General features: G+C 50.3%; 49 protein-coding genes (1 of these 49 running past the window's edge). 30 read left to right on the top strand and 19 right to left on the bottom strand.

Going from position 1 to position 57,671, the window contains the following annotated elements; translation table 11 throughout:
- Positions 1 to 2,070: the 3' portion of a c-type cytochrome domain-containing protein gene (locus tag ACN0YN_RS21065; RefSeq protein ID WP_417386992.1), read on the top strand. It extends 825 nt beyond the left edge of the window; only the last 2,070 of its 2,895 coding nucleotides appear in the window; the start codon falls outside the window, past its left edge; the stop codon is at positions 2,068 to 2,070.
- Between the two features lie 43 nt (positions 2,071 to 2,113).
- On the opposite strand, the gene ACN0YN_RS21060 is transcribed toward ACN0YN_RS21065, so the two are convergent.
- Together ACN0YN_RS21060 and ACN0YN_RS21055 are read right to left on the bottom strand one after the other, a co-directional pair.
- Positions 2,114 to 3,367 (bottom strand): hypothetical protein, encoded by a 1,254-nt coding sequence (locus ACN0YN_RS21060; RefSeq protein ID WP_417386991.1) that lies wholly within the window; start codon positions 3,365 to 3,367, stop codon positions 2,114 to 2,116.
- Positions 3,368 to 3,486: 119 nt separating this feature from the next.
- On the bottom strand, positions 3,487 to 6,411 hold the full coding sequence (locus ACN0YN_RS21055; protein WP_417386990.1) for a c-type cytochrome: 2,925 nt from the start codon (positions 6,409 to 6,411) through the stop codon (positions 3,487 to 3,489).
- 345 nt (positions 6,412 to 6,756) lie between these two features.
- Between ACN0YN_RS21055 and ACN0YN_RS21050 the strand changes: the two genes are divergently transcribed.
- Genes ACN0YN_RS21050 through ACN0YN_RS21030 form a run of 5 tightly spaced genes read left to right on the top strand, consistent with a single transcriptional unit; the run spans position 6,757 to position 12,456 of the window.
- Positions 6,757 to 7,884, top strand: a complete 1,128-nt coding sequence (locus ACN0YN_RS21050) for a sugar-binding protein (protein ID WP_417386989.1) — start codon at positions 6,757 to 6,759, stop codon at positions 7,882 to 7,884.
- Positions 7,877 to 9,409, top strand: a complete 1,533-nt coding sequence (locus ACN0YN_RS21045) for a sugar ABC transporter ATP-binding protein (RefSeq protein WP_417386988.1) — start codon at positions 7,877 to 7,879, stop codon at positions 9,407 to 9,409. Before ACN0YN_RS21050 ends, ACN0YN_RS21045 begins: the two co-directional genes overlap by 8 nt.
- A 46-nt stretch (positions 9,410 to 9,455) precedes the next feature.
- Positions 9,456 to 10,439 carry an ABC transporter permease gene (locus tag ACN0YN_RS21040; protein WP_417386987.1) on the top strand — a complete coding sequence of 328 codons (984 nt, stop codon included), beginning with the start codon at positions 9,456 to 9,458 and terminating at the stop codon, positions 10,437 to 10,439.
- Between the two features lie 39 nt (positions 10,440 to 10,478).
- The gene (locus ACN0YN_RS21035) at positions 10,479 to 10,733 is read left to right on the top strand and encodes a zinc ribbon domain-containing protein (protein WP_417386986.1); all 255 of its coding nucleotides are present in this window, start codon (positions 10,479 to 10,481) and stop codon (positions 10,731 to 10,733) included.
- 58 nt (positions 10,734 to 10,791) lie between these two features.
- The gene (locus ACN0YN_RS21030; protein ID WP_417386985.1) at positions 10,792 to 12,456 is read left to right on the top strand and encodes a formylmethanofuran dehydrogenase subunit A; all 1,665 of its coding nucleotides are present in this window, start codon (positions 10,792 to 10,794) and stop codon (positions 12,454 to 12,456) included.
- A 202-nt stretch (positions 12,457 to 12,658) separates the two neighbouring features.
- Here the strand turns inward: ACN0YN_RS21030 and ACN0YN_RS21025 are convergent, their stop codons facing one another.
- The gene (locus ACN0YN_RS21025; RefSeq protein WP_417386984.1) at positions 12,659 to 13,324 is read right to left on the bottom strand and encodes a carbonic anhydrase; all 666 of its coding nucleotides are present in this window, start codon (positions 13,322 to 13,324) and stop codon (positions 12,659 to 12,661) included.
- Between the two features lie 952 nt (positions 13,325 to 14,276).
- Here ACN0YN_RS21025 and ACN0YN_RS21020 point away from each other — a divergent pair.
- From ACN0YN_RS21020 to mog, 4 genes are all read left to right on the top strand, one after another.
- Complete coding sequence (locus tag ACN0YN_RS21020) at positions 14,277 to 17,402, top strand: DUF2309 domain-containing protein (protein WP_417386983.1); 3,126 nt, start codon at positions 14,277 to 14,279, stop codon at positions 17,400 to 17,402.
- Between the two features lie 61 nt (positions 17,403 to 17,463).
- Positions 17,464 to 18,855, top strand: a complete 1,392-nt coding sequence (locus ACN0YN_RS21015) for a proton-conducting transporter membrane subunit (protein ID WP_417386982.1) — start codon at positions 17,464 to 17,466, stop codon at positions 18,853 to 18,855.
- Positions 18,852 to 20,318, top strand: a complete 1,467-nt coding sequence (locus ACN0YN_RS21010) for a proton-conducting transporter membrane subunit (RefSeq protein WP_417386981.1) — start codon at positions 18,852 to 18,854, stop codon at positions 20,316 to 20,318. Before ACN0YN_RS21015 ends, ACN0YN_RS21010 begins: the two co-directional genes overlap by 4 nt.
- 150 nt (positions 20,319 to 20,468) lie before the next feature.
- The gene (gene mog / locus ACN0YN_RS21005; RefSeq protein ID WP_417386980.1) at positions 20,469 to 21,011 is read left to right on the top strand and encodes a molybdopterin adenylyltransferase; all 543 of its coding nucleotides are present in this window, start codon (positions 20,469 to 20,471) and stop codon (positions 21,009 to 21,011) included.
- A 69-nt stretch (positions 21,012 to 21,080) separates the two neighbouring features.
- On the opposite strand, the gene ACN0YN_RS21000 is transcribed toward mog, so the two are convergent.
- From ACN0YN_RS21000 to ACN0YN_RS20970, 7 genes are all read right to left on the bottom strand, one after another.
- Positions 21,081 to 21,926, bottom strand: coding sequence for a TatD family hydrolase (locus ACN0YN_RS21000; protein ID WP_417386979.1), 846 nt, complete (start codon positions 21,924 to 21,926; stop codon positions 21,081 to 21,083).
- A gap of 161 nt (positions 21,927 to 22,087) precedes the next feature.
- Positions 22,088 to 22,327, bottom strand: coding sequence for a hypothetical protein (locus ACN0YN_RS20995; RefSeq protein ID WP_417386978.1), 240 nt, complete (start codon positions 22,325 to 22,327; stop codon positions 22,088 to 22,090).
- 249 nt (positions 22,328 to 22,576) lie between these two features.
- A complete protein-coding gene (locus ACN0YN_RS20990; RefSeq protein ID WP_417386977.1) occupies positions 22,577 to 23,092 on the bottom strand; it encodes a GNAT family N-acetyltransferase in 516 nt (171 codons plus the stop codon).
- A 5-nt stretch (positions 23,093 to 23,097) separates the two neighbouring features.
- Entirely contained in the window at positions 23,098 to 24,048 is a 951-nt protein-coding gene (locus ACN0YN_RS20985; protein ID WP_417386976.1) for a metal ABC transporter substrate-binding protein, read from the bottom strand.
- Positions 24,049 to 24,059: 11 nt separating this feature from the next.
- A complete protein-coding gene (locus ACN0YN_RS20980) occupies positions 24,060 to 25,238 on the bottom strand; it encodes an ABC transporter permease (protein WP_417386975.1) in 1,179 nt (392 codons plus the stop codon).
- A complete protein-coding gene (locus tag ACN0YN_RS20975; RefSeq protein WP_417386974.1) occupies positions 25,235 to 25,906 on the bottom strand; it encodes an ABC transporter ATP-binding protein in 672 nt (223 codons plus the stop codon). The genes ACN0YN_RS20980 and ACN0YN_RS20975 overlap by 4 nt, the downstream gene beginning before the upstream one ends.
- Positions 25,903 to 27,873 carry a hypothetical protein gene (locus ACN0YN_RS20970; protein WP_417386973.1) on the bottom strand — a complete coding sequence of 657 codons (1,971 nt, stop codon included), beginning with the start codon at positions 27,871 to 27,873 and terminating at the stop codon, positions 25,903 to 25,905. Before ACN0YN_RS20970 ends, ACN0YN_RS20975 begins: the two co-directional genes overlap by 4 nt.
- Positions 27,874 to 28,027: 154 nt before the next feature.
- On the opposite strand from ACN0YN_RS20970, the gene ACN0YN_RS20965 reads away from it, so the two are divergent.
- Together ACN0YN_RS20965 and ACN0YN_RS20960 are read left to right on the top strand one after the other, a co-directional pair.
- The gene (locus ACN0YN_RS20965; RefSeq protein WP_417386972.1) at positions 28,028 to 29,017 is read left to right on the top strand and encodes a hypothetical protein; all 990 of its coding nucleotides are present in this window, start codon (positions 28,028 to 28,030) and stop codon (positions 29,015 to 29,017) included.
- Positions 29,014 to 29,499, top strand: coding sequence for a hypothetical protein (locus tag ACN0YN_RS20960; protein ID WP_417386971.1), 486 nt, complete (start codon positions 29,014 to 29,016; stop codon positions 29,497 to 29,499). The genes ACN0YN_RS20965 and ACN0YN_RS20960 overlap by 4 nt, the downstream gene beginning before the upstream one ends.
- A gap of 12 nt (positions 29,500 to 29,511) precedes the next feature.
- Here ACN0YN_RS20960 and argB read toward each other — a convergent pair whose 3' ends face one another.
- On the bottom strand, positions 29,512 to 30,387 hold the full coding sequence (argB, locus tag ACN0YN_RS20955) for an acetylglutamate kinase (protein WP_417386970.1): 876 nt from the start codon (positions 30,385 to 30,387) through the stop codon (positions 29,512 to 29,514).
- Positions 30,388 to 30,913: 526 nt separating this feature from the next.
- Here argB and ACN0YN_RS20950 point away from each other — a divergent pair.
- On the top strand, positions 30,914 to 31,411 hold the full coding sequence (locus ACN0YN_RS20950; protein WP_417386969.1) for a hypothetical protein: 498 nt from the start codon (positions 30,914 to 30,916) through the stop codon (positions 31,409 to 31,411).
- A gap of 105 nt (positions 31,412 to 31,516) precedes the next feature.
- Here ACN0YN_RS20950 and ACN0YN_RS20945 read toward each other — a convergent pair whose 3' ends face one another.
- Complete coding sequence (locus tag ACN0YN_RS20945; RefSeq protein WP_417386968.1) at positions 31,517 to 32,203, bottom strand: ABC transporter ATP-binding protein; 687 nt, start codon at positions 32,201 to 32,203, stop codon at positions 31,517 to 31,519.
- A 55-nt stretch (positions 32,204 to 32,258) separates the two neighbouring features.
- On the bottom strand, positions 32,259 to 33,626 hold the full coding sequence (locus ACN0YN_RS20940; RefSeq protein ID WP_417386967.1) for an ABC transporter permease: 1,368 nt from the start codon (positions 33,624 to 33,626) through the stop codon (positions 32,259 to 32,261).
- 288 nt (positions 33,627 to 33,914) lie between these two features.
- Between ACN0YN_RS20940 and ACN0YN_RS20935 the strand changes: the two genes are divergently transcribed.
- The 4 genes from ACN0YN_RS20935 to yidD are packed head-to-tail and all read left to right on the top strand — an operon-like array spanning position 33,915 to position 35,942.
- Positions 33,915 to 34,841 (top strand): DnaJ C-terminal domain-containing protein, encoded by a 927-nt coding sequence (locus tag ACN0YN_RS20935; protein ID WP_417386966.1) that lies wholly within the window; start codon positions 33,915 to 33,917, stop codon positions 34,839 to 34,841.
- A gap of 5 nt (positions 34,842 to 34,846) precedes the next feature.
- Entirely contained in the window at positions 34,847 to 35,290 is a 444-nt protein-coding gene (locus ACN0YN_RS20930; RefSeq protein ID WP_417386965.1) for a hypothetical protein, read from the top strand.
- Entirely contained in the window at positions 35,287 to 35,691 is a 405-nt protein-coding gene (gene rnpA, locus ACN0YN_RS20925; protein ID WP_417386964.1) for a ribonuclease P protein component, read from the top strand. The genes ACN0YN_RS20930 and rnpA overlap by 4 nt, the downstream gene beginning before the upstream one ends.
- Positions 35,691 to 35,942, top strand: coding sequence for a membrane protein insertion efficiency factor YidD (gene yidD, locus ACN0YN_RS20920; protein ID WP_417386963.1), 252 nt, complete (start codon positions 35,691 to 35,693; stop codon positions 35,940 to 35,942). The genes rnpA and yidD overlap by 1 nt, the downstream gene beginning before the upstream one ends.
- Positions 35,943 to 35,953: 11 nt before the next feature.
- Here yidD and ACN0YN_RS20915 read toward each other — a convergent pair whose 3' ends face one another.
- A complete protein-coding gene (locus tag ACN0YN_RS20915) occupies positions 35,954 to 37,048 on the bottom strand; it encodes a hypothetical protein (RefSeq protein ID WP_417386962.1) in 1,095 nt (364 codons plus the stop codon).
- 488 nt (positions 37,049 to 37,536) lie between these two features.
- Between ACN0YN_RS20915 and ACN0YN_RS20910 the strand changes: the two genes are divergently transcribed.
- The 3 genes from ACN0YN_RS20910 to ACN0YN_RS20900 all read left to right on the top strand — a co-directional run bounded on the left by ACN0YN_RS20910 (position 37,537) and on the right by ACN0YN_RS20900 (position 39,640).
- Positions 37,537 to 38,007 carry a universal stress protein gene (locus ACN0YN_RS20910; protein WP_417386961.1) on the top strand — a complete coding sequence of 157 codons (471 nt, stop codon included), beginning with the start codon at positions 37,537 to 37,539 and terminating at the stop codon, positions 38,005 to 38,007.
- A gap of 123 nt (positions 38,008 to 38,130) precedes the next feature.
- Positions 38,131 to 38,490: a 2Fe-2S iron-sulfur cluster-binding protein gene (locus tag ACN0YN_RS20905; protein ID WP_417386960.1), complete on the top strand. Its 360-nt coding sequence runs from the start codon at positions 38,131 to 38,133 to the stop codon at positions 38,488 to 38,490.
- A gap of 121 nt (positions 38,491 to 38,611) precedes the next feature.
- The gene (locus ACN0YN_RS20900) at positions 38,612 to 39,640 is read left to right on the top strand and encodes a prenyltransferase/squalene oxidase repeat-containing protein (protein ID WP_417386959.1); all 1,029 of its coding nucleotides are present in this window, start codon (positions 38,612 to 38,614) and stop codon (positions 39,638 to 39,640) included.
- A gap of 20 nt (positions 39,641 to 39,660) precedes the next feature.
- Here the strand turns inward: ACN0YN_RS20900 and ACN0YN_RS20895 are convergent, their stop codons facing one another.
- The gene (locus ACN0YN_RS20895; protein WP_417386958.1) at positions 39,661 to 40,593 is read right to left on the bottom strand and encodes a histone deacetylase; all 933 of its coding nucleotides are present in this window, start codon (positions 40,591 to 40,593) and stop codon (positions 39,661 to 39,663) included.
- A 642-nt stretch (positions 40,594 to 41,235) separates the two neighbouring features.
- Here ACN0YN_RS20895 and ACN0YN_RS20890 point away from each other — a divergent pair.
- The 3 genes from ACN0YN_RS20890 to ACN0YN_RS20880 all read left to right on the top strand — a co-directional run bounded on the left by ACN0YN_RS20890 (position 41,236) and on the right by ACN0YN_RS20880 (position 44,741).
- Entirely contained in the window at positions 41,236 to 42,543 is a 1,308-nt protein-coding gene (locus tag ACN0YN_RS20890; RefSeq protein ID WP_417386957.1) for a HEAT repeat domain-containing protein, read from the top strand.
- Between the two features lie 137 nt (positions 42,544 to 42,680).
- A complete protein-coding gene (locus tag ACN0YN_RS20885; protein WP_417386956.1) occupies positions 42,681 to 43,718 on the top strand; it encodes a mandelate racemase/muconate lactonizing enzyme family protein in 1,038 nt (345 codons plus the stop codon).
- Positions 43,719 to 43,871: 153 nt separating this feature from the next.
- Positions 43,872 to 44,741 carry a leucine-rich repeat domain-containing protein gene (locus tag ACN0YN_RS20880; protein ID WP_417386955.1) on the top strand — a complete coding sequence of 290 codons (870 nt, stop codon included), beginning with the start codon at positions 43,872 to 43,874 and terminating at the stop codon, positions 44,739 to 44,741.
- Positions 44,742 to 44,753: 12 nt separating this feature from the next.
- On the opposite strand, the gene ACN0YN_RS20875 is transcribed toward ACN0YN_RS20880, so the two are convergent.
- Positions 44,754 to 45,551 (bottom strand): glycosyltransferase family 2 protein, encoded by a 798-nt coding sequence (locus tag ACN0YN_RS20875; RefSeq protein ID WP_417386954.1) that lies wholly within the window; start codon positions 45,549 to 45,551, stop codon positions 44,754 to 44,756.
- Between the two features lie 186 nt (positions 45,552 to 45,737).
- A complete protein-coding gene (locus ACN0YN_RS20870; protein WP_417386953.1) occupies positions 45,738 to 47,462 on the bottom strand; it encodes a diguanylate cyclase in 1,725 nt (574 codons plus the stop codon).
- 363 nt (positions 47,463 to 47,825) lie between these two features.
- Between ACN0YN_RS20870 and ACN0YN_RS20865 the strand changes: the two genes are divergently transcribed.
- The 4 genes from ACN0YN_RS20865 to ACN0YN_RS20850 all read left to right on the top strand — a co-directional run bounded on the left by ACN0YN_RS20865 (position 47,826) and on the right by ACN0YN_RS20850 (position 52,057).
- On the top strand, positions 47,826 to 48,578 hold the full coding sequence (locus ACN0YN_RS20865; RefSeq protein ID WP_417386952.1) for a 3-keto-disaccharide hydrolase: 753 nt from the start codon (positions 47,826 to 47,828) through the stop codon (positions 48,576 to 48,578).
- Between the two features lie 232 nt (positions 48,579 to 48,810).
- Positions 48,811 to 49,743, top strand: coding sequence for a hypothetical protein (locus tag ACN0YN_RS20860; RefSeq protein ID WP_417386951.1), 933 nt, complete (start codon positions 48,811 to 48,813; stop codon positions 49,741 to 49,743).
- A gap of 360 nt (positions 49,744 to 50,103) precedes the next feature.
- The gene (aroF, locus tag ACN0YN_RS20855; protein ID WP_417386950.1) at positions 50,104 to 51,120 is read left to right on the top strand and encodes a 3-deoxy-7-phosphoheptulonate synthase; all 1,017 of its coding nucleotides are present in this window, start codon (positions 50,104 to 50,106) and stop codon (positions 51,118 to 51,120) included.
- A gap of 49 nt (positions 51,121 to 51,169) precedes the next feature.
- Positions 51,170 to 52,057 carry a sugar phosphate isomerase/epimerase family protein gene (locus ACN0YN_RS20850; protein WP_417386949.1) on the top strand — a complete coding sequence of 296 codons (888 nt, stop codon included), beginning with the start codon at positions 51,170 to 51,172 and terminating at the stop codon, positions 52,055 to 52,057.
- Between the two features lie 12 nt (positions 52,058 to 52,069).
- On the opposite strand, the gene ACN0YN_RS20845 is transcribed toward ACN0YN_RS20850, so the two are convergent.
- Positions 52,070 to 53,548, bottom strand: coding sequence for a sulfatase (locus ACN0YN_RS20845; RefSeq protein WP_417386948.1), 1,479 nt, complete (start codon positions 53,546 to 53,548; stop codon positions 52,070 to 52,072).
- A 123-nt stretch (positions 53,549 to 53,671) separates the two neighbouring features.
- On the opposite strand from ACN0YN_RS20845, the gene ACN0YN_RS20840 reads away from it, so the two are divergent.
- The gene (locus ACN0YN_RS20840; RefSeq protein ID WP_417386947.1) at positions 53,672 to 54,358 is read left to right on the top strand and encodes a protein-L-isoaspartate(D-aspartate) O-methyltransferase; all 687 of its coding nucleotides are present in this window, start codon (positions 53,672 to 53,674) and stop codon (positions 54,356 to 54,358) included.
- A gap of 11 nt (positions 54,359 to 54,369) precedes the next feature.
- Here the strand turns inward: ACN0YN_RS20840 and ACN0YN_RS20835 are convergent, their stop codons facing one another.
- Entirely contained in the window at positions 54,370 to 55,848 is a 1,479-nt protein-coding gene (locus ACN0YN_RS20835) for an amidohydrolase (protein ID WP_417386946.1), read from the bottom strand.
- 485 nt (positions 55,849 to 56,333) lie between these two features.
- Here ACN0YN_RS20835 and ACN0YN_RS20830 point away from each other — a divergent pair, with 485 nt between their 5' ends.
- Positions 56,334 to 56,828 carry a hypothetical protein gene (locus ACN0YN_RS20830; protein WP_417386945.1) on the top strand — a complete coding sequence of 165 codons (495 nt, stop codon included), beginning with the start codon at positions 56,334 to 56,336 and terminating at the stop codon, positions 56,826 to 56,828.
- A 170-nt stretch (positions 56,829 to 56,998) separates the two neighbouring features.
- Positions 56,999 to 57,613, top strand: a complete 615-nt coding sequence (locus ACN0YN_RS20825; protein WP_417386944.1) for a hypothetical protein — start codon at positions 56,999 to 57,001, stop codon at positions 57,611 to 57,613.
- Positions 57,614 to 57,671: the final 58 nt, after the last annotated feature.

The following is a 57,671-nucleotide window of genomic DNA, read 5'->3' as shown; positions in this document are numbered from 1 at the left end:
CATAACGGTGCGATCTTCGATCTGGCGTTCAGTCCCGACAGTACGACACTCGCGAGTGCCTCGGCTGATGCCACTGTGAAAGTCTGGCAGGTCACCACCGGCAAACGCCTGGACACACTCAGCCAGCCTCTCAAGGAACAATACTCTGTCACGTTCAGCCCGGACGGTAATTTTATTCTCGCTGCAGGAGCTGATAACCGGATTCGCAAGTGGCGATTTATCTCTCGAACCTCTGCAAAAATCAATCCGTTGATCTATGCCCGCTTCGCCCATGAAAACCCGGTTACACAGATTGCTTACTCTCCTGATGGTAAACTGCTGGCCTCCATTTCCGATGATCAGTCGTTGAAAATCTGGGATGCAAATCAGTTAATATTATTGAATGTACAGGAAAATCTGCCGGCACTTCCGACCTCCGTAGTCTTCTCTGCTGATTCCAGAGAAACTCTGGTCGGTTACAACAACGGGCTGATTGAGAAAATTGAATTACCAAAGCAGCTTGCTCCTTCTCAGAGAACACAGAACACAATCGCTGCAACCAAAAAGGAAACAGTTCCAGTTGATCAGGCGGCAAAACTCGTCACGCTCAAAGAACAGGAGCCCAACAATCAGCCGGTCGATGCGACTAAGCTGAATACATCTGCTGTCGTTGTCAGTGGAGTCATCTCCTCTGACAAGCCAGGGCAGCCCGATCTGGATCTGTATCGTTTCGAATCCAAAGCCGGCCAGGAATGGCTCATCGAGACAAATGCAGCCCGCAAAAAATCCAAACTCGATTCCAAAATCGAAGTCCTCGATGCGGAAGGCAAGCAGATCCCCCGCGTTTTACTGCGAGCCGTCCGAGATTCCTATTTCACCTTCCGTGGAAAAGATTCGAACATCGTCAACGATTTCCGCATTCAGAACTGGCAGGAAATGGAGTTGAACGAGTATCTGTACTGCAACGGGGAAGTGGTCAAACTCTGGCTCTACCCGCGTGGTCCCGATTCCGGTTTCAACGTCTATCCGGGCAGTGGCGGTAAACGCTACACCTATTTCGGAACCAGCCCCATCACCCACGCGCTGCATGAGCCCTGCTATATCGTCGAGCCGCATCCCGTAGGCACCGAACTGCCGCCGAATGGTCTGCCCGTCTTCACCATTTATTATGAAAACAATGACGACGGCAGACGCGAACTGGGGGATGACTCAAGACTGATCTTCAAAGCTCCCCAAGACGGCGTCTATTACGTACGCGTCTCTGATGTTCGTGGTTTTCAGGGGAAAGATTTTCATTACGACCTGACGGTTCGCCCCCGTCGGCCGGACTTCAAAGTGACATTAAAAGGGGCTAACCCCAAGATCAACGCCGGGAGTGGCAAAGAAATCGAAGTCGTCGCTGATCGCATCGACGGGTTTAACGGTCCGATCCGTGTTGATATTACCGATGTCCCTGCCGGATTCCATGTCACCAGCCCGATCATCATCCAGGCCGGTCACGACCGGGCCTACGGCGTGGTCTCCGCGGATCCTGTCCCCGAAACTTCAGGCCCCCTGGTGGCACCGCAGCCTGATGACAGTCGCTATCAATCGGTTTCCGTTTCTGCGACTGCAAAGATTGGCGGTAAAGAAGTCACACACCCTGTGAATTCACTGGGACAAATCAAACGACTTGAAAAGCCTAAAGTGATTATCCGTATGGTGACGATGGATACCGACAAACTGGACGTCGCCGGTGACAACATCGCTGAGATCCCCGCTCAGCCCATTGAACTGACAATCCATCCCGGAGAGACAATTTCAGCCCGGGTTCTGCTCTTGCGAAATGGTCATCAGGGAGTCGTCGGCTTTGGTCGTGAATATGCAGGACGAAACCTGCCGCACGGTGTCTATGTGGATAATATCGGTCTGAACGGACTTTTGTTGCTGGACAATCAGAACGAACGAACCTTTTACCTGACTGCAGCCAAGTGGGTTCCTGAGACAACCAGGCTGTTTCATCTGCGAGCGGATCAGGATGGTAATCAGACCTCCATTCCGGTTCTGCTGCACGTCAAACACAAAGACAAGCTGGCTGCGAAACCGAATTAAATCACACGGAGTGAGAGCGGAACGAAGCGACTTCGCAACTGCTTTATCTGACTAAAGGCTGCGAGGGGTTTGTGCTCAAATCCGGCAGGGGTGCGTGGGGATAGTCGACGGGTTGATAACGAATCGCCAATTCGGGAGTTTTCAGTTTTTTACCGTCCTGAAAACGTGATGTCAGAGCCCGGTCGAGAATCCCAGTGGTTAACAGGGTCCGTTCGACGGGGTAGCTGGGACGCCCCGTGTGAATCATGCGTTCGATCCCCTTCAACAGATACGCAAAGTGAGGATGTGCAGGTTCGGTTCGTTCTTCAAACTGAGTCGCGACAGGTTTCGTCTGCCCCTTGAGCTTGAGCGCCACTGAAGTACGATTCACCGACTGCAGCATGAACAATGCTCCCAGAAACCCATCGTTGTACCGGAATAGAAACAGCCCGGCGTCCGGGTCATCTCGGACATCCCCCTGCCGTACCTTTGGCACCGCTGCCAGTGCGGCATTGAAGAGATCCGGGGAAACGAGGCCCTCATCGAGGACGTTCCACATGGCGTCCCCATCTAAATACTGAACCCACTCCACTCCACTTTCTGCTCCCTGTCGTCGTTCTACCAGACATTGAAAACACTCAAGAGCATGAAAGCCATACCGGTCGAGTTCTGAATAACCGATTCCTACCGCGGCTTCGATGTCAGATCCCAGAGGCAGGTTCAACTCGGGTTTCCGCTGTGTCAGGGGAAGCGATGAGCCGGCCATGAAGGGGACCTTCATTTCCTGAGCACGATCATACATCCATTTTGCATCAGCCCAGACGGGTCCCGGATGCTTGTCGTTAAAGACAGGGACCACACGCTGGTATTTCTGAAAGGTATCGGTAATCTCTTTAAAAAAACGACGACGCGGATAGAGCTGCTGCCCTTTGGCATTAATAGGATATTCGCCATGCTCGCCGATGCTGATCACGCCATCAACGGGAATCCGATCCGTCCCCACAGTGACCGCTTTTTCGATCGTATCAAAAATCGGCACGTTATATTTCTCGGCCATTTGACGGGACAGATCCAGATTGGAAACCTGGTCAACGTACAGTGAAGCCAGCTTTAACGCCGGCCCTGTCCCGCTATCCTGCTTCCAGCCTTCCAGAATTTTCCCAATCAGCACATCAGCATGAGTTTTGCGTTCATAAATGGATACAACCGCGGCAACCGTTTTCGTTTCAACCGGCTTTGCAGGGGCCGCGTTCACACTCTGCGAAATACCCCCATACGCGGCAGCGACACTGGCGAGCCAGTCTCTGCGAGTCATCATCCTGAGATTCTTCATCGTTTCAGTTAATCCTCTTTCGGAGCCAGGTAATTGATCTCAAGATCAGAATGCTCTCAATCCAGCCTTAAAACAGAGCCGCCTAAACACGACTTTGTCTGGAGTTAGTCCTTCTTCTGAAACAGGGGATGCTTAGGATCTCCACCGGATCGTAAGAAGGCGAGCAGATCGAGTGCTTCTTCCTTCGTGAGTGTATCGATGAGTCCCGTCGGCATCATCGATGACTTGGAAGGCAGCATTTCTTCAACCGTATCCCGGTCGATCGAAGTCAGTTTACTGGGATTGGCCATATCTGTGAGCACCATCAGATTCTTACCACTGAGATTGATCACGCGACCATTCACAACACGACCATCGTCCAGGACGAACATGGTCGAAGCATACTGATCTGAAATAACCTTAGAAGGTTCAATGATTGACTCCAACAGGTTCTGAGCATTAAACCGCCCCCCTGCACCGGTCAGATCGGGGCCGATCGTTCCCCCTTCTCCGGCAAAGCGATGACATTTGAAACAGGTGGCAGCAGCAAACATCTTGCGTCCCTGTTCGAAGTTTCGTTTTGTATGATCACTCTTCTCAGCATTGAGCAATTCGTCCACGGTCCACTTCCTGACAAATGAGCGTGGCGGTCCTTCTGCAACCGGTTCTGCTTTTTCGAGATTGACTTCGAGAACCGGTTTCAGCATTTCTTTTTCTGCTTCGGACAGGTTCTTAATTGCCTCGGCCCGAATATTGACCAGGAATTTATTGAACGACATTCCCCCTTTATGGGCCGTCGACTTGAGATACCATTCGAAGTATTTCTTCCGCAGTTTGTCATTCCAGCCTGTCGTCAGATTCATGAGCACTTTCGCATAATGAATCTGTTCTTCCTGGGTGAGTGCTTTGTCCTGCAGTTCCAGAGTCCGTTCAATTACCTTGGGAGCATTCAGATAAACCAGCACCCGGCTTAATTCACGATTCATAAATGAATTGGCAGCGGGATAAGCTTTGTTGATTTGTGCCAGCACATCCAGACGCTCCTTCTCTGTCGGGCCTCCCATCCGGACAAACACCAGTTGGTACAACCGCAGCAGATCCATTTTTTGTGTGTCTGTGAGTTTATTCCAGTCCAGGTTTTTCAAGACGTTTATGAGTGGTGTTTTAAATGCAGGGCTCCCATTACGAGCCAGCGCGATACCGCCGGTAATCAACGTCGTGGGATCTTTTTCCAGCAGCACACAGTTCTGCCACTGTTCGACAGGCTGATGTTCAAGGGCAATCCGGGCAGCGAAACGGATATGTCGATCTTCGTGCCCGAGATAAGGCCAGACAGAATAAACGATCGTTTCATTTTTCTGCCCATGCAGTTCCTCCAGATCACGGCGTAATTCCCGCAGACCGGCGAGCGCATCCGGACTGGGTTCTGCCGGAGCCGTCGATTCGTCGCCTGTGTAAGTAATGCGATACAGTCCAGACTGTGTTCGACGACCACCAATCGTAAAATAAAATGCACCGTCGACCGGACTGATTACCAGATCGGTCACGGGCAGAGGCGTAGCGGAAGCAAATTTTTCGTACGTCGCGACATAAGAAGCTCCCTGTGGCTTCAGATGGACGGCGTAAATAATTCCGTAGCTCCAGTCGGAAATAAATAACGCATCTTGATATTTCGCTGGAAACTTCGCGCCGGTACCAAAAATAATCCCGGTCGGTGAGCCTTGACCGATATTCACGACTGCCGGCAGACTGTCGGGATAATACTCGGGCCATTTCCCTGTCCCGGAACGCCAGCCGAATTCACTGCCACTGGTGACATGATTGACTCGCGTAGGACGATACCAGGGAGATCCGACATCCCATTCCATATCGGCATCATAAGTAAACAACTCTCCTTCAGGATTGAAGGCAATGTCGTATTCATTCCGGAAGCCGGTACTCACGATTTCGAATTCTTTGCCTTCCGGATCGGTGCGACAGATCCAGCCCCCCGGCGCCAGTTTACCGGCGGCATGTCCACGGGCATCCCACAGGCGTTGCAGCAGCAGGTCCTCACTCCAGTTGCGGGGAACCAGTGACTTTTCTGGATCGGGCAGAGCAGTGTGATTTCCGGCAGCAATATACAATGATTTTTTATCGGGAGAAAGAATGATGGCATGGGGACCATGTTCCCCGCCCCCCTTGATTTCTCGCAGGAATTTCACTTCGTCAAACTGGTCGTCGCCGTTGGTATCTTTGAGTCGATAGAGTCCCGAAGGTCGTTCCTTACCGCCATTCACAACGGCATAGAGACTGTCAAAGGCATATAGCAGTCCGTGTGCCATGCCCATATCAACCTTGAGTTTCTCTACCTGAGTGTCATTGGTTTTGGAACCAATCTTCGCTGGCGTGATGCGATACAGATCCCCGTATTGATCTGAAGTGATAAGCCGCCCTTTGGGATCGATGGTCATACTGACCCACGACCCCTGAACTTCAGTAGGAACCGAATACAGTAACTCGACCTTGAAGTCTTTAAGCAGCTTGATCTGGTCGGCGGGAGTGGCTGTGGCAGAAGGGGGTGCTTCGGTATCGCCCAGTGAGATCGATTCAACTTCGATCAATCCTTCGCGACTGGCCGGATCAATTCTGAGGCCCGTCATTTCGGAATCGGCGTAAAAGACAAATGACAGTTCCTGCCAGTCTGGATTTCTCTTCTTTAAATCAAATCGCTCACAGCGGGAATCGGCATAGCTGTTATTTTTCTCTGTTTTCCAATAGACCTCTCCCTTCAATGGAAAGTCGGCCCGCAGTTTTAATTTCACCTGTTTCCAGCCGGCTGCAGATTTCACCTCGCGACCGAAGTGGGGATCTTTTCCGGTACTGTCCACCTGTAGCAGATTGTCTTTGACCGAGAGTTTACATTGGGCGTAAGCAGTCCAGCCGTGTTCCTGATTCTGAAATGTCCAGACCTGGGTTGATGCTGACTCCACTGTTTCAGCGGCCATCAGTGCCTGAGAAACAAGAATTGCGCCTATCGCAAAACACAGAGATTGAAATGCTTGAATCATGTAGCTGCCCCTGATTCGTGATCAATTGGAAATAGAATTGCAGTTGGACGGAATTGTGGTATTGTCAACTGGATCGAAAGCAGCCTGTCGGCAACTCTGTAGAACAGATCAACAACACGGGAAGGTTTCAGATAACTGATATCAGCAGTTAAAATAGAACGATCCTTCCATCATAACAGCTGGTTTATCCATTGAAAACTCGTCTCTATTCATTTTTATTTTTTGATTTCCTGCAGGCGAACTCGATATTTCTACGAAATCATTGCATCATATAATGGAGTCTTACATCATATTCTTCTCAATTTTTTGAGCTGATCTTACGCACAATAAACCAAGGAGCCTCACTTGAAAACCTGTCGCGAATTGATTCGGAGTTGCAGCCTTTTTGCAACAATCTTTAGTATTTCTCTCCTCTCCACAGGCTGTAATAAAGGTGGAGGCAACCAGAAAAACGATGTGGCGTATGTGACCAATGGTATTGCCTCATTCTGGGTCATAGCAGAAAAAGGGGCAGAACAAGCCGGTGAGGATCTGGACGTCAATGTCGAAGTCCGCATGCCTCCCCAGGGAGTGACCGACCAGAAAAGAATGGTTCAGGAACTTTTGGCGCAAGGTATTGACGGCATCGCCATCAGTCCGATTGACCCCGCCAACCAGAATGACCTGTTAAAAGAAATCGCAGACAATTCGATTCTGATCACACAGGATTCCGATGCCCCTGACAGTCCCCGTGAATGTTACATCGGCATGGATAACTACAAGGCCGGCCGGATGTGCGGTGAACTGGTCAAGGAAGCGCTGCCCGAAGGTGGAGAGATCATGCTGTTTGTGGGACGTCTGGGACAGGTCAATGCCCGCCTGCGGCGACAGGGTGTCATTGACGAAGTCATGGGACGTTCGGATGACAACACTCGTTACGATGAACCCGGCCAGGTCATCAAGAACGAAAAATATACCATTCTCGATACACGAACCGATGATTTTGACTTCCCCCAGGGGAAAGCCAATGCGCAGGACGCCATCGCCAAATACCCGAATCTGAAATGCATGGTCGGCCTGTTCGCTTACAATCCTCCGCTCTGTCTGGAAGCGGTCCGTGATGCGGGTAAACTTGACGAAATTAAAATTGTTTCCTTTGATGAAGAACCAGCCAGCCTGCAGGGGATCATCGATGGGACCGTCGTGGGAACCGTCGTGCAGAACCCTTATCAGTACGGCTATGAATCAGTTCGTGTACTGAATGCCCTGGCGAATGGCGACAAGTCTGTGATTCCCGAAAATAAAATCATTCACATCCCGGCCCGAAAAATCACAAAAGAAAATGTGAACGAGTTCTGGGACGAGCTGAAGAAACTGACGGGGGATATTAAGCAGAAAGTACCAGTAGAAACGAAAAGCGAGACGATTGAAATTCCCGCCGGGAAAGAAAGTGACTCGCCAGAGAAAGAGAAGGTTTCAAAGTCGAATGAGTAGCACCGAATCGGCTCACTCGACACCGCTGCTGGAAGTCAATCACATTTCAAAACAGTTTCCCGGTGTCAAAGCATTACACCGGGTCAGCCTGACTCTGAATCAGGGAGAGCTGCTGGCTGTCATCGGCGAGAACGGTGCAGGCAAGAGTACCCTGATGAAAATCCTCGCAGGAGTTCAGGAACCGGATACCGGTAAGCTGTCGTTGGAAGGGAAACCGATTTCCCTGTCTAAAGTGGATGACGCACTCGATCTGGGAATCGCGCTGATTCACCAGGAACTGAACCTGTGTGAAAACCTCGATATTGCCGCCAATATCTTCCTGGGCCGCGAACCGGGCAGATGGGGGATGATTGATCACAGGCAAACCTGTAGCGAAGCGGAAAAGCTTCTGAAACGTGTTGGCTTGAATCTTTCTGCGCATACGCTGGTGGGAGACCTCACGGTCGGGCAACAGCAGATGGTCGAGATTGCCAAGGCATTGTCGATCAATGCCCGTATCCTGATTATGGACGAACCGACCTCTTCTCTCTCCCTCCATGAATCAGAAGCACTGTTCTCAGTGATTCATGATTTGAAAGCGCAGGGCGTGAGTATCATTTATATCTCACACCGACTGGGGGAGGTCAAGGATCTGGCTGATCGCGTCGTAGTGCTTCGCGATGGAGAAAATGCGGGCGAACTGGATCGGGCTTCGATATCGCATGATCGTATGGTGCAGATGATGGTCGGCCGTAATGTCTCCCAGTTTTTCCCACATACACCACATGAACCGGGCGAGGTGATTCTCGAAGTCAAACAGCTGCGTACACCTGCAAACCCTTCTCACCCGATCAGCTTCACACTCAGGCGCAGCGAAATCGTAGGCATTTCAGGGCTGGTGGGAGCTGGGAGAACAGAACTGCTGCAGGTCCTGTTCGGCATTGATGCGCCAGTGAACGGATCAATCTGTATCAACGGTCTAGAGGTTCAAATCCATTCCCCACAAGACGCGATCAAGGCCGGCCTGGCTCTGGTTCCGGAAGACCGAAAACTGCAGGGGTTAATTCTACAGATGGCAGTCCGCGAGAACATGAGTCTGGCAAGTCTGTCCCGTGACCAGGGGCGACTGGGGCATATTGACTTTGCCCGGGAACAGTCGATTTCAAGTGAGATGATCGACGCCATGAAGATCAAAACGCCCAGTGATCGACAGATCGTCCAGTTTTTATCTGGCGGAAATCAGCAGAAGGTGGTCCTTGGAAAATGGATGGCCATGAACCCGAGCGTTCTGTTACTCGATGAACCGACACGGGGCGTCGACATCGGTGCCAAGGAAGAAATCTATCTGCTGATGAATAGACTGGCAGCCAGTGGAATGGCTGTGCTGTTTGTCAGTAGCGACCTGGAAGAAATTCGCGGAATTTCGGACCGGGTCCTGGTGATGCATGAAGGCCAGCTGACAGGTGAACTGACACGCGAGCAACTCAGTGAAGAAGCGATTATGCAACTGGCGACAGGGCAAACCAGTGAAACAGTGACAAATTGAAATGAATCAACAGACCAGGAAATCACCGCGCTAAAGAAATCGAATCATGAAGAAAATTCTGGGCATTTTAATCTTATTGATTTTCGTGTGCATCGTGACAGCTGCCTCGAACGAGCATTTTATCTCCGCCTATAACATGCAGAATGTGTTTCGGCTCACTTCTCTGTTTGGGATCATCAGTATCGGTGTGGCGTTTGTCATTATTTCCGGCGGAATCGACCTGTCGATCGGCTCGGTGATCTGCCTGGTAGGCAGCCTGCTCCCTTACATGATCATGGAAATGGATGTACCAGTCCCCCTTGCTTTAATTTTTTCAGCGGTGCTCTCGATTGTAATCGGATTGGCGCATGGCTTACTGATTACAAAATTGAAACTGCAACCGTTTATTGTCACCTTATGCGGGTTGCTCATCTATCGTGGGATCGCCCGGGGGATTACCGAAGACCAGACACAGGGTTTCGGTTCCACTCACGAAAATCTGCGTTATCTGGCGACGGGTAAAATCAGCATTCCGATTCTGGAGGGATTCAGACTGCCCGTTCCCTTCCTGATCATGATCGGTGTGGCTTTGATCGCCGCCTTTTTTCTGAATAAAACCATCTTTGGCCGGTATCTTAAAGCCATCGGAAACAACGAGGCTGCAGCGCGCTATTCCGGTATTAATACCGATCGCACGGTGATCATGGCCTATGTAATCTGTTCCTTTCTGGCCGGTGTTGGCGGGGTTTTGTTTGCACTGGACATCAATTCCGTTCAGCCCGAAGGAATTGGAAACTTTTATGAATTATATGCGATTGCAGCTGCCGTACTGGGAGGCTGCAGCATCCGGGGGGGAGAAGGCAGTATTCTCGGAGTTGTCATCGGGGCGGCACTGATGCGGGTTCTTCGGAATTCAATAACCATGCTGGGGATTCCCTCTCAACTGGAATTTGCTATCATTGGCGCAGTGATTTTAGTCGGCGTGATTACCGATGAGCTGGTGAAACGTTATGCACAATTTCGCAGGTCCAGCGAGCAGTCCGGTTTGTAATTTGAATAAACCAGTCAGATCATTTATGGATTCCCAACCATGATTACTTATGAATATTTCTGTGAAGCAAACGGCAAAACGGTAGAAGTCAGCCATCGGATGTCTGAATCATTTCAGACCTGGGGTGAAGTTTGCCAGAAAGCAAACCTTCCCTTGAACGGCACTCCGGAATCGGCGCCGGTAGAACGCCTGATTTCAGGAGGACTGTTATTTAAAGGGGAAAGTTCAAATAAGAAATCCCAACTCCCCATGGCTGATCCAGGCTGTGGTCGCTCCAACTGCTGCCGCCACTGATTTACCTGCCTGTGAACGCGCTCCTCGATTGAATCCTCAGCTACATTGAAAGTTTCCTGTGTCTCTGTCTCGTATTAAAAATGGAACGATTTACGATCCAGCGAATGGAGTCAACGGCGAAGTCCGTGACCTGTGGATTCAGGACGGTAAGATCATTGAGCGTCCCCTTGACGCAGATTCGTTCACGGGAAAAACTCTGGATGCCACCGGGTACGTCGTGATGCCGGGCGGGATCGATATGCACTGCCATATCGCCGGTCCCAAAGTCAACGCGGGTCGCAAAATGACGCCGGATCTGAAACGGACGGCGCCTCCCATCTATCGCGGCGAACACACCCGCTCCGGAACCGGCGGAGTGGTTCCCAGTACGTTTGCCACCGGCTACCTGTTTGCCAGCATTGGCTACACGACTGCCATGGATGCCGCGATTCCCGGGTTGCATGCCCGCCATGCTCATGAAGAACTGCAGGACACGCCGATTCTGGATAAAGGCTTCTACCTGCTGTTTGGCAATAATCACTTTGTGATGAAGCATCTGCGGAATCAGGATCAGAATGCCCTCGACGCTTACTGCGCCTGGTTACTGGAATCCGCCAAAGGGTACACAATTAAAATTGTCAACCCGGGTGGCGTCGAAGACTGGAAGCAGATCAGCCGCAAGACGATCAAAGAACTGGATTCCCCCGTTCAGAATTTCGGCGTCACACCGCGACAGATTGTACGTGGACTGGCCGGAACTGCAGACCGTCTACAATTACCCCACTCAGTACACATCCACTGTAATAATCTGGGGATCCCCGGAAACTGGGAAACTACCCTTAATACAATGGAGTCATTAGAAGGCCATCGCGGACATCTGGCACACGTCCAGTTTCACTCCTATGACGGCGATCCCAATGATCCAACCAGTTTTTCCTCTGCCACACAGAAACTGGTCGACTATGTCAATTCACATGAAAACATCACGGTCGACGTGGGACACATCAATCCCGGCACCACGCTTTCCATGACCGGCGATACACCTTTCAGTCAGTTTCTGCATAACATCAATCGGAATAAATGGTACACCGCCGACTGCGAACTGGAGAGCAGTTGCGGCGTCATTCCCATCGAATACCGGCCACAGAAGAGCCTGATCAACGCAGTGCAATGGGCAATTGCGCTGGAGTGGTATCTGCTGATGGAAGATCCGTGGCGGGTGATCATGACCAGCGACCATCCCAATGGAGGTGCCTTTTATCATTATCCGGAAATCATCTATCTGCTGATGGACCGCAGCTTCCGGCAGGAATTCCTGTCTCAGATGCCCGAAGCAATTCGTGAACGCAGCGTACTGGCTAATATCGAACGGGAATATTCACTGTATGAGATCGCCATTATCACGCGTGCCGCTCCTGCCCGGGTGCTGGGTATGAAAGAGAAAGGTCACCTGGGTGTCGGCGCTCATGCAGACATCACCATCTATGCTCCGCAGCAGAATCGACAGGAGATGTTCGAACGCCCCCGCTGGGTCTATAAAGATGGCCAACAGGTTGTCTCGGACGGAGAGATCCAGGCTCATGCGTTTGGTAAGACTTATTATACATCTCCCGACTTTGACCAGGAATTTCTCCCGCACATCGAAAGCTGGTTCAACGAGAACTATTCGATTCGCTTCCGAAACTACCAGATCGACAGCCAGGAAGTTCCCCAGGCCGAAGAAATCAATTGCCGACAACTTTAATTCGAAAAGTTTTACGGAGACAAAAAAAGCATTCTCATAAATTAGCTGAGAATGCTTTTTCATTTCATACCATGTTTTTAAATGCAGCAGATACAGCTTTTGAATCAAAGCTGGCGCACATCACAATAAACCATAGCATCTTTCATTCGATTGTACTTGATGCAAATGGCCTTGGAGACGCTAAGGTAAGACGGGACACAGCCTAAATAGGAGGCAACGTGTGATCCATATTCACATCGGAAATCGCTACATTTCCAAGGGGAACATACTGTCCTACATCTGGATTAAAATTGTATACCTCGCCTGTTTCAAATTTATAAACCCAGGCATGCAGTTTCAATTCTCCACGACTGACAGCAGCGGCAACCGATGGATGGGTTTTCAAGCTCTTTATTTGAACCAGAACATTTTCTTCAACAGTCAGAATAAGACGCTTTTGTGGATCAGTAAGATGAGAATAGTTTTCATTTACGATTCGACGAGTCGATTCCGCATGTTCCAGATAAGACTTTACAGCAGGCATCTCTTGCACAAGATTCGGGTCGAGCAAACCCGCCATCGCACCACAATGAGAGTGTCCACAAATGATAATATCTTTCACCTTCAAGGCACTGACTGCATACTCAATCGTCGCCGCTTCGCCACCGTGAACGGTTCCATATGACGGGACTATATTTCCTGCCGTTCGCAAGATGAATAATTCCCCGGGCTTGGTTTGTGTCAGATAATTCGGATTGATTCTTGAATCCGAGCAGGTAATAAAGAGAGCCAGTGGGTTTTGACCATCTGCAAGCGTTTCAAATAACTTCTGATCCTGGCTGAAGTAATTCCGTTGAAATTCATGAATTCCATCAACTAATTTTTGCATCCACCTACTCCCAATTCTCTATATATTATCAGTTAATGTCTAACAGACATCGAAATGACCTGAATACAAGTCTGATGATTTCCATCAGAACAATATTACACTCAACGACTGTGTACAAGGGCGAATAATGCCCCTTTTTGATGCGACAGACCTGAGCTGACTTCCTCACTCATTTCCGACTTCAGAGGGTGAGCAACCGCCTGTGTATGACCACAGTAATTGAGCCAATCATAATTTAAAACCCCCAGATACATCTACCTGAATCAGGCTACGATCATTTCAGAATCACAGAAAACAAACTTGCAGTTACCCTGTGAAAACATTATATTGACGCGCTCTAATATGTTCTTACATTTTGTCAGTCTGGTGTCCCCTCAAAACATCTGAACAAATAAGCAGAAACGAATTCTGCTGCTCGACACCATTCTGCAGGACCCTTTGATGAAACTCTTTGTTTTACAATTTCTTTTTATTGGGGTTTCCTTCAGCACTGCGTTGACTCTGGTCTCTCAGGAAGAGCCACGGGACATTCCAGTCGAACAGCCTTTCGAGAAAATTGAAGAAACTGAGTCCTATGCAAAGGTGAAGAAATGGGATTTCTCTTCCCATCTCTTCAGGACTGTGACATTCGATTCTTATCCTGTCCAGCCAGTTGATTTCCTGCACCTGAAACTGACACTCATCCCCACGTCAGTCTCACATGGCCCGGATTGTTCGCGCGCGCCTCCAAAACGTGAGAACTGCTAGTACATTCATTGTACCGTGCTCATTCATGATACTGCTTTGTCATGATTTCTTTTCTCCTGCCCTGATTGAAGTGTCTGGCCTCACTGCATGATTATGCGGTGAATCTGGACAATCGCGTTGTTTTGAATTCAATCAGTTAAGACTGATATTGATTTGAATCCCCGCGTGTATTTCGGATCTTTGAACTTTTTTTCTGTGAAAAATAATGAATCAATCCGCCAATCATCATACTGACGAACATAGCAAACACACTGTCACAAATGACAAAACGACAGACCTCAAACATTTGATTGAGCATTCCGCTCACATATTACCTGCGCAGGGACCTATTACCGTCTTTGTGCACCACAATACGCTACATGCATTTGAAGACCTGCCATTTGAAAAAGGTGTGGTCGAAGGTGGTCGAACATTCGGATGCCATCCTTTTTTGTCAGAAGATCGATACCGGAAAAAACTGGATAACGAACGAATTCGCATCAAAGACCTCGAAGCTGTTTTACTGGACGACCTTGGCGAGAGTTCCGGCATTTTGATCGGTGGCTTTGGAACACGTTATGCACTCCGTCTGGCGATGTTACAGTTTCCACTTCACTCAGGTCCTGTATCAGAACTGCGCTGGTTCATTGCTCAAACTGATGCCCTGCGTCATTTCCGGGAGGAAGTCGATCAGACGGTCCGGGAGCGGACTATTACCACCACGCGCCACTGGATCATGCGTGAGTTTCTAAATGGAGACAGTGACAATAAACAGGAAGCCGAACAGATCTTGAATGGCCTGTTTGATCAGTTTGGAAAAACATCGATCGAAAAATGGGATGACCGAAAATGGGAAACTTTTGTTTTGCATTTTCTCTGGCGCGTCTGTTATGCCGGAGCACAAAAAATAAGTAAAGCATCTTCTCACACCCCCCAACCACTCAGGCACCGTGACCTCTTATTAAGAGTTTCCGATATAGATACAGACCTGATTGTTCACGATGTCTTGATTCGATTCTGCGCGGCGTTTCTCGACCAGGGAATCAGTTCCTGGTCTCTCCCTCAGCGAAACCAGGGATTTTATCGTGCTTTTTTTGAGCTGTATGCCGATTCGAAAATCAGTCCTGCTATTGAACTGGAAGAGTTAAACAGAGAAATTCAGAGACTGGACACTTCAGGAACTGGTCCTCTTGAATCTATCGCTGAATCACTTTCTCTGCTGGGAATCAAGGAAGACGAGCAGGAAGAATATATTTCCAAGTCGTTATTAGCCTTGCGCGGCTGGGCCGGTATGATCTGGCAAATGGAAACGAACGCAGAATGGATGCCTCACACAGCACCAGCTGGCAGCCTGATCGAGTTCCTGGCAATCCGTCTGATTCTTGACAGACTGGTTATCGGGCACGTCATGCAGAATTCATACGAATACTCAGGGCAACTGGATTCTCTGCGGACCGATATTCTCAGCCAGACAGAAAAACAGACAACCTGCCAGATCAATCAACGTGCGTTTACGATCTTTCAGCTTGCACAGGTTCGTGGCTGGAACCCAAATGATCTGCTTCATCTGTCCAACGTACAGTGGTCGACTTTGATTGATGAGATCGAATCATTTTCCAGCCTGGAACGACGTCGTATCTATCACCTGGCATTTGAGAGAAAATATCGCAATGAAACTCTTGATGCAGTAGCGACTCATTCAGCCCGTCGTCGAACTCAACCAGATCGAACCGATCCTGCAAACTCAGCTTCCCCTGCCTATCAGGTGGTCTGTTGTATTGATGAGCGTGAAGAATCGTTTCGGCGACATCTCGAAGAAATTGCTCTCGAGTGTGAAACATTTGGAGTGGCGGGTTTTTTCGGCGTCGCCATGTATTACCGTGGGGCGGCGGATGCGCACTTCACTCCTCTTTGTCCTGTGAATATCAAGCCGACACATTATGTTCAGGAAGAGACACTGTATTCCCTTGAGCAAGTCAGTCGGCGGCGGGCAGAGACGAGGCGGCGGATTGGACAAGCCACTCATCAGGCACACGTGGGAACGCGAACCTTTATCGGAGGCTTTTTCACGGGGATCCTGGGATCACTGGCGGCTTTTCCCCTGGTGGCCCGAATTCTGTTCCCCAGATTGACTGCGCAGGTACGACGAATCTTCAACCGCATTGTCCAGCCTCCCGGTACCCAGTTACGACTGGAAAGAATTGAGTCCCTGCCCGGATCTCAGAATGTACAACTTGGCTACTCCATAGAGGAAATGGCAGCCATTGTCGAAGGCGTTCTCAAGGCAATCGGACTTTCTCAATCCAGGCTGTTTTCACCATTGGTGGTCATTTGCGGTCACGGATCTGCCAGTTTAAATAACCCACACGAAGCTGCCCACGACTGTGGAGCCTGTGGTGGAGGACGTGGTGGCCCTAATGCCCGCGCATTTGCACAAATGGCGAATGACCCCCGTGTGCGACGTCTTCTTGCCGATCGTCAGTTGATGATCCCGGATAATTCCACCTTTATTGGGTGTTATCACAACACCTGTGATGACAGCGTTACCTGGTACGATCTCGACAGACTTCCTGTTTCACAGCGTACATTATTCGAGAAGGTGGAAAAAGATCTTAATAAAGCACGAGCACACAGTGCGCATGAACGCTGTCGTCGATTTGAATCTGCAGAGCTCGCCCTTTCTGTCAATGAGGCATTGAGGCATGTGGAAGGCCGAGCGGAAGATCTGTCTCAAACGCGACCGGAGTACGGGCATGCGACTAATGCTTTATGCTTCGTTGGACGTAGACAGTGGAATCGTGGCCTGTTTCTGGATCGTCGTGCGTTTCTGACCTCGTATGATCCGACACTGGATGACGCTGACAGTTCTATACTGGAGCGTACGCTCCAGGCAGTGATTCCCGTCTGTGCCGGGATCAACCTGGAATATTATTTTTCCTATGTCGATTCCACTGGATATGGTTGTGGTACCAAGCTCGCGCACAACATTACCTCTCTTCTGGGTGTGATGGATGGCGCCGCCAGCGACCTGCGTCCTGGTCTGCCTTTGCAAATGGTCGAGATTCACGAACCAGTTCGTCTGCTGTTCGTGATTGAAACCACCGTCGATGCTATCAAACGCATTATCTCCAACAACCAGGCTATTGCCCGACTCGTGCATGGGAACTGGGTACAATTGGCAGTTCTCGATGCTGAGACTTCACAGATCCAACTCTATTACCAGGGACACTTTCAACCCTATTTACCAGAAACGGATGAAATCCCATCGATAGACTCATCCATTCACTGGTACCGAGGCTGGCGCGATCATCTCGGATTTGCTTCCATACGAGAACATCAGACTTCGTCCTGATGTTTCAAAAACACTTCTAGAATATGACTACTTCAGCCTTGGATTAGATATCTGGATCAACATGAATACTGAAACTGTTTTTTACTTTTTAGGCGTCTGCGTAGTGGCCAGCCCTGCACTCCTGTTCGCGGTCTTCGGTATCACTTCTCTGATGGACAAACCCATCGGAGAGCGTCTGATCGCCCGAGTCACACAGACGATGGTTCTGATTGGCCTGTTTGCGTCGATGATCATCCTGGGACTGATGCTGACACTGGGAATACGATACGTCCCCATTGAACTTGGTAACTGGGTTGTCATTCCCGAACAGCATTTTCACTTTCATTTAAAATTTATTTTCGACCGCCTCTCGATACCTTTCTGTATTCTCTCTTTTATCCTGTGTGGGACTGTAGGTGCATTTGCCAGCCGTTACCTGCATCGCGAACCAGGCTACAATCGCTTCTTTGTCTGTTATTCAATTTTTCTACTCGGGATGGTGGTCTCTTCTCTGGCAGGCACGATTGAAACACTCTTTTTTGGCTGGGAACTCGTTGGTCTGTCCTCAGCATTACTCGTTGCTTTTTTTCATGAAAAGCTCAACCCCGTTCGAAATGGAATGCGGATCTGGACAATATACAGGATTGCGGATGCAGCATTTCTATTGGCCGCAATGACGCTGCATCATTTGACGGGTGCGGGCGATTTCGTAGGTCTGATGGGAACCGGATCCTGGCCGGATGGGCACGCGACGATTTCTGAACAACATGCTCTGATGGTCGGGATACTTTTATTGATTGCCGCCGCCGGAAAGTCTGCCCTTGTCCCCTTCTCCAGCTGGTTGCCTCGCGCCATGGAAGGACCAACACCATCCAGCGCAATTTTCTATGGCTCTCTTTCTGTTCACCTGGGAGCCTATCTGCTGTTACGTGTCAGTCCGATTCTTGAACTGTCTTTGACTTTAAGAATTGCCGTTATCTCACTCGGGTTGATTTCAGCAATCTATGGAACCCTCGTTGCCCGGGTACAGACCGATATTAAAAGTGCTCTAGCCTTCGCGTCTCTCACCCAGGTGAGCATCATTGTTGTCGAAATCGGCTGTGGGCTTCGATACATTGCATTGATCCACATCATCGGCCACGCCTGCCTGCGAACACTACAACTATTGAGAGCCCCTACTTTACTGCACGATTATCACACGCTGGAAAATGCCATTGGCTCGCATCTTTCACAAAAAAAATCTTTCCTGATTCGTGTGATCCCAGATCGATATCGACATCGACTTTATCGATTTGCGCTCGAACGTGGATACCTGGACGCCATGAGCAATCAGTTCATCGTCGGTCCTTTCATTTCTGTTTTCAGCTGGTGTGACAGAATGGAACGCCGCTGGAACAAGCTGCTTTCAGGCGAAGACCCCAATGAATCGGCCCCGATCAAAACACGTTCCGAATCAATGGAGGAGTACCTATGATTCCTGAACTTCACTTTGCCTGGATGGAAATTTCGATCCTGATTTCTCTGGCTGGTTCACTCTGGCTTAAATTCACTAAGAATCGTGACATCGCCTACAAACGCTGTCTCATCACCTGCGCACTGGTTTTTCTGACTGCCGTCGGTGGCTGGGTAGATTTCATGATGCTACAGACTTTTGAGGCAACAGACCAATTCAGTCTCACAAAACTCCTGTGGAACAGAGACATCTTTACTGTAGACGAATTGAGTGCCCCGTTACTTCCTCTAGCTGCCCTGCTTTATCTACTGACCGTTCTTTCAACCTTAAAAACGAAAGGGCACCGTTTCTCTTTCAGCAGTACTCTGCTATCGGAAGCGATTCTATTCGCCACACTCAGTAGTAGAGAGCCCTGGGTGATTATCTGCTTACTTTCAGTGGCAACAATCCCCCCTTACCTGGAAATGAAAACCAACAGAGAATCCCCTCGAGTTTACGTACTCCATATGGGCCTGTTTATCGCCTTACTGGTATCTGGAGGAATTCTGTCTGGTTTCGGAGATACGCATGGTGCCATCTCTCTGGTGGCCGGCGCGCTGCTCACCACTGCCGCACTGTTGCGCAGTGGAATCGTACCACTCCACTGCTGGATGACAGATCTGTTTGAAAAAGTGACGTTTGGAACGGCCTTGCTGTTTGTCACGCCCATGACAGGTGCATACGCCGTGATGAGACTGGTGTACCCCATCGCACCTGCCTGGGCTCTGCAGGGAATCGCTCTGATTTCCCTTACGACAGCAGTCTATGCAGCTGGAATGGCATTAGTACAAAAAGAAGCCCGGCGATTCTTCTGCTATCTGTTTCTAAGCCATTCATCTCTGGTACTGGTAGGACTGGAAATGGCAACTCCCCTGGGTTTGACCGGTGGACTATGTGTCTGGATTTCTGTAGGTATTTCTCTGGCGGGTTTCGCATTAACCTTTCGATCAGTGGAAGCCCGCATTGGGAAAATTTCTCTTACAGCATATCATGGACTCTATGAACACACGCCAACACTGGCGGCATTATTTCTCGTTACAGGCCTCGCCTCCATCGGTTTTCCCGGCACACTGGGTTTCATCGCAACCGAACTGCTCGTTGAAGGGGCCATTGAAGTTTACCCGTTAATTGGAACAGCAGTATTGATTGCCACAGCTCTCAATAGTATTGCCATCCTACGGGCCTACTTTCGCGTCTTTACGGGGGCGCGCCATGTCGCGTCTATCTCGCTGCGCGTGCGCGTTCCTGAACATGTCGCAATTCTAATACTGGTCGCACTGATTCTGGGTGGAGGACTATATCCACAACCTGGTATTTCGTCTCGCTACCATGCAGCCAAAGAAATGATCCAGCTGCGTGAAACCGTTTTTCGCCATGCTAATTCAGAGGAAAAGATCAGTGAAGCAGGGCGACCTGCTGATCAACCACCTTTGATCAGCTTGTAAACAGCCTGAAACAAGGTAAACCAATTTCGTTTCAAAATGGTTCCTGTGACGAGCCCGTAACCTGGGTGAGCAGGCTTGCGAATCTGGCTGCACGATTATAAGGTATTGCAGCAGAAGCCAAGTATTATTTTGTTAACAGAAAGTCTTCCTGTGACACATGCAGAGATTGCCCGCATTGGAATTGTAACGGTTTCCGACCGTGCCAGCAGTGGTGAATATGAAGACCGCGGCGGCCCTGCGATCCAGGACTACCTTTCAGAAGTCCTGACCAGCGACTGGCTGCCTGTCGCACGCGTGATTCCTGATGAACTGGAGACGATCACGGAGACTCTGAAAGAACTCTGCGACCAAGAGCAGTGCTGCCTGGTTGTAACCACAGGAGGCACTGGCCCGGCGAAGCGGGATATCACCCCCGAAGCAACACTGGCGGTTTCTGAAAAAGAGATGCCGGGTTTCGGTGAATTGATGAGAAAAGTCTCACTGGAAAAAGTCCCGACGGCCATCCTGTCACGCCAGACAGCAGTGATTCGAGGAGGCACGCTGATCATCAACCTGCCCGGACAACCCAAAGCGATTCAGGAATGTCTGGACGCCGTTTTCCCCGCTGTGCCTTACTGTATCGATCTGCTGGAAGGCCCCTTTCTGGAAACAGATGAAGCACGCCTGAAAGCATTTCGTCCTAAAAAGAAATAGGCGCAATAAAAAACAGGAGTCGGTAGAAAACTACCACTCCTGTTTTCAGATTCATTTTATAGCCAAACTTTAAACCAGGTTGGCACTGTTCTCTTCAATCGTTTCCAGTCGAACGGGCTTGATATCAAACTTGGGGTTCTGTCCCAGGAATCGAGCCGGATTGTTATGGAACACTTCGATAGCATCCTGAACGGAATACCCGCGCGCCCGGTACTGCACGACACACTCCTGTAGTGTGAAAGGATCGCTGGGGCCCCAGTCGGCTGAGGAGTTCACCAGAATCCGCTCGTGACCGTACATTTCCAGCATGTCAACGGCCCGTTTAGGAGTACACTTGGTAATGGGATACAAAGTAAATCCGACCCAGTAACCTGCTTCCAGAGGCTCGCGAATGGTATGCTCTTCGACATGGTCAATCCAGACCCGTTCCGGATTCACATTCATGTGAGACAGGACTTCCAGGGTCCGTTTCGTGCCCCGCACTTTATCCCCCAGGTGGGGAGTATGAATCAGAATCAGCTGATCGTATTTGATAGCCTGTTCGACCTGAGCTTCGAAGATTTCTTCTTCGTTTTTGGTTGTTTTGTGAAAACCGATTTCACCCACTCCCAGTACGGTCGGTTTCTTATAAAACTCAGGCATATGCTTGAGCACTTCGCGGCTGAGTTCCGGGTTCTCTGCTTCTTTAGGATTCACGGCAACCCAGCAGTAATGTTTGATGCCATATTCGGCAGCACGCGTTGGCTCGAATTCGCTGATCTGGTGAAAGTAATCCAGAAATGTTTCCGGATAGAGGCGGTCAAAGCCGGCCCAGAATGCAGGTTCAGCAACGGCAACGACGCCGGACATGGCCATGCGTTCGTAGTCCTGAGCAGTTCGGGCAATCGCGTGATAATGAGGTTGAATGATTTGCATAATCGTCTCACTGATAAATTCTGATTAAAGCGGGGAGGGAGGAATTCGGTTCGACTCGTGGTCCATCAATCCTGTCTTGATGGCTGGTCAATGTCAGGCGAGCACGCCCACGAGCATGCGGACCATTTGGGCCAGTATGCCCTTCCAGGTCTGATAAGACACTAGTCGAGATCTGAGAAGAGCAACAGCATCCGCTCCGATCGATTGGGCAGATGACTTTTCTCCTGCAAAAGAGCGATTGCCTCACTCAGGAGATCCAGTCGGGGATCCTGGAAGGTGCCAGTCCCTTCTTCATGATCGTGAGCCCGGTCAATGCGATCCAGAGTCGCAGCAAGTTCGACCAGGGCACAACGGGCTTCGAGAAATTCTCGATCCAAAACCTTTAAAGCTGTTTGCATCATTTAAACCTTTCGGATTTTTACGTCTGGTGAAGCTCCTTGATGATACACAAGCGTTCTTAACGAATCTGCAGCATTGCATTGTAAGTGCAAGCGGTTTCGAAAAACGCATCAAGAACCCGATCCCGGATTCAATGAGTCACTCCTTATTATATACCTTACATCGGTACTTCCTACTCCCTCAACTGAGTTCAACTCACTTTCCCCGAAAGCGGACACAAAATTTCAGTATAGATGCATCAGTCGTACTAATTACGGGGAGTAAAAAACTGGATGATAGAGTCCCTTTCCCGGCTTGTCTGGAAAAGGGTTCTGTCCCAGAAAATGAATCATAAACACCTCCCTGTTTTCACCGGCAAAGTCACATGTAAGTCCATACTGCCATGCGGTTTCAAAGCCAAATCGCGGATAATATTCCGGATGCCCCAACACTATCACAAACCGTTGACCGCGTTGCTCCAACTCCTGTAAACCAGCGTGTGTCAATTGAGACCCGACACTCTGATTTTGAAACTCCGGCAAGACCGCCAGGGGAGCCAGCCCCCACCCGTGAACCTCCGAACCGTCTGTATACTCAATCTTTGCCGGGGTAAACAGGATGTGTCCCAGCAGTTGCTGATCTTCTCCGATTGCGACCAGCGAAACCGCTTCTGAACATTCGGTTCTTAAGCGGTCCACCAGATCGGCTTCTGCAGGTTGACCGAACGCCGCTTCGTGGACTGTTCGGATCGCGGCACTGTCAGATGAATTTTCAAAGCGTATCTGCATCGCAATTATTTCTCTGATGGAGGACTCTTTTTCTGCTGATTCAGAAACATTTGTAAATGAGTCAGCTGCTGCTGCATGTTACTGACATAATCCCCGTTCGCCGGTGCGACCGTCAGCGGATTCAGTGCAAAGACACTGATCCCCTGATCTTTTAATCTGGTGATGACCTCTTCATCAGGCTCCGATTCACACAGCATCAGCGAAAGTTTCTGTTGTTCCTGTAAAGACTGGAGCTGTTTCCAGTCCTCCTGGTTCGGTTTTGAAATCGACTTCCAGTGCAGATGATGCATCGTCCAGTCACATCGTTTCGCCAGATACTGATATACGGGCCGGCGGGAATACCAGTTCAATCCCGGATATTCTGCCTGAATCTGATCCAGCTGCTGATTCAACGGTTTCAGTGAAGCGTTCAGCTTTTCCAGATTGGCTCTGATCGTTTTTTCCGATTCGGGATCCAGTTGGATTAATCGTTCGGCAATCGCTTCCGCCTGCCTTGCCATCAACCGGGGATCAAGCCAGAAAAAAGCGACTGTGCCCGCGTGCGAATGGGCTCCACCCGAGCCGTGACTGTGCACCTCAAAATCGGGGACGGTAATCAAAGCATCTTTGAGTGCCAGCGAGGTTCTCAATACTTTGGAACGAGGTAGGGAAAGCTTTTTGACCCAGTCCGCAAAGTCGGCACCGTTTGTCACGATCAGATCCGCCTGCTGTATCGTCTGGATTGTTGCATCGCCAGGCAGCCAGGTTTCCGGATTCTCATCCGGAGGAACCGGATTCAGAATCTGAAATTCGGGGCCTGACAGTGAATCCACGATAAATTGCAACGGGTAATTGACCACGACCACCAGTCGGGGGCCCTGATTCGTCTCCTGCTGCTTTGCTTCGTTAGCTGCTGGCTGGCAGCCGGAAAAAAAGACCAGAGTGAGCAGTACAATTTTTGAAATCAAAGGTCGCATCTTGAACACCACTAAATAAACCACATTCGCATTATCTGATGAATATACACTCGCAGAACCACAGTCAGCAGAGTCACGATAATCAGACTGCCAGCCAGGATGAAACCGAGTTCCGTCAACTGCAGCTTCCAGATGGTGGACCGACTGCAGCCCAGTTGAAACATCGTCTGCCTTTCCCGCTTGCGTAATCTCAAAGACAGGATAAACACCAGCGTCAGCAGTAAGCCAACCGAGATCGACACCAGCAGAGTATTCGCATCGAACAGCTGTTTGACGCGAAATACGAGTTGCAGTAACTCATTCACAATCTCGACCGGGCGAATCAGCTGGATTGAGGACGCGTTCGTATCATACATCCCCAGCAGCAGAACTTCCGATTTCGGATCATAGGGAACCAGGATGATCGAGGTCACGGGGAACGACTCAATCTCTCCATGAAAGTGGAATGACGCCAGATTCTGTTCGGTCACTTCATTGAACTGGGGAACCGCAGCGTTAGCGACAGTGCTTTGTCCCTGCTGTTGTAAGACCAGATTTTTATCCGTTTTCGCATCGATACTCTGATGGCCGTGTCCGATTCCAGAAATAATCCACTCCGTCTTCAGATCGACAAAGACGGCATCGTCATCCGGGGAATAGGCTTTCTCCAGCACTCCCACGACCCGCATCTTGAGTGGGTAATTGCCGGACAGATCAAAGACATTCAAGGGATCAGACATCAGTCGGTCCCCGGGCTTGAGTTGCAGTCTCTCAGCGACATTCGAGCCGACTACACAGTCGCCCAGTCGCTGCAGACTGGAACCTTCAGCAATCTTCAGTTTGCGAAACTCAAAATAATCCAGCGTGGTCCCCACAACGGGTGCAGTCTGTGCAGTAAAACGGACCGCCAGTGGGATTGGCAGCGCATAACCTGTTTCCTGGATGGTTTCCACTTCCTGCATGGTCGTCGATTCCAGGTCCGCCTGACTGAAATACATGCTCTGTAATGCCAGATCGAAACGACTTCCTTTAATCCCGGCCACGAGAGGTGTTGCGTTGGCGCGGGCCATCAGATCGCGTTCGAACTGGGATATCCCAAACTGCAGCAGCACTGGCAATAAAATCGCCAGTGAGACACACAAAACCAGCGTGATTGTCTTCAGCTTATTATAAAGCAGATAACGGATTGTCAGCCGGAAAATTCCACTCATGACGCTGTGATCACCTCGTGGAACTCTTCAATGTCAATCGTACGATCAAACTGGTCTAACAACCGATCATCGTGTGTCACCATAATCAGTGTCGCGTTGGTCCGCGTGGCATGCTCCAGCAGCAGATCACGAATCAATCGCTTGTTGGCGGGATCAAGATTCCCGGTCGGCTCATCGGCTAACAGGATCTCAGGTTGAGGCAACAGAGCCCGGCAGATGGCGACACGCTGTCGTTCCCCTTGCGAGATCTGATCGATCCGTCCTGTTAAATATTGATCGATCTGCATGGAAGCCGCCAGCTCGCGTGCGCGTTCCTGCACGCTTTGATCCAGCTTCAACGCCTGATTGATAAAATACGGAAGCAGAATATTTTCGCGGACATTCAGGTAGTCGATTAACTCAAATTCCTGAAAGACAAATCCGATTTTGGAGATTCGATAAACGCGTCTCTGACTGTCATCGAGCGTCTTCAAGTCAAGATCGCAGGAAATGAGAGTCCCCTGATCGGGGACCAGGATACCTGAAATCAGATTCAGTAACGTCGTTTTCCCACATCCACTGGGACCGACCACCGCTACCTTTTCTGCATCCTTGAATTCCAGTTGAGGAATACTCAGCTGAAACGGAGATTGCGGGTAGCGAAACTGGATCTGTTGCAGGCGGATCATGGTGAACTCTTATCAGCGGTCTTTTTGGAGGGAGCCGGCTCCGATGTTTCGACTGGAGTTTCCTCTACAGGCGTTTCCACTTTCACTTCACGCAGTCTGGTCTTAAAGGGCAATCGCTCTTCATCCAGCAGTTCCATGCCGGTCAGTTTCCAGACGCCGTCCACCGGTTCCAGAAAAAAGATCCCCTCATACTTGTTGGTCCGCGTATGAATGTGTCCCCAGTGTTCGACTGTGCCTGCGACAGTCCAGGTCGCCTTCACTGCGAAACTGCGTTCATCCAGAGAACCTTCTACTTCCGGACCTGGTCTCGGCTGAAGTTCGATAGACTCCCAGTTGACATCAGTCACTCGTGAAATCGCACCTCCCTGCTCCTGCATTTTCAGGCTCTGGTTAATCTGTCGATACAGCGTCTCCAGAAACGAACCCTCGGCACTTTTGGCTAGGGCATCAAAGACATCACTGTCAGTATGATAATCAAACGATCGGTAGATATTCTTATGCAGCGTTTTAAAAACGACTTCTGCTTTCTCTCCAGAAATTTCAGGAACAGGTTGCAACGGGCTGGCAAAACTGACCTGAGCCAGGGGGAGACAAAGCAGACTGACCAGAAACACCACACCAGCAACTGTCAATGTCCTCTTGCGTGAGTTTTTTCGTCGAACCTGGCTCAGACACATCATCACACATAATAGAAATCCCAGACCACTCACCACCGGAATCGTCCAGAGGGGACGTGGCTGTAGTGTGACAGCAACCGGGTTCACATCGAGGCTGACTTTTCGTCCCGGGTTATTCCACTGAAATTCACTATTCCGCTCCAGTTTGGAGAAGACCGGTCTGAAAGATTCATCAAAGGCAAAACAGACCGATTCCACACTCCAGACACTACGGTTAAACATGTCCCAGGTGACTTTGACCGTATCAGGTGTCCCTTTGGTGCTGTAGGTCAGAATAATCCCCACACGGGCATTCGCAACACTGACCCGCTTTTTCTCTGCCGGTTTCGCGAAGTCTTTGAAATCAAGTCCATAAAAATCGAGCCGGGAGATAACCGGCTTGACCGTAATACCATCAATCTCAATGGGATTCGCTTTGGCAAAATACTCTGCAATTTTATCACGGGATGCTTCCTGCTCTGCCACCGAAAGAAAGTCCGGATCTTTTTTATCCAAAGTGAAAAATGACTCCAGCGTCGCCAGCGGAATCAGAATTTCATGCCTGACTTCAAAATCCTCAATATACAGAAACGAATAGATCGTCCCATAGCTGGTAATCCCCAAAGTCTCTTCGCGTCGATCTTTGAGCCACTTCTGCCAGTCTGCTTCTGACGCATCCGGGGCCAGGGGAGGATGATCCCAGTTGAATCGAATGGTCTGTGGCTCGCGGGGCTTCATGGAAACGGCGTATGGTGTTTCAGAGCCTTCCTGTTTCAGATTGAACTGAACCAGGGCCGGAAAACCTGCGCTGGAATCAACCAGTTCCTGGCTGAAGGTCAGAAACTCGGGAGGCGTTTTCAGAGGAAACTCCAGCTCGAAGACCAGCGTAAACTGCATCAGGTCGCTCATGGCAACCCCTTCCGGTTTCACCGACGAGTCATCGACCGAAACTACTTTCCCCTGCAGTCTTTCTCCATTGATATCGCGTACCTGCAGACGATCCAGTAGAAACTGTTTATGCTGTTCAATTGCTTTTTTGATTTTTGCCTGGGATACAATGTTCTGTTCGTCGGGTTCCAGTTTCTGAAAGAAGTACAGATCTTCGACATAGATCTGCATCGAAATCAGAACTTTGTCCCGCTTGACGTACACATTTTCCTGACTGACTGAAATCGGATGTGCATGACTCGTCGCAGGAACCAGACCACTGATCACCAGAGCCAGACAGAACAGCAGGCAGAGTTGTAAACGATTTTTTGAGCCAGGCAGCCTTCCAGGATCGCAGACTGTTTTGGCAACTCGCATGGTCATATTTGAAATTCGCAGCAGAATGATTGTAAATCAGTAAGGAGAGTGTCGATCGGGCAGGTTTTGTTACATTTCTGTACTATTTGATCCTACCGAGACACAGTATAGAATTGCAATCGTGGCCTGCTTATAAGACACTACGAATAAAGAATTCACGATGCTTGAGAAAAAAGGGACTCCGATGGAAGAAAACCAGAAATCAGATCAGCCCGAAGCCAATGAAACACAAGAAGTTACCGCGGAACTCCCCCCGCCCGAGAAAGCCCGGTTGCTGAAACGCACCGCACTCTGGTTTCTGGCAGTGATCCTGGCCGCCTCCGCTATGATTTATCAGCGCGCCACCGGTCCCACTTATCCTATGAAGGTACCGGTAACGGGAAATATCGTCGCGAAACTTATTCGAACTCATGAATCAACGGGCGATGCCACGGTTGAAGTTCCCATCCCCGCACCAGACGCCAAAACAGCAACCGCCACTCTCTACTTTAAGCGATTTCGAACCAACGACGAATTCACCCCGATCCCCATGAAAGTGGAAACAACGGAGAGCAGAACGCAACTCGAAGGGGACCTCCCCAAACAGCCCGCTGCGGGTAAGCTGGAATATTACATCGAAGCAGAAATCGCCGGCCAGTCTATGCGGCTGCCTGAGAATAAAAACGAAAACGTCATCATCCGCTTTAAAGATCCTGTCCCGGATGGTGTCCTGATTCCCCATATCACTTTGATGATTCTTTCGATTCTCCTGGGAATGCGTTCCGGCCTGGCTGCCCTTTTCGCTCCGTACAATATGCGTCAACTGGCCTGGGCGACTCTCTGCGGCATGACTGTCGGAGGCATGATCCTGGGACCGATGGTGCAGAAATATGCCTTCGGTGAATACTGGACCGGCTTTCCCCTGGGAGGGGACTGGACCGACAACAAAATGCTGTTCATGTTCCTCGCCTGGGTCTTTGGCTGCTCTGTGATCGGGCTTAACCCAAAGAAGAAAAATACGACCATCGGACGCTTTGCCGTATTGATTGCCACAATCGTGATGACGGTCTGCTACCTCATTCCACATAGTATGGGAGGCAGCGAGCTCGATTACAGCCAGGTCGACAAAGGCGTCGATCCGAGTAAAGCCATCGAGACAGGTCGAAAATGAACGCCGCTCAGATCCATCTGATGACGGTACACGTCCCCATCATTGGCTGCTGGGGGTTATCAATCCTGCTCGTACTCGCGTGGATCTTTCGCGATGAGCGTCTGTTTAAAATCTGCTGCTGGCTCTTATTGACAGTATTGCTGGTCGCGACAGTCGCTTACTTTTCCGGTCCACTCGCTTACGAAATGCTGGAACAGCAAGTCAAGCTGAATACTGAGACGGTGGAATTCCATGCGATTCTCGCACGCTCCTGTCTGTTAGCGATGGTGGTGCTGGCAATGGTCGTGGGAAATGCCTTGATTCAGGGCTTTCAGGGAGAAAAAATCCCCCGCTGGCAACGTGCAGTCATCCTGGCAGGTACGATTGGCATCGCCGGCTTCTGGAGTGCCGCCGCTCACTGGGGAGGTCTGATCAGACATCCGGAAATCGGATTTTCGGATCCAAACCCGGCGGCAACCTCAGATGCGTCTCCCGATCAATAAACCCGGAATCACTTATTTGACAATCTCAGTCCCGATCCCTTTATCGGAATAGATTTCCAGTAGAATCGAATGCGGGAGCCGGGCGTCAACGATATGCACTTTTCCCACACCGCTGGCAAGTGCTTCCAGGGCAGCATCAACCTTGGGAACCATTCCCGCATCGATGGTCCCATCAGCAATCAGAGCACGGCAGCGTTGCGTCTCCAGATGAGAAACCAGTGTTTCCGGATCGTGCCGATCCAGAAAGATACCGGGCACATCGCTCAGAAACACCAGCTTTTCCGCTTTCAGAATCCGGGCCAGAGCCGCCGCTGCGGTATCGGCATTGACGTTGAGTTTCTGACCGGTTGCATCCAGGGCGACCGACGGAATCACCGGAATCGCATCGGACTGACAGACTTCCGCCAGCAGATCCTGATCGACGTCAGTCACATATCCCACATGCCCGAGATCGACGGCCGATCCATCTTCCGCCTGCAGGGTCAACTGCTCTCCGCGCAGACAGTTTCGAGTACCAAAATGCAGGGCTTCCGCTTTTGCTCCCTTTGACTCGATTTCCTTTACCAGCGAGGCGCTGATCTGATTGGCAAGCACATCGGTGGCGATTTCCAGTGTCTGTTCATCCGTAAAGCGGCGTCCATTCACGAAACGTGGCTCAATACCGGCTGAGTTCATAGCCTGGCTGATCGTTTTTCCGCCCCCGTGTACCAGGATCGGATGCATGCCCACTGTCCGCATGAAGATCACGTCCGTCAGAAAACTTTTGACGGCAGCCTCTTCTTCCAGAGCACTCCCTCCGAGTTTGATGACGACATAACGGCCTCGAAACCGGCGAATCCAGCTCAACGCTTCAATCAATACAGCTGCTTTACGAACGGCATCTTCCACAATGAACCTTTCACCCTTCCGGACACATCAACAGTTTCAGATTTGTTACCCTGTGACAAGCAGGCTATTGTAAGTGTCTTGAAGTCACTGTCAAACCAGTCGGTGGCGACATCGGAATTTCCAGCCTGCTGAACAGATCAGAGCAGCGGATTTCGTTTTTTTGCACCGGAAATATCATTTTTATCTCAACTTCAACTGCAATCATCTTAAATCAGGATTTCTACCGGTTTTCTGATCGCTGATCTGGCATAATCCAACTTGAATCGAACCACTGACAGGCTTCACAATCGGACTGATCAATACTGTCCCGGCAAGTAGAGAGAATGGCACGACAGTCCGCTTCGGCAATTTTGCACCGACATACACCCGATACAAGCCATCTCTTCAGAAGCCACGAAATGTTGTGTGGACCTTCCAGGGATTTCCCCGATACATAACTCTACAGAACGAGAGAATTTTCACTCACCATGCTGCATTGCCTGTCAACAACTCAGAGACCCCCAAAGACCGAGACGGAGAAACAACGTTGGCCCACTCACACTTGCCGATTCAACACCTGATGAAACAAATGGAAAACTTTGCTTCAGAACCATCTAACATTAACTGTCGCCCCTCATGGATCAATGAATTTGTCGATGAGATCGCCGATATTTTTAATCCTTTTGACGAAGTCGGCCGCGTCGGCTTCGACTGTCAGTTTACAGAAGAATGCTGGGAAGTGGGCCTGTTTCTCGGCAGCACAGAAATCGTAGGAGGACAGCGGGACGGACAGTTCATCGCTGCCAGCTTCCAGTTTGATTTATTACAACTCCTGGATCGTTTCGAATCGGTCAACCGGTTCCACTTTAACTTTCTGGAACAGTCTGACTCAGTGACGACCAGTGATTCCTCATCTGCCTACATCACAATTGAAGGACACCTGACTGATCTGGAGATTGTGCGTCTGAATGTTTATGCCACTCCTCCCGAAGAGGCAGGACCCGGCTTTCGCAAAACGCACGACGGTAAAATCGACACCGTCTGAGCTACGATACCTCGCTAACGTGACAGCGGCACCCACAGATTAAAAAGAAACATCATTGCGACGCGAACAGCTGCGATTCATCACTTGGGGATCGCAGCTGTTTTTTTATTCCACCGACTCGAGCGTCTCTTCCTCTGCCACTTTCCCGTCACGTAAGCGAAGAATGAAATCTGAATCCTGGATATAGCGCTCGTCGTGAGTGACGATCACTACCGTCGTTTTGTATTCTGCACTCATCTCGCGCAGACAGTCGAAGATTTCCTTCCCGGTTCTGGTATCGAGTTCCCCCGTCGGTTCGTCGGCCAGAATCAGAAGTGGCCGTTTTAGCAGCGCGCGGGCGATTGCCACTCGCTGCTGCTCTCCCCCCGAGAGCTGACTGGGGCGGTGTGTCAGCCGATTGCCAAGACCGACCTGCTGCAGCAGTGCTTCGGCACGTTGTCTCTGCTCCGCCGTCACTCCCTGAGGCAGATAGGGGGCCAGCACATTTTCCAGTGCATTCAGATTTTTCAGCAGATTGAAGTTCTGAAATACAAACCCGACTTTGTCCCGGCGGTAGATATCGCGTTCATTCTGATTGAGTGCAGACAGAGATCGGTTCTGGACGAAGATCTCACCAGCAGAAGGGGTATCCAGCGCTCCCATCAGATACAGCAGAGTACTCTTGCCACTGCCGGACGGCCCCAGAATGAATGAAAACTTCTGGCCGGGAAACTGACAACTCACTCCCTGTAATGCATGGACTTCGGTTTCACCACTCTGATGAATCTTCTTTACGTTTCGAACTTCAATCATCTCAATCAACACTTTCTGAATTCAGAGAATCAGTCATAGCAGAAGCAAATAGGCTTCAACCGCGGCGAATGGCATCGATGGGAGTCATGCGTGTGGTCCAGATTGCTGGATAGAGCCCGCCCAGCACGCCGAGCAGAGTACTGAAGAAGACACCAAACAACAGTAATCCCGGGCTGGCATACAGGTGCACCTGGCTGGCGAACTTCCAGTTGACGACGGCGATGGCGATCAGTCCCAGGATTCCTCCCAGGATGCCCCCCAGCACTCCCAGCAGAGAGCTTTCCGCGGTAATCAGCAGCATCACATCCCGATTCGACCAGCCATTGGCTTTCAGGATCCCAAAGTCTACGACCCGCTCCATGACACTCATCAGCATCGTGTTGATAATACTCAGCATCGCAATCAACACACCGATCCCTGTCATCAGGCCCAGAAAAATATCCAGGTCCGCAGTAAACGTATCCAGGCGTTCGCCCCAGTCGGAGGCAGAACGAACCTCCAGCCCACTTTCTGCTGACTCAGAATCAGATTCCGTTTTAAGTTCTGCGATTGCCGGTTTCGCGATCCTGTCCCCCTCTTTTTTGTCAGTGAGTTTTTTTTGCGTGGGATTGTTCTCTGTAGATTTCCCTTTTAAGGTCTCGTCAATCGCCGTCATGAAATCTTGAAGGATATTGGTATTTGACGAACTGGCCAGAGCCAGGGAAGCCGGCTGCCAGGAAGCGAGTTCGCGTCCTTGGAACCGATCCTTGATTGCCTGAACCAGTTGCTCGTTGGGAACAGTTCCCGACTGTTCGATGTAAAAGCAACTCACACTGTCCGGATCAAACCGAGTAATTTCGCGTACAACATCAATATCCAGAATGATGGCAATATCCAACAGAATCGAACCCGACTCATAAAGACCAACGATGTGCATTGTCTGACCATTCACTTCAATCTGATCCCCGATCTGTTTGTGATGCTGTTCGGCGATCTGTCGGCTGATTACCGTATTCAATGTGCCACGATCTTCCAGAGTCAGAAATCGGCCTTCATAAATCGCTTCGCGATAGATCCCATGTTTCAACTCTAAACGCGTGGGCAGATCGGTTCCAAACAGAAAGCGAGGCGGACTGATCACGGGTTTCCCTTCAATCAGATTCACCCGGGACCAGATTTCCGAGTTAACAATCGCCACACCAGGCACTTCTTTGATCTCTGTACCCCAGGAACGTGGAATCCGCGAAAACAACGGGATGGGCGCGCCGGGCTGCATGGCTACGATCCCCGATATTTTTCCAAAGGTCTGCGAAACAGTCTCTTCCAGCCCTCCTGCGATGGAAAACAGGCCCACCATCCCGGCAATGGCTATCGTTAAACCCATTAAACACAAAAAAGAGCGAAGTGAGCGGCTCAGAAGATTTTTAATCGCAAATTTTAACATGGAAGCAGTTTTCCGAAGAGTAGATTCGATTCAGGCTGTGCAGGGTAGTGGCATTCTACGCAGATCAGATCCATCAATGAATCAATTTGATTCGTATTCTTATAATAAAAGCACTGTTTATAAGCAGTTATAGACTGAGCTAACTTGAAAACCAGTGAATTTCGAACGTAGAATGCTCCCTGTTGAGCCTCTCTCAGGAAAGCATTCAACGAGCGAAAACGCCATGCTGCATGGCGGGCGCTCGCGATCAATATTAGACGCCTGGTACATCAAACGAATTTCGAATCTATGAGCAAACGAGACTATTACGATATTCTGGGGGTTTCCCGCAGCGCAACCGCTGACGAAATAAAAAAAGCGTACCGCAAACTGTCGCGCAAATACCATCCGGATATGGCGCCGGATGACAAATCGGCTGATCAGAAGTTTAAAGAAGTTCAGGAAGCCTACGAAGTATTACGCGACGAACAGAAACGGAAACAATACGACCAGTTTGGACATTCATTTCAGCAGGCAGGTCCGGGAGGTGGCGGATATTATCAGTCTGCCGGCGGAGCAGGCCCTGTTGACTTTGAAGACCTGTTTGGTGGTGGCGGTATCGATCTGGGAGATTTATTCGGCGGTGCGTTTCGTGGAGGAGGATCCAAGCGTGCGCAGCCTCGGCCACAAAAAGGGGAATCCAAACGCCTCTCCATCGATATTCCCTTCCACCTGGCAGCCGTGGGAGGAGAACATGAGATCAGTCTGCAGAAAGGGGGAACTTCTGAGCGACTGACTGTGAAGATCCCGGCTGGCGTCGACAGCGGTTCTGTCGTCCGTTTGAGTGGTCAGGGAAACCCGGGAGTACACGGTGGTCCGGCTGGCGATTTGCTGCTGACCCTCAAAGTGGGGCCTCACCCCTATTTCAAACGTGAGGGCAGTAACCTGATCCTGGAAGTTCCCATTACACTCACCGAGGCAGCGCTGGGTGCCAAAGTCGATGTCCCCACTTTGACCGAAGGAGAAGTCACCGTCACCATTCCTCCGGGAACATCCAGCGGCAGCAAACTGCGTTTGCGGGGAAAAGGGATCATTGATCAGAAGTCAAGACAGACGGGCGATCAGATTTGTGCTATCAAGATCGTCGCCCCCAAAACACTCAGCGATGAGGCCAAAGCCCTGTATGAACAACTCAAAGATTTACAACAGGAATCTCCTCGATCGAAAGCATGGTGAATTCGATGCAGTATAAACTCCTCTCTGCTTCCCGCATGTGGCTCAGCTCGCTGTTCCTTTTTTGTGTGTGCCTGCTCTCAATCTCTCTGACAGCCCAGCCAGGAATGGCTCAGGAGCAGGAAGCGGGTTCGACAACCGGTAAAGCTGCTGAACAGTCCGGCGTGGATCTGCCCGACAACCCGACAGAGGAAACTTCCGATCCGGATTCTGAAAAACCGAAAAAAGACGAACGTCCGCGGGAACTGGGTGTCATGATTTTAATCGTCTGGCTGCTGGCAGGAGCCGGGATCGGGATTCTGATTTTTACCTCCCTGTTCGGTCATTCCGTCCGCAGTATGATCCGTCGTCCCTACCCGAACCAGATGTATTCCCCTGGAAAACAACAACCTGATGTTCCAGTAGAAACCGGTACGGAAGCAGAGACAGACGACGAAAAACCAGAATCATGACCGGTTCAAATGACGATCCCCGGCGACAGAACTCCACTGTCAAACCATGTGGCTTCCCCAGCGAACGCCGCATTCGCAGCCAACAGGATTTCGATGCCATTTATTCGGCAAAACAGCGGGCCGGCGATCAGAATCTCTTACTGTTTGCGATTCGGAACGGACTCACTATTACCAGACTGGGTGTGAGTGTCTCAAAAAAAAATGGTAACGCCATCAAACGCGCGCGAAAGAAAAGACTGCTCCGCGAGGCATTCCGCCTGATCCAGGCACAATTACCAGCCGGCCTCGACCTGATCGCAGTCCCTCGACCCGATCGGGAAGGAGATCTCACGGGATATCAGAAGTCGCTGAAATACCTCTCGCAGAAGCTAAACCGCCGTCTGGAGCAAAAGTCTGGCTGATGAAACAGATCGCCCTGCAAATCGGTCGCATACTGTATCAGCTTCCTGCCCGGACACTGATTGGCCTGGTTCGCATTTACCAGATGACGCTCAGTCATCTGATAGGCAGACAGTGCCGGTTTCATCCGACCTGCAGTGAATATTTCATTCAGGCGGTCAAAAAATATGGCGCGATCCGAGGATCCTGTAAAGGGTTCCTGCGAATCTGTCGCTGCCACCCCTTTCACCCAGGGGGCTATGATCCCCCCTGATCGACGATTTGTTAATAGACGCGACGAGGTGTAATTTGAACCGGTGTTTCCGGCATTGCACTTCGTGGGACGGGTGTAGCTTCTTGCTGTACATGCTCATAACTGATTTTTCGCAGAGGTACAGACTGGTCCTGAGAAATCATCGAAGGGACCGTCAGTTCCCGAGGATGCTTGAACTCCGGCTGCTCGGCAGGAAAGTCGGGAGTGGAAACCGGGGTCGCTGTCTTGAACTCGAATTTGCGTACCTGCTGCTGTTGCTGAAACTGTTTCGCGTATGGCCACATTTCCAGTTGATCTTCTGTAGTTGAGAAATCTTCGATTGTCAGAGGCTCTCGTGTAGCTGAAACCCTCCACGAATTATTGAAATTGGTTGCTTCACCCGGCGGAGGCAGTTGTGGCAACTGCTGTGATTTCGCATCCGGTTGAGGCAGAAGTTTCTGTGGAGGAGCAGGCAGTGTCGGTGTCGGCTTGAGTGGTTCCGGACGCAGCAGTTCCTCGGGCATCTCAGACTCTTCAAAGACGGGCACGGAATTGATACAGGAAAGATCTCCACCGAAGGACTCTTCTTCAATGACTTCCACATGGCTGCCGGAAACCTTGCGCACCCAGTCCGGTGTTTTCACGTGTGATTTCATTTTGGAATAGAAATCTTTGACTTTTCCGTTCATCTGTTTCACTTTTTGTGACATCGAATTAGATACCGTTGAATAACGGGGAACCAGTCCCAGATTCTTTTGAGCCGGTTCTTCCGATTCATCTTCGAAGATGGATTTGAAATATTCAGAGTCATCAATCGATTCTTCATCAGAGACTTTGCGGATAAGTGACCGCTGCTGATTGGAAGTCTGCTCTGAACCCGGCAGAATCAGGCTCGGAGGTGCTGCTGGTGGATAGCTGTCATCAAACGGAGCGGGAGCCGGTTCCATATGCTGTTTGCCCGGGCTCTGGTATCGGGGAGCCTTGGTTTCCATCTGCTCCTGATACTCGGCACTGGGGCGAGAGGCCTGCTGATAGACCTTCTGTTGGACATACTGGCAGCCAGCTAACCCTGTAATGGAAAACATGCACAGTGATAACGAAATCGTTTTCGAATAGGGCCGTAACATCTTGATTTCCTCTTTCCGTGTCAATCAGACAGTGCCAATCTAAAAAAAACCACTTCCCGTATTTGACAAGCTCATAAAATGTGGTATGGCACACGGAATAAAAATCGGTTAAATCTGCCGTTTTCGCATATATGAAAGTAGTCAATCAGTTAGAATAGGCGCAACAGCCATCCGTTTATTCTCGCAAAAACGATTTCTCATAAATGCAAGTGTCGTGATTGATAAAGCTATTGTTTGTGATCTAACGATCGTATTATCTGTAAGCGGCTGAACGGTACGGAACATCACTAAAATAACGATATTAGTGGCTGAATCAGGTTTAGGAGTCTGTTAAGTTCTAAGGATTATGCCTGTCGTCGACCATTGACCGCCTGTTGGTCTATGGCCGGAAGCAGGCAGGATGATTTTTGAAATCGATACCGAGAAGTGCTGAACCGGTCTCTGAAGTAACTGCAGTAGATGGATATAATAAAACAAGGAGTGACCCCATGATTGATTTGAAGAAAATTCTCGTACCAACCGACTTCAGTGAATTCGGGCAGCAGGCCCTGCTTTATGGATGTGAACTCGCAAACCGATTTGGTGCCGAATTACATCTGTTGAATGTCGTTCAGGACGCCGTCGCCATGTTCCCCGAACCGAATATGATGGGAACCTCCATGAATGACCTGGTCGCCGACATGCAGAGTCTGGCTCAGAAACAATTGGAAGAAATGCCCGGTCTGCCTGGAACAGAAAGCCTGAAAGTCGTACGTGAAGTCTGTGTGGGACCTGCCTTCCTGGAAATTATCCGATATGCCAAAAAAACAGAAATCGATCTGATTGTGATCGGCACACATGGTCGTACCGGCCTTAAACATATGTTACTGGGAAGTGTCGCGGAAAAAGTGGTCCGCAAAGCCCCCTGTCCGGTACTGACAGTTTCCCACCCGGAACGGGAATTTGTAATGCCGACTTAAATAATCTGCTGCAAACTACTATAATTTATTGAGTTAACATCACCGGAAACTCGTAGAGATACTGAAGCGTCTCAATTCACGATGAGTTCCGGACTCAACCCGAACTGAAATACTGAGGAAACAATGCCAAAACTGACCGTTGAAAATGTAGGAGAATTCGAAGTGGAATCTGGTAAGCGCCTGGTTTTGGCCCTGACCGAAGATGCCCAGGTCGATCAATTACATGCCTGTGGCGGCGCAGCTCGCTGTACAACATGCCGAGTTGAGTTTATCGAAGGTGAACCTGAAAAAATGACGGTCGCTGAAAAGAATGTACTCGAAGCGCGTGATGTTACCGGCTGCCGTCTCAGCTGTCAGATTCTCTGCGATCATGATATGACCGTCCGGGCGATCAGTCGTCTGGAAGGGAGCGGCCGTGCCGATGCAGGGCATATGCCTAAACCCGAAATTGAACCTCAACCCGTAGAATGGGTTGATAAATAACCTGAACTTCAAATCCGGGAAGCTCTGGTGATTATGATCCGCGTTCAGATCAGAGCTTCTCATTTATTTCCGGCATTGTGAGATCATAACCGCCGGGTCCTCTGTATAGAGGGAGTAATTGATGAGATTCATTCTTTTCCTATGCCTGATGACTGTCGGCCTGATTCTGTCCAGCCCCGAGACAGCCTCGGCTAAAAAACGTGACCCGAAAATGCAGCAGGCGATTTCAAATGCCCTGGAATACCTTGCCAGAGAGCAGCGTCGCCAGGGATACTGGGAAGCCAATGGTGGCCAGTATCGGGTAGCGATGACGGCGCTTGCCGGTAATGCATTGCTGGCAGAAGGATCTACGACCACACGCGGGAAGTATGCAAAGAATGTAAAGAACGCCGTGGATTACCTGCTGGAAATGAGCCAGCCCAATGGTCTGATCGGTTATAAGAACGACTACCATTACACCTACGGGCACGGCTATTCCATGGTCTTCCTCTCCCAGGTTTATGGCGAAGAAGAAGACTCGCTCCGTCGTGAGGAACTCAAAAAAGTACTGATGAAAGCCGTCGAGTTCTGCGCCGGTGCCCAGACAACCCGTGGCGGTTGGGGATATGTTTCTGCCAAAGACGGCAATGATTTTGATGAAGGCTCAACCTGTATCACACAGGTTCAGGGATTACGCGCCTGTCGCAATGCCGGCATCCCCGTCGATAAAAAAATCATCGACCGCGCCAAGAAATACATTTCAGACTGTACAACTCCCGAAGGGGGCGTCCAATACAGTATTCGCGGCGGCGGTGCTCGACCGGCGATCACAGCAGCCGCCTGTGCCGCCCTGTTCAATGCGGGAGAATATGATTCCGATCACCTGAAAAACATGCTCGATTTCTGCAAGAAGAATATCTGGCCGGGAGGTAATTCAAACCGTTACTTCGGGCACTGGCATTACGCTCATTTTTATTACGCCCAGGTCATGTACCGCGGTGAAACCAAGGACTGGGATAAGTACATCGAAGATATCGGCAAGCAGATTCTCCGCAAGCAGTCTGCCTCCGGTGCCTGGATGGAAGGGCACGTCGGCCCCGTCTATACGACTGCCATCAATGCCACTATTCTGCAGCTTGATAAAGGTTATCTGCCGATCTATCAGAAATAGCAGCCTTCCCGGTTACAGGCTCAGTCATTACTCAGACTGTTTAAATGACAGACCACTGACTCCGCCAGCCTCTGGGGATGATAGCCCCCTTCCAGCAGACTGACGATGCGGCCTTCACAGTAGTCACTTGCCACTTCCTTGACCAACTGAGTTAACGCACCAAAATCTTCTGTCTCCAGCCCCAGCGAGCCAATCGGATCTTCCTTATGTGCATCAAAGCCTGCACTGATCAGAATCAGTTCGGGCCGGCAACTGGCAGCTGCGTCAGCCAGCATGCGCTCAAACTGGGAGAGATAATCCTGCCGGGAGATCCCGAATGCCAGAGGAAGGTTCCAGATCGTCCCCTGCCCTGCTCCTGATCCCGTTTCATGTCCCAGACCAGTTCCCGGATAAAACGGGTGCCGATGAGCGGAAAAGAAGTAGACCGACTCCTCTTCATAAAAAATATCCTGAGTGCCGTTTCCGTGATGCACGTCCCAGTCAACAATCAGAACACGGTTTAATCCATGAAAGTCAACGGCGTGGCGGGCGGCGATGGCCACATTATTCAACAGACAAAACCCCATGGCCCGATCCGAGAGGGCGTGATGCCCCGGTGGCCTGCTGGCACAAAAAACCTGCTTCGCCTGCCCCTTGATCACCCGATCCACGGCTTCAACTGCACAACCTGCTGCATAGCGGGCCACCTCATACGAGTCGGCAGACATGACCGTATCGGATTCAATTCGGCCCCCTCCAGCTGCAGAGAAGGCCTGTAAGTCATTTAAGTACGTTTCAGGATGAACGCGTAAGATTTCCTCTCCCGTTCCCACCTGAGGATCGTTCATGATTACTAAATTGGGAATTGTCGCGGCAGAAACCTGATTCATCACCGTTTCCAACCTCAGACCACATTCCGGGTGAGCCCCGGTTTCATGCTTCAAGAATGTGTTACTCTGAAAATAAACTGTCATACAATATCCATTCCAGACAGGGATGATCTCACACTGAATTCCTCAGAACCCAGATAACCGTCATAAGAAGCCTCAGACAACAGCGGGACGCTGAACATTCTGATCGCAGGTAATCACATTTTCTTCACACATACCATCTCGACAGGCATGGATGGCTTTTTACAAATTATGATTGTCCTCAGTAAATTCGGAAGCACGTTCACCTTGCACAAGAATTCCGGCCTGAGGATTGAGAAAAATCTTGACAGTTCGTAAGGTAAAGCGATACCGTAAGATAATAAAACAGTGCCATGGAAGACAGTGGAATTTATTCCTGCAGCGACAACAGAGAGATTTTGACCGTGCAAGTAGGATTGGGACGCTGATTCCCTGAATCTGCTGATCGAAAATGGCAGATTTAATTGGTATCTGCTCTATATTTATCGTATGATTTATAGTGATTCATATCCTCATTCCGCTTCGTTCGGAACCAGAATAGCAGTCGGCATTTAATCACAGGAAATCTATTCGGCTGCCATAGAGTTATTTGCCTTATTTGTGTAATATTTTCCTTGAATGTAACGCTCCCAATTGAAGTCGAGAAAACCCTGTACTTCTGAATGTACTGGGGTTCGAGCAGAACGTTGAATGAAGGAACTTTCCGTGCGACAATCCATATGCTCGTATCAGACCGTTTCAGGAATTGAAATGCTGACCGCCAGAGTATGCAGACAGGTTCTGCTGGCAGCCGGTCTGTTACTGTGTTCCAGTTCGTTAGTTCTCGGCCAGCAACCGGCAGACCCCAATGCCCAGAACGACGCATTGAATGTATACAAAGAGTTGATTACTCCCGATGAAGCGGTCAATTTTCGAAAAACCAAACTGCGGGATTTCGACAAAGTGCTGCGGGGCGGAAAACTCAGTTCTGCTGAAGAGAAAAAACTGATTGCCGAAGGAGCGAAATATCACGTCTACCTGATGACCCTCAAGCAGGATCCCAATAAACCCGAAAATGAGACCGACCTGAACAAACTGCGGGCAAACATCCTGCGGGATATTAGTTTTTCCGGCAAGATTTCCGGTAACTTTCAGGCACGTGAACTATATCTCGAAGAACTCACAAAACGAGCCCAGGACCTGCTCGACAATCATCGTCTGGTTCGGTTCAGCGCCGTCGTGTTACTTTCCCAGCTGGACCTGCGTGACGAAGACCGTTCGAAGAAAACAGAACGCGTCGCTTACACCATGGCTTATGTCCCCCTGGTCAAGATCCTGAATGATAAATCTCAGCCGACTGAAGTCAAGATTGTCGCTGCCAACGGCCTCGCGCGAATCGGACAGACCGGTAATCCGACCAATCAGTTACGGGTCAAAATTGCAGAAGAAATTATTGATGAGTTAACCCAGTCGGTCGACGAGTTTTCCTGGTATCAGCGCAGTCTGGTGAATGCCCTCGGTTCACTGGGTATTTCCGACAACCTCGCTCGGCAGCCCATCGTCACGGATGCTTTGCTGAAAGTCATGAATAACGCCAAACGGACCTGGGATGTTCGTTCTGCTGCTGCAGAAAATATCGGCAAGCTTCCACTCAAAGCAAACGCGGATATCAAACTCATCACCTATTCCATTGTCGATATGACACGGAAAATGATTCAGGCTTACAATGCGAACCCCAACGCATTCTTCTGGAAACGCTGTTTCTGGAACGTCTACCTGGCATTCAAGCCTGAGAACCCGGCTGATAACACAGGCCTGACCAAAATGCAGGTAAATCAGACTGTTGTCAACGATGCCTACAAACAGGTCATTAAACCGATCTCCACCGTTCTGCAACCTAATGTAGCCGCAAAAATTAATGCAGAAACCATCAACGGAATGGATGACTGGCTGAAGAAGAATCTTCCTAAGAACTTCCGGGTTGCTCCCGTACAGGCCAAACCGCAGAATCAGCAGGTTGCTGAAGGCAGATAAATATTCTTCCTTAGAAGAGTGAAATCGCGAGCCTGAGTTTCTGTCTGAATCTTCCACTGCAGAAATTCCTTTGATTCTGACCAGCCATCTCACTGCAGATCCCTGCTTTTTCTATCTTATTTGAGTAGAATGGCAGCATGCAAATCACAGACGTTCGCGCGATACAACCTGCAGGTAAAAACTCTCCTCCCGACTGGCGTACCAGTATGGGTCAGATTCTCGTCGCCATTGACACCGATGCCGGTATCACAGGCTATGGAGTGGGCGGGGGAGGACTGGCAGGACAACACGTGGTCAAGACCGTCCTGCGCGATCTCCTGCTCGGCAGAAACCCGGCAGAAATATCACAACTCTGGAATGACATGTATCAGGCCACCCTGGCATTTGGCCGCAAAGGCATTGCCATCATGGCCATCAGCGGAGTCGACCTCGCCTTGTGGGATCTGCAGGGAAAACGGGAACAGAAACCGGTTGTCGCGCTGCTCGGGGGCACTCCTGGTACAAAATTGCCAACCTATCATACGGTGTGGTCAACAGAGGATCTTACGACAACCGGTGAGCACGCCGGTTATAAACTGCACCTGGGAAAAATTGCTGCTCCGGAACAACGCGATTTGATGGTCGCCTCCATTGAACAGGCACGATCCAGCATTGGTGCCTCGCCGTTACTGATGGTTGATGCCTGGATGAAATGGGACATTGAATCAACCATTTCGATTTCGCAGGCGATCAAACCGTTTCAGGTCGAATGGATCGAAGAACCATTATCCCCGGACGATCTGGCCGGTTACACGGTCCTCAAAGAAAAAACAGCAGTCCCCATCGCGGGGGGCGAGCATGAGTTTACCGCAGAGGCTTTTCGCCCGCTCATTGAACAGAAGCTGCATGCGGTACTTCAACCCGATGTCAACTGGTGCGGTGGTTTGACGGAACTGATCAGAATCTACACAATGGCAAAGGAAGCCGGCTTACGTGTCTGCCCGCATCGCGGTTGTGAAATCTGGGCATTGCACGCCATCGCTGCGCTGGATCCTCAGCCCCTCGCAGAAACCGGTCGCCCTTGGATGACCTGGGTCAAAGGACAACCAGAGATTCAACAGGGTAAGATCGAAGTTTCAGATCGCCCTGGCTTTGGTCTGTTATTCGACGAACATCAACTGCAACTTGTAAACTGATCTATCTATCTCGAATTCTTACACTCTGAAATGCGGCCCATTATGAGAAACGAAAACCAGTTGATAATCATTTGTCTGAGTTGTCTTGTAAGCATCTTCCTGTTTACCGGTTGCAGCGAGGAAAAAGCTCCCGAAAAGACAGCAAAGAGTACAGTGGCAGATCCCCCTGTCCCGACAGCGCCTGCCGGCCCTGTCGTTCTGACGGAACAGGATATTCACGATCGGCTGAAGAAAAATAATCCTGATTATCAGAACAAAGCCGAGTTCGGAAAGGAAAACGGAGAAATCATTTCAGCCAAACTGGTCGGCGTGGAAGATATTTCAGGCTTGAAAGGAATGAAACTGCAGTTTCTGGATCTGATGAACTGTCCCGTTTCCGATTTAAGCCCGCTGAAAGGCATGGATCTGCAGTATCTGGATCTCACGCATTGTCCAGTCTCTGATTTGAGCCCGCTGACAGGAATGAAAATCCAGGAACTCTACCTGGAAGGTTCGTTCGTCAGTGATCTCAGCCCTTTACAGGGCATGCCGATCCGGATTCTGCGTATGGAGCACACCCCCGTTTCAGACATTTCCCCCCTGGAAGGTATGCCCCTCAACCAACTCAATCTGTTTGACACCAAGGTCAAGAACCTGGGGCTGATCAACACACTCCCCCTCAAGACGCTCTGGATTCCCAATACGGAAATTACCGATATCTCCCCGCTGAAAGGCATGCTGCTGGAGAGCCTGGATATTCAGGACACGAAAGTCGCCGACCTCACACCACTGCGGGGCATGCAGATCCTGCGGTTGAATCTCGCGAATTCCGCTGTGACAGATTTGACGCCTCTGAAAGGCATGCCATTACAGCGACTGATTTTTACTCCGGCTAATATCAAAAAAGGCTTGGATGTGATCAGGGAAAATCCATCCATTCAAGGTCTGGGAACCAGCTTTGATACCGTCAAAGCCGCAGAGGAATTCTGGAAGGAATTCGATGCCGCTCAGACAAAACCTGAGAAGCAGAAATCTGACAAATAACCAGCAACTCGGTCAATCGACAAGATACTGCTGATTCTGAGAGAACAGATCCAATTTCCAGATTTTCAGTCGGTTTAACCAGTATTGCAGCATCACGACCAGCGTCAGAAACCCATAGCGGGCACTGCGTCTGAAGTTGATGCTCGAAGCCTCTTCAAAGTAGCGAACCGGAACCGGGATGTCGCTCATCTTGAATCCAAATCGAACAGCCTGTGCCAGGAACTGGGTGTCGAAAATAAAATCGTCCGAATTCTTGTCGAAAGGAATCGTCTCCAGAACTTTACGGCTGTAAGCACGAAAGCCACTGTGAAAATCTCCCAGGTTCTGACCGAGGGCAATATTTTCAACAATCGTCAGAAACCGGTTCGCGACGTATTTATAAAAAGGCATCCCGCCTGCCAGAGTTTCCGCCCGGGTTCGAATCCGTGAGCCGAGAATCAGATCGCAAATCCCCAGTCGAATCAGTTCCGTTGCGACTGGAATCACCCGACTGTCATATTGATAATCGGGATGAATCATCACAACGTAATCCGCGCCTGCATCCAGAGCATAGCGATAGCAGGTCTTCTGGTTTCCACCATAGCCTTTATTTTGCTCATGCTGAATCACCGTCAGCCCCAGCCGTTTTGCGACCTCGACGGTATTATCACTGCTGCAGTCATCGACCAGAACGATTTCATCAACCGATCCTTCGGGGATATCTGCAACGGTCCGTTCCAGAGTACTGGCAGCGTTATAAGCAGGCATCACAGCAACGACACGTCCTCTCCCTGGCGAGGAACTGTTTGAGCTGGAATCAGGATCGGACATAAGATTATCAAATTCAGAACAGGGGAGACTGGCTGTTCCGTTTTCCATCTACAGAACAGAGAAACTAAAGACACCGGCTCAAGACCTCGTTCGTGATTGTGGTCTAAGCGGGTCATACTCAGGTATGCATTGTTTACGAGTGGATATTCATAAACAAGTGAAAACTGCCTCGTTTTAAGTAATCATTCAGACCGGAGCCGAACTCAGGCTGCAAACTCGATTCCGTCCTTCTGCTTTTGCCTGATACAGGGCACTGTCCGCGGCAGCCAGCATCGCCTGAACACTGTCCATCACATGAGGTGAATAAGTCGAGATTCCCAGGCTGGCTGTGACGGGAATGTGAACATCGTTAAATTTGATAACACTCGCTTCGATTGAATGTCGTATCACTTCAGCGATTCGTTCCGTGCCCGTCAGCCCCACTTCTGGTAACAGAATTGCTAATTCTTCACCACCATAGCGGGCAGCGATGACATTATCCGATGATCGAATCTCCTGAATTCGTTCTCGTAAAATCTGTGCAACCCGTCGCAGAACTTCATCACCTGCCTGATGTCCGTAAGTATCATTGACCGATTTGAAGTGATCCAGGTCGATTAAAATCAGCGAACAGGCCATCTCGGCCGACTGGGCACGATGAAACTCATCTTCAAACAGTTCATCAAACGAACGTCGATTAACCAGTCCTGTTAAGCCATCCTGTCGTGCCTGACGTTCAATCGTCGCATGACTGAGTACTTTCAGCAGTGTATTCGATAAAAACTGTGAGGCCCAGGAAATCAGTCTTAATGATCGTTCATCATAAGGCTGGCTGTCCTGGCTGGTCAGACAGAGTACGCCGATCCGCTTCCGGTTGGTAATCAGAGGCGAGATCAAAGCAGCCCCTACCAGCGATCGAATCCCATGATTTTCCAGCTGGTCACCCGCCAGCGATGTATTCTCACCGGAATTGAGCCCCAGTTGAACTAAACGCATCTCATGTTCACGCCAGCGGGCTTTCACGCCGGACTGGAGTGTAATTCCACATTCGACAATCGCCTTACATCCACTGGGATCACCGGGCGTTGAGAGAAACAACCCTGCTCTGCTTGAATTGGTCAGGTGTCGTAAACGATCCAGAAATTCTTCCAGCATAATCACCGGAGTCTTAAACTGCTGGTCTGCCAGGGAACGCAACTCGAGTTGTTCGCGCGTCACGCGTAACTCAAACCGATGCGATTCAAAATCCTGATTCTTGACAATATTACGCGACACACAGATCAACAGCCGCTTCGCCAGCTTAATCTGCTGTACTTCCTCGACCCCTTCGGGATACAGATCTGTCGTAATAAAGATGCCGGAAATATCTTTTTTATCGTAAACCGCCAGCAAGCACAGCTTCTGGATGCGGGCTTTGTCCTGATCGTGAAAACAATGATAGACATTCGATTCTCGAAGTTTATCACCACGCAGTACAAGCACATTCTGGTTACGTAACTGCTTCAGTAAATTCCGGTCAACGTCATAAATGGCCTTGGTATTGCGCGAAAGGCCCCGTGATTCGCGGAGCTTGAATTCACCATTAATATGATTCAGGTATAACCCGAATCCATCCCGCAGCGAAGGCACATAACGTTTTAAGAGCAGTTCGATTGCCTGGTCGAAATCAGACTGTGACACAAACTCTCTTAATATGTGATTCTCGATCAGCGTCATCGCCCGATCGGACTGAATATCCTGTAACTCAACTTCGAATTCAGAAAGATTACGCTGAAACTGCTCGTTCTCTTTGCGTACTGCTGACATTTTGAAAGTGTAGACAACATATTGCAGCAGACAGACACAGGCGATGGCCGCAATACTGGCATTGGTAATGCCCTGCGACACATTTTGAGTGATGACTTCAATGATAGATGCAATAAGATAAGACAACTGAGCCCTGCGCTTTCTAACCTGCAATCGAGATTATATCTGATGAATCCCGCGGAATCTCCACGAGGTTCATACAAAACCTAGTCCAGAAATCGCTGATAGATGAACACAATTTTCACTCGCGTCCCATGATTTTCCCTCATGACTTTGCCTGACCCCTGAATTCGACATAATCCTCATAAACCGATATTTTTGGCTTTCGATTTGGACTCCATTATTTTCTAATAGTGAGAATTCAGGCGTGTGTGCCTTTAACCTTGATCTCTGAAACAGGATGAGACAGAAACAGGTCCAACCGCGAAGCCACCCTGAAACAGGTGTGCTTACCGTTCCCAACCCTTTTGACATAGCATCAGGCCATTTATGAATATTTTGAATCCATCAGGAAATACATCGCTGCAGACCCGTCTCCCCCAAACCGGCCTGCTTCTGATCCTCATATTCAGTCTGATGACCAGTCCGGTTGTCTCAGCAGATAACCCGGCAGAAAAAAAGGAAGCCGGCAAAGCAGAAAAACAGCCCGAACCCAAATGGATTTCTCTCTTCAACGGCAAGAACCTGGATGGCTGGAAAGTCCCGCAATTCGGAGGTGAAGGCGAAGTCCATGTTGAAAAGGGAAACCTGATTCTGGAAATGGGCGTCGATCTGACCGGCGTCACCCTCGACGATCCGAAAAATCTTCCGCTGACAAACTATGAAGTAGAACTGGAAGCCATGCGGGTCGATGGAACCGACTTCTTCTGCGGACTGACCTTCCCCGTCAAAAAAGATCCCTGCTCGTTCATCCTGGGAGGCTGGGGGGGCAGCCTGTGCGGTATCTCCAGCATCGACGGAGATGACGCATCACAGAACAGCACGACGACATTTCAGACGTTTAAGAAGAACCAGTGGTATAAAATCCGTCTGCAGGTCACCGACCATAAAATTCAGGTCTGGCTGGATGGAAAACAGATTGTGGACCAGAATCTGAAAGATCGCAAGATCTCAATCCGCCACGAAGTCGAACTCTCCCGCCCTTTCGGTATCACCTCATTCAGCACGACAGCTGCTTTGAAAGATATTCGGATCAGGAAACTGACACCCGAAGAAGTCGCCAAGACGGCACCGCAGAAATAATACCACACGTTGATTTAGATCAACACGTCGATGGATTAAGTCACCACCGGACGTGCCAGGCATTTATTGCCTTAACTCATAAACTGTTCCATTTACAGTCTTTATGAATCGACCGCCGTTTCAATAATGAAACTGGTATCCCTTTTGCGTTTACCCTGCCAGAGATAGCTCTGGTCTTCTTCGGAATTCCAGGCTCCGGGTCATTTCACTCTCAAGGCAGAACGGCATTCCATTGAATTCGCAAATTACCGCAGAAATCGCAGCTGTCATTGCATCTCAAAGTCTTTCGCTCATTGAAGGAACAGCTCCGCTTTCCTCCGACGTCCTCTGTGACTTCTGGTATCACGGGCAGGAACATCTGAAACAACGACGACGTGTTCTGGAACCGCTGGCGAAGTCAGACACTCCGAGCGATCTCTCCGAATCAGAACTCGAAGTCATTTTCAAAGATTTCTTTGCCGAAGAAATGCTGATCCGGGTTGTGACCACCGTTCTGGCTGCGACAGATCAAAAACGAAAACAGTGTCAGGCCGAGCCCATATCCCGCAGTCTCTACCTGGCTTTCCTGGATCTGAAACGCGTCGTCCTGGGTGTGATGGTCGCGGAAAACCATCTGAGTCTGGAGGCCCTCAAACGAATTAATAGCACGAGACGCTCAATCGAACGCTGGACCGACCTGATGCTCGGACAGTTTGTATTACGATACGATCTGCAGGAATTTGCCCACGATCCGGAACGCGCCCGCGATTTCGGTGAAGACCAGTCTTCAAATCTGAATGCCCCCTCCCCCGTTCAGACCTGGGATCTGATTACCGCCGGCCTACGAATTTCATTCCCCGCCGGACTGACCAGCCAAAGCAGTGACCACTGGGAAAAAATGCTGGCAGCCGTTATGGCCTGTTATCCGGAAGACTGTTTCCATCAGTCTGCGATGATGAAATCAATCCAGCAGATTCGTATCGCGCGCAGTGGACTTGCCGCTGAAACACACCCCGATCAGATTCCAGAACAGTTTCGTACACTGTTACCTCACGCCTCATCAAACAATCAACCTCACTTCAAACCCACAGATCCGAAGCAGCAGGAACTGGACTCGGCACACAAAAAGCAGGGCATCAGTTTCACGCATCTCCACAAGCGAAATACAAAAGGCCCACATTTCTAAGCCACTCAGCCCGGTTGAGAAACTTTTAAATTTCTCGGTTGACTTAATTTGTTCCGCAGGAGTATGATCTAACCATGCAGTTTCCTCTGATGGAAATTTGCTGGAAATCAGATTTTCTCCGTTTTGGAGTTTCTCCGTGACACATCGGTTTGGTACTTTTAGCTTTAATTTTGTGCGGCTGTCCTATTTTACAGCCTGGCACTTTTTGAGCTATTGGTTTACCGGAACAGGTTACCTGACCGATCGAATACATACCGTTCATAACTGATGAACAGCCCCTGAAATCGATTGGCCCTGTAACCTCACTGGTTACAGGGCTTTTTTTATTCCCTGAGACTGAAATAGAAATGAGTCAACGCCATGATTGTTGTGATGAAACCTAATGCCACTGAAGAAATGGTCCAGGCCATGGTCAGACGCGTCGAAGAAATGGGACTGAAAGCCCACGTCATCGTCGGTGAAGAACGAACCGTCATCGCCGCTGCAGGCATCAAACGTGACGGACATCAGGAAGAACTGGAATCCTGTGCCGAAGTCGAAAAAGTCGTGCCCATCATCGCCGCTTATAAAGTCGCCAGTAAAGAAACCAAGCCGGAACCAACGGTTGTCACCACACGCGATCTTAAAATTGGTGGTTCACATGTTGGCGTGATCGCCGGTCCCTGCTCTGTAGAAAGTGAAGAACAGATCCTGCAGGTCGCCCACCAGGTCAAAGCTGCTGGCGCTACCGGACTGCGTGGCGGTGCTTTCAAACCGCGCACCAGCCCCTACTCTTTCCAGGGTATGAAAGAAGACGGCCTCAAGCTTCTCGCGCTGGCACGGGAAGAAACCGGCCTCGCCGTCGTCACCGAAGTCATGACGCCTAACCATGTCGATCTGCTCTGCCAATACGCGGATGTCCTGCAAATCGGTGCCCGCAATATGCAGAACTACCATCTTCTGCAGGCGGTAGGCGAAACCCGGCTTCCTGTCCTGCTGAAACGCGGCCCTTCTGCCACGATTGAAGAATTCCTGCTCGCCGCCGAATACATCCTCGATCAGGGAAATCAGCAGGTCATTCTCTGCGAACGCGGCGTCCGGACATTCGAAACACATACCCGCTTCACACTCCCGCTGGCCACCGTTCCTTATCTGCATGAACGGACTCACCTGCCAGTTGTCATCGATCCCAGTCATGGAACGGGTATCGCCAGCCTGGTGCCTCCCATGTGTGCCGCTGCGATCGCGGCCGGCTGTGACGGCCTGATCCTGGAAGTTCACCCCGATCCGTCTCGCGCCATGAGCGATGGCGCCCAGTCCCTGACGCCGGACGCCTTCTCTCAAACGATGGATCTCTGCCGCAAGGTTGCAGCAGCCGTCGGAAAAGAATTAGGATAAGTCAGTCGTCTGCTGTCATTCGAAGCAACCTGTTCCCGGGAGTCCGTTCATGAAGCTCTGTCTTTTTTCAGTCAGTTATGCCGGTTTCTGGGGACAGCATGCCTTGAACTTGAATGAGTTCATCTCCCAGTCAGCCAAACTGGGTTATGATTCCGTGATGCTCATGGGAAAACGCCCGCATCTGGCTCCTCTGGACTCCTCTCCGGAACTGATTGAATCGATCAAAGGTGCCCTCGAACATCATCAGATCAAATGCGCGATCATCGGCGGCTATACTGATTTCGCTGGCTCTGCTGCTGCGGAAGTCCCTTTGATCGAACTGCAGATTCAGTACGTTCAGCAGCTCGCGGAAATCGCCAGCCAGCTGGGAGCTTCAACCGTTCGCATTTTCACCGCCTATGATTCTCCCCGGCAGACACCGCATGCCCTCTGGAATCAAACCGTTTCCGCATTGCAGGAATGCTGTGACCGGGCGGCAGAATACGATGTCACAGTCGCCGTCCAGAACCATCACGATGTCGGCGTCCATTCCGATGCCCTGCTCGAACTCCTGTTTGACATCGACCGCCCCAACTGCAAACTGGGCTTCGATGCCTGGTCCCCTGCTCTGCGTGGCGAAAACCTGTTCGACGCCGCTCGCAAAATGGCCCCCCATACTGCGATCACAACCAACGCCGACTACATCAAACTCCCCCGCTTTGCTTACCAGCCCGACCTCATCAACTATCAGCGACAGGAACCCGATCTGGTCCGCGCTGTCAAATTCGGTACGGGTTTCATTGATTACTCCGCCTTTTTTCATGGCTTGAAAGAAGGGGGCTTCAATGGCATCGCCACCTACGAAATGTGCTCCCCCATCCGAGGCGGAGGCAGCCTCGATAATCTGAATGAATACGCCAGCGAATACCTCACGTGGATGAAAACGCACCTGCTTTGAGAAGTGATCCACTCACTTCTTTTCAGGAATAAACTCCATCAGCTGTTGCACAACCTTCGGTTTTGATTTCGCCAGATTTTCAACCGGGTCGGGTGTGTCTGTCACATCATACAGCTCAATGTCAGTTGGCTTCCCTTTTTTCATCGTAGCCGTCAGACGATACTGCTGCGTACGCACGCTCACCGCATTACTCCAGTAACTCAATGCCGCCTTGCGAATCTCCGTTTTCTCTCCCGTCAGAATCGGTTTCAGACTCTTTCCGTCCAGGGGATATTCGGTCTTGCGAAATGCAGGCTGACATAAATCGATCAACGTCGGATAGATATCCACGGTTTCCACCAGCGCTGCTGACTTTAATCCTGCCTCCGCCACACCCGGTGCGCGAATCATCAAGGTGCTTTTTAATGCCCGTTCCAACGGAGCATGCTTGGCCCACAACGCGGAATCACCCAGAAACCAGCCATGATCTCCCCAGACCACCACAATCGTATTCTCGCGCAGTCCCAGCTCATCCAGCGTCTTTAAGACTTTTCCAACCTGCCGATCGGTGTAACGCACACACGACAGATACCCCCGTCGTACATTTTCCCGCGCCGCGCGAGACAGGGGACGCGTTTTCTCATACTCCATGTCATAACTGTAAAATTCGCCGCTCTTATGCCAGTACGCCGACTCTGGTTTCTCCGGATGAGGGACCGGCGGAATGTCGACATTCTCAAAAGCGTCCCAGTCCTGCTTCGGTGCAACGAAAGGTAAATGCGGTTTGAAGAATCCCAGTCCCAGAAAAAAAGGTTGATCGCCTGCTTTATATTCCCGCAGCTTTTCAATCGCTGCTTTTGCCAGCAGACCATCGGGTAGATCTTCGTCCTGCTCTACTTTGAACTCCATCAGGTCCCGGATCCCACTCCCATCTTCGCGACTGCGTCCGTTCGCATACGCAAAAAAGATCCCCCAGCCCCGCTTCCACGAACCAAAGGGGGTCGCCAGCTCATCCCAGGCATGAGGCAGCTCATCGCGACCATCCCCTTTCCCGTTGTATTCAAAGACGCGACCATCCGCCGTATGCGAAATCTTGCCGATACACGTCGTCCGGTAACCGCTCCGCCGAAACAGTTCCGGCATCGTCTGCGCACCGGCGGTCTGTTTTGCAGATAAAGCAGATGCCCCACTGTAAAAGGCCTGGTTCTTACGAGTCACTCCGGAACTCGCTGGACTCCGCCCCGTCAGCAAGGCATACCGCGAAGCGCCACACGTTGGAACCTGCACAAAATGGTTCGTAAACAGCACACCTTCTGAAGCCAGCTGATCCAGCGACGGGCTCTGCACATAAGGCAGTCCATAGCACCCCAGTTCCGTGCGCAAGTCGTCAATGGCAATCAGCAGCACATTCGGTTTGGACTTCCCCGTAGTTTCAGCGGCGGGAATTTGTTTCACCTCAACCAGCAAACTCAAAACGATAATCAGACAGCAGACAGGAATGCGAATCCACATTATTCAATAACAACTCCGAAAAGGATGTACTAAGTAACCGCAATGTGACACAATGGAATTATAACAGACTGACACCGTTTTTTCTTGATAACCGCGTGTCACTTTTTCCGGGAAGGTACTCTCATGAGCAGTCATTCCGAATCCGACTTCGATGATGTCTTTCAAAATGCGAAAAAGACGATGATCGAAAAGCATCTTCGACAGCGGGAGATTACCGATCCCCGCGTGCTGACAGCGATCGAATCCGTTCCCCGCGAAGAGTTCGTGCCTCCGGAATCACGGCGTTTTGCCTACAATGATTGTGCGCTCCCCATCGACTGTCACCAGACAATCTCTCAGCCTTTTACCGTTGCCTTCATGTGTGCCGCAGCAGAGCTGACCGGAAAAGAAACCGTCCTCGAAATCGGCACGGGCTCCGGTTACGGCGCCGCCGTTCTCTCACAACTCGCCCGCGAAGTCCATACGGTCGAACGCATTCCCGAACTCGCCAGTCAGGCAGCCGAACGACTGCAGCGTCTCGGCTATGACAATGTCCACGTCTATACCGACGATGGTACATTGGGCCTGCCTCAGAAGGCACCCTACGATGCGATCATCGTCACTGCTTCCTCAGAACAACTGCCGGCCCCCTATCAGGAGCAGTTGAGCGAAGGGGGAAGAATCATCATCCCCCTCGGCTCAGAGTCAACCGGCCAGCGGATGTACCGCTTCACGCTCCGCAACGGAAGACTCTCCGAGGAAATTCTGGGAGCCTTTGTCTTCGTCCCGTTGATCGGAAAATTCGGTCACCCGTCCGACCATCCTGAATAATCGACTGCGAATCACCGGATTTTTACCGGCGGCTTCTGTCCTTTGGGAATCAGTGTAATATATTTCCGGTCTTTCATACGCTGATCAAAGTCCGCTTTGGCTTCCGTCACCAGTGCCGGGTTCTCCATCAACTCAACGGTCGTTGCTGCCAGCGCCTGCGCCGCATACAGAATTCCCTTCTCACCAATCGAAGAGCCGATACAAGCCACATTCTGCCAGCTGTGTCCCGGATTTCCCGCAGCGAAACAGGTCGTCCGTAGGCCCCCCGTGGGAATGTGCCAGCTGATGTCCCCCACATCGGTCGATCCTTTGGAAGAGGTCTTCGATTCCTGCAATGTATGTACGCGGCTGTCAATCGCCACGGGAAACTGCTGACCGAACTCTTCAATCAAAGGTTGCTGAATGCGGCGGGCAAACGCTTTTTCTTCCTCGGAAAATTCAGGTGGTCCAATCGTCGTCAGCTTTTCGTGAATGACTTCTGATAACGGCGTATTGGGAATCAGCTCATGATTGTCTGTATCCACCTGCACCGAAAGTTTCGTCCGCGTCATCAGCGCCGCCCCTTTGGCGATATCGACGACCCACTTATAATACCGCTCCAGATCCTCATGCGTATTCGCCCGCACATAATACCAGACGGTCGCTTTCGCGGGCACCACGTTCGGCTGCCCCCCTCCGTCGATAATCACATAATGCATTCGCGCGTCCTCCTTCACATGCTCGCGCATGTAATTCACGCCGGTATTCATCAGCTCAACGGCGTCCAGCGCACTCACTCCACTTTCGGGGCTCACCGAAGCATGCGCAGGCAGCCCGGTAAACGTGAACTTCACAGAGACCAGTGCTTTGGAACTTCCCAGATGCACGTTGGTATTGTTTGAAGGATGCCAGTGCAGACAGATATCCAGATCCTCAAACTGCCCGTCCAGCAGCATGTAAACTTTTCCCAGTCCCGTTTCTTCCGCCGGCGTGCCATACAGTCGCACGGTCCCTTTCAACTGATGTTTGTCGATCGCTTCTTTGACCGCCAGCGCTGCCCCCAGAGCCGCAGTCCCCAGACCACTGTGACCACAGGCATGCCCCGCGCCCCCCTCTGTCTGCGATTCCCGATAAGGAACCGTCTTCTGCGACAACCCGGGCAGCGCATCGTATTCGGCCAGAATTCCAATCACAGGTTTTCCGCTGCCGTAAGTCGCCACAAACGCGGTTGGCATATCGGCCACACCACTTTTGACTTTGAACCCGTCCTGCTTCAGTTTTTCAATCAACAGTTGAGACGACTGATTTTCCTGCAGGCCGACCTCTGCATAATTCCAGATCGACTGGTTGACGGCTTTCAGATCTTCTGCCTGTCTGATCACATCATCGACGGCCGTCTGTTGTGCTGCACTCAGTTTCTCTGACGCTTTCTCATCCGCCTGGACAAGACAGGTCAGCATCAACGTACTCAGCACACATCCGATCGTACTCACAACATTCGCTCGCATCATGATCTTTCTCTCCGTAAACCGAACGCTTTTGAAATGGAATCATTTTAGCCTACCAAAGCCTGCGCAGATTGTCATCTCTATTCCCTGTTCACTTTCCCCTGATCAGTTCAAACCGCACCAGTGGAAGAAATCGACTTGACTCCGTCGCGCCGCCACAGAGACTTTCCAGTTATGCGTCGCGCGCATAGCATGTTTTTCTGCCCGATGAACAGCGCGAACCGGAAGAAATCTGTTAACTGAATATTCCCCTTTATCCACTTGAAAATCACCTGTCTCTGTCGCATGACTGCCGATCCTTTCATCGCTTATCGGTCCCGCTTTCTGCACGTTTTCTGCAGTCTGATACCACTTTTGCCCCCTGACTCCACCAGACCCGCGTCAATCCGGCGCAGAACCGATAACTGCAGTTGACCTGCACGTGCCGACCTGCATGATCTGCTACTTCGCACCGTCTGTAATTCCTGTTTGAGATCGGAGACAAAACCATGACGACAACTCCCCCAAAAACCAGAACCCGTATTTCCAGCGAACAGCGACATCAACTGCTCGAGGCGGTCAAAATGTTACTCGGACTGCACAGGCACCCGTCTGATATCAAACGGGCTATCAGCAAAGAATACCAGCTCTCGCCCCGATCCGTCGAACGTTATATTACACGTGCCCGTAATGAAATGGTCGAAAGTCTGACCATCCCCCTGGAACAGTTGCGTGCCCAGTCATTTCAGTATTATCTGTATAAACTCCAGCATGCAGATCTTTCCGAACGCGAACAGATTCGCTGCCGCGAACGCATGGACAAACTCCTCGGACTCGACTGCCCTACCCAGCCGCGCCAGAAACGACGGTGGCGAAATTTGACACCGGAAAAGATTAAGAGCATGTCGAAAGAAGAACTCGATGCCGCATATCAACTTGTTCAGAAAGATTATTATCGCAGCCAGGGCCAACCATATCCAAAGGTCGATTCAGCACCAAGATGAAAAATGAGCACGATAACAACTGGTTCAGATGTGTCTCTTAAAATTCTGATCTCCAGAACTGTCAGCACAACACATCACAGTTTCTGCTTGCATCCTCAATCAGAAGTCGGCAAGATTAAGTCAGGCATCCATGCCTCCCGTCTACTCTGTTCAGGAAGAAAGATGTTTCTATGCGCTCAATGCCCTTCATCTGCCTGGTCGTCACTTTCATTCTGCTGACACAGGCTTCACCGGCAGATGCCACGAACGACTATTTCCTTCCGGGCGACGCTTTCTTTCCCTCAAAACTCAGGCTGAAAGATCTGAAACAACACGAGCAGGGAGCCGAACCGGTATTTAACTATAACTATATCTGCGAACTGGCCTTCTGTGGTTACGCCGGCTATTCGCAACTCAAGCTGGACAAGCAGAATTCAGAACTCGCGCAGAATATTCGCAAAGCCTATTCGTATATTCGTCAAAGGCAGCCGATCAGACTCGTACCCAAAAAATTCGTCAAGAACCCCGGAACAAAACAGGGGCTCCCCAACCTGGAGAACTTTAATGAGATCAACAGCCTGAGCATTTTCTTTTACAACGCAGACCACGACTGGCAAAGCTGGAAAATTGCCATCAAGTACAATGAAAACTGGCGCGAGGAAATGAAAAAATTCATCAACGCCGGTTCGTATTGTGCCTTCGTCAAAACGACTCCTGCGCTCAATCATTCGCAAGAACAGGGGAAGAATGTCCCGCCTCTGAATGTCGAGTTACCTGAAGAGGACATTAGAGCGCGTCACAGATAACCGTAGCGGTAGCCACAGTGTGTAATGTAGTTCCTGCTTTCTGTGCTGGTGATCTGAT

The sequence above is a fragment of the Gimesia sp. genome (assembly GCF_048260065.1).
Classification (GTDB): Bacteria; Planctomycetota; Planctomycetia; order Planctomycetales; family Planctomycetaceae; genus Gimesia.
The sequence above is the reverse complement of the archived record's forward strand: the minus strand, read 5'-3'. Positions and strand labels throughout refer to the sequence as shown.

Bases quoted from the DNA above. Each gene is read 5' to 3' on its own strand.
- ACN0YN_RS21060 (WP_417386991.1), bottom strand. From the start codon at position 3,367: ATGATGACTCGCAGAGACTGGCTCGCCAGTGTCGCTGCCGCGTATGGG.
- ACN0YN_RS21055 (WP_417386990.1), bottom strand. From the start codon at position 6,411: ATGATTCAAGCATTTCAATCTCTGTGTTTTGCGATAGGCGCAATTCTT.
- ACN0YN_RS21045 (WP_417386988.1), top strand. From the start codon at position 7,877: ATGAGTAGCACCGAATCGGCTCACTCGACACCGCTGCTGGAAGTCAAT.
- ACN0YN_RS21040 (WP_417386987.1), top strand. From the start codon at position 9,456: ATGAAGAAAATTCTGGGCATTTTAATCTTATTGATTTTCGTGTGCATC.
- ACN0YN_RS21035 (WP_417386986.1), top strand. From the start codon at position 10,479: ATGATTACTTATGAATATTTCTGTGAAGCAAACGGCAAAACGGTAGAA.
- ACN0YN_RS21025 (WP_417386984.1), bottom strand. From the start codon at position 13,324: ATGCAAAAATTAGTTGATGGAATTCATGAATTTCAACGGAATTACTTC.
- ACN0YN_RS21020 (WP_417386983.1), top strand. From the start codon at position 14,277: ATGAATCAATCCGCCAATCATCATACTGACGAACATAGCAAACACACT.
- ACN0YN_RS21015 (WP_417386982.1), top strand. From the start codon at position 17,464: ATGAATACTGAAACTGTTTTTTACTTTTTAGGCGTCTGCGTAGTGGCC.
- ACN0YN_RS21010 (WP_417386981.1), top strand. From the start codon at position 18,852: ATGATTCCTGAACTTCACTTTGCCTGGATGGAAATTTCGATCCTGATT.
- ACN0YN_RS21000 (WP_417386979.1), bottom strand. From the start codon at position 21,926: ATGCAAATCATTCAACCTCATTATCACGCGATTGCCCGAACTGCTCAG.
- ACN0YN_RS20995 (WP_417386978.1), bottom strand. From the start codon at position 22,327: ATGATGCAAACAGCTTTAAAGGTTTTGGATCGAGAATTTCTCGAAGCC.
- ACN0YN_RS20990 (WP_417386977.1), bottom strand. From the start codon at position 23,092: ATGCAGATACGCTTTGAAAATTCATCTGACAGTGCCGCGATCCGAACA.
- ACN0YN_RS20985 (WP_417386976.1), bottom strand. From the start codon at position 24,048: ATGCGACCTTTGATTTCAAAAATTGTACTGCTCACTCTGGTCTTTTTT.
- ACN0YN_RS20980 (WP_417386975.1), bottom strand. From the start codon at position 25,238: ATGAGTGGAATTTTCCGGCTGACAATCCGTTATCTGCTTTATAATAAG.
- ACN0YN_RS20975 (WP_417386974.1), bottom strand. From the start codon at position 25,906: ATGATCCGCCTGCAACAGATCCAGTTTCGCTACCCGCAATCTCCGTTT.
- ACN0YN_RS20970 (WP_417386973.1), bottom strand. From the start codon at position 27,873: ATGACCATGCGAGTTGCCAAAACAGTCTGCGATCCTGGAAGGCTGCCT.
- ACN0YN_RS20965 (WP_417386972.1), top strand. From the start codon at position 28,028: ATGCTTGAGAAAAAAGGGACTCCGATGGAAGAAAACCAGAAATCAGAT.
- ACN0YN_RS20960 (WP_417386971.1), top strand. From the start codon at position 29,014: ATGAACGCCGCTCAGATCCATCTGATGACGGTACACGTCCCCATCATT.
- ACN0YN_RS20945 (WP_417386968.1), bottom strand. From the start codon at position 32,203: ATGATTGAAGTTCGAAACGTAAAGAAGATTCATCAGAGTGGTGAAACC.
- ACN0YN_RS20940 (WP_417386967.1), bottom strand. From the start codon at position 33,626: ATGTTAAAATTTGCGATTAAAAATCTTCTGAGCCGCTCACTTCGCTCT.
- ACN0YN_RS20935 (WP_417386966.1), top strand. From the start codon at position 33,915: ATGAGCAAACGAGACTATTACGATATTCTGGGGGTTTCCCGCAGCGCA.
- ACN0YN_RS20930 (WP_417386965.1), top strand. From the start codon at position 34,847: ATGCAGTATAAACTCCTCTCTGCTTCCCGCATGTGGCTCAGCTCGCTG.
- rnpA (WP_417386964.1), top strand. From the start codon at position 35,287: ATGACCGGTTCAAATGACGATCCCCGGCGACAGAACTCCACTGTCAAA.
- yidD (WP_417386963.1), top strand. From the start codon at position 35,691: ATGAAACAGATCGCCCTGCAAATCGGTCGCATACTGTATCAGCTTCCT.
- ACN0YN_RS20915 (WP_417386962.1), bottom strand. From the start codon at position 37,048: ATGTTACGGCCCTATTCGAAAACGATTTCGTTATCACTGTGCATGTTT.
- ACN0YN_RS20910 (WP_417386961.1), top strand. From the start codon at position 37,537: ATGATTGATTTGAAGAAAATTCTCGTACCAACCGACTTCAGTGAATTC.
- ACN0YN_RS20905 (WP_417386960.1), top strand. From the start codon at position 38,131: ATGCCAAAACTGACCGTTGAAAATGTAGGAGAATTCGAAGTGGAATCT.
- ACN0YN_RS20900 (WP_417386959.1), top strand. From the start codon at position 38,612: ATGAGATTCATTCTTTTCCTATGCCTGATGACTGTCGGCCTGATTCTG.
- ACN0YN_RS20895 (WP_417386958.1), bottom strand. From the start codon at position 40,593: ATGACAGTTTATTTTCAGAGTAACACATTCTTGAAGCATGAAACCGGG.
- ACN0YN_RS20885 (WP_417386956.1), top strand. From the start codon at position 42,681: ATGCAAATCACAGACGTTCGCGCGATACAACCTGCAGGTAAAAACTCT.
- ACN0YN_RS20875 (WP_417386954.1), bottom strand. From the start codon at position 45,551: ATGTCCGATCCTGATTCCAGCTCAAACAGTTCCTCGCCAGGGAGAGGA.
- ACN0YN_RS20865 (WP_417386952.1), top strand. From the start codon at position 47,826: ATGAATATTTTGAATCCATCAGGAAATACATCGCTGCAGACCCGTCTC.
- aroF (WP_417386950.1), top strand. From the start codon at position 50,104: ATGATTGTTGTGATGAAACCTAATGCCACTGAAGAAATGGTCCAGGCC.
- ACN0YN_RS20850 (WP_417386949.1), top strand. From the start codon at position 51,170: ATGAAGCTCTGTCTTTTTTCAGTCAGTTATGCCGGTTTCTGGGGACAG.
- ACN0YN_RS20845 (WP_417386948.1), bottom strand. From the start codon at position 53,548: ATGTGGATTCGCATTCCTGTCTGCTGTCTGATTATCGTTTTGAGTTTG.
- ACN0YN_RS20840 (WP_417386947.1), top strand. From the start codon at position 53,672: ATGAGCAGTCATTCCGAATCCGACTTCGATGATGTCTTTCAAAATGCG.
- ACN0YN_RS20835 (WP_417386946.1), bottom strand. From the start codon at position 55,848: ATGATGCGAGCGAATGTTGTGAGTACGATCGGATGTGTGCTGAGTACG.
- ACN0YN_RS20830 (WP_417386945.1), top strand. From the start codon at position 56,334: ATGACGACAACTCCCCCAAAAACCAGAACCCGTATTTCCAGCGAACAG.
- ACN0YN_RS20825 (WP_417386944.1), top strand. From the start codon at position 56,999: ATGCGCTCAATGCCCTTCATCTGCCTGGTCGTCACTTTCATTCTGCTG.